General features: G+C 67.4%; 52 protein-coding genes and 3 pseudogenes (1 of these 55 only partly in view). 35 read left to right on the top strand and 20 right to left on the bottom strand.

Annotated features, from left to right (window positions below):
* Positions 1-40, bottom strand: partial view of a TauD/TfdA dioxygenase family protein gene (locus tag AC3WRR_RS12215; RefSeq protein WP_010809760.1) — the 5' portion only. The gene continues 872 nt to the left of window position 1, outside the view; 40 of the gene's 912 nt are visible here — the first part of the coding sequence; it begins with the start codon at positions 38-40; the stop codon falls past the left edge of the window.
* Between the two features lie 128 nt (positions 41-168).
* On the opposite strand from AC3WRR_RS12215, the gene AC3WRR_RS12210 reads away from it, so the two are divergent.
* The gene (locus tag AC3WRR_RS12210; protein ID WP_439669912.1) at positions 169-1,194 is read left to right on the top strand and encodes an AraC family transcriptional regulator; all 1,026 of its coding nucleotides are present in this window, start codon (positions 169-171) and stop codon (positions 1,192-1,194) included.
* Between the two features lie 77 nt (positions 1,195-1,271).
* The gene (locus AC3WRR_RS12205) at positions 1,272-2,147 is read left to right on the top strand and encodes a GntR family transcriptional regulator (protein WP_231881498.1); all 876 of its coding nucleotides are present in this window, start codon (positions 1,272-1,274) and stop codon (positions 2,145-2,147) included.
* Between the two features lie 37 nt (positions 2,148-2,184).
* Here the strand turns inward: AC3WRR_RS12205 and AC3WRR_RS12200 are convergent, their stop codons facing one another.
* The 3 genes from AC3WRR_RS12200 to AC3WRR_RS12190 all read right to left on the bottom strand — a co-directional run bounded on the left by AC3WRR_RS12200 (position 2,185) and on the right by AC3WRR_RS12190 (position 6,844).
* Entirely contained in the window at positions 2,185-2,517 is a 333-nt protein-coding gene (locus AC3WRR_RS12200; RefSeq protein ID WP_011616968.1) for a hypothetical protein, read from the bottom strand.
* A gap of 114 nt (positions 2,518-2,631) precedes the next feature.
* The gene (locus tag AC3WRR_RS12195; RefSeq protein ID WP_492297108.1) at positions 2,632-4,176 is read right to left on the bottom strand and encodes a methyl-accepting chemotaxis protein; all 1,545 of its coding nucleotides are present in this window, start codon (positions 4,174-4,176) and stop codon (positions 2,632-2,634) included.
* Positions 4,177-4,402: 226 nt separating this feature from the next.
* Positions 4,403-6,844 carry a TonB-dependent receptor gene (locus AC3WRR_RS12190; RefSeq protein WP_492297106.1) on the bottom strand — a complete coding sequence of 814 codons (2,442 nt, stop codon included), beginning with the start codon at positions 6,842-6,844 and terminating at the stop codon, positions 4,403-4,405.
* 376 nt (positions 6,845-7,220) lie between these two features.
* Here AC3WRR_RS12190 and AC3WRR_RS12185 point away from each other — a divergent pair, with 376 nt between their 5' ends.
* The 9 genes from AC3WRR_RS12185 (at position 7,221) to AC3WRR_RS12145 (ending at position 16,126) form a co-directional block, all read left to right on the top strand.
* On the top strand, positions 7,221-8,216 hold the full coding sequence (locus AC3WRR_RS12185; RefSeq protein ID WP_010809765.1) for a tripartite tricarboxylate transporter substrate binding protein: 996 nt from the start codon (positions 7,221-7,223) through the stop codon (positions 8,214-8,216).
* A complete protein-coding gene (locus AC3WRR_RS12180; RefSeq protein ID WP_492297103.1) occupies positions 8,216-8,992 on the top strand; it encodes an ABC transporter ATP-binding protein in 777 nt (258 codons plus the stop codon). The genes AC3WRR_RS12185 and AC3WRR_RS12180 overlap by 1 nt, the downstream gene beginning before the upstream one ends.
* On the top strand, positions 8,989-10,017 hold the full coding sequence (locus AC3WRR_RS12175) for a PQQ-dependent catabolism-associated beta-propeller protein (RefSeq protein WP_492297101.1): 1,029 nt from the start codon (positions 8,989-8,991) through the stop codon (positions 10,015-10,017). Before AC3WRR_RS12180 ends, AC3WRR_RS12175 begins: the two co-directional genes overlap by 4 nt.
* Positions 10,010-11,215: a type 1 periplasmic-binding domain-containing protein gene (locus tag AC3WRR_RS12170; protein WP_492297099.1), complete on the top strand. Its 1,206-nt coding sequence runs from the start codon at positions 10,010-10,012 to the stop codon at positions 11,213-11,215. Before AC3WRR_RS12175 ends, AC3WRR_RS12170 begins: the two co-directional genes overlap by 8 nt.
* Before the next feature lie 7 nt (positions 11,216-11,222).
* Complete coding sequence (locus AC3WRR_RS12165; protein ID WP_010809769.1) at positions 11,223-12,035, top strand: ABC transporter permease; 813 nt, start codon at positions 11,223-11,225, stop codon at positions 12,033-12,035.
* A gap of 17 nt (positions 12,036-12,052) precedes the next feature.
* Positions 12,053-12,832, top strand: a complete 780-nt coding sequence (locus AC3WRR_RS12160; protein ID WP_234788133.1) for a quinoprotein dehydrogenase-associated SoxYZ-like carrier — start codon at positions 12,053-12,055, stop codon at positions 12,830-12,832.
* Positions 12,829-13,800, top strand: a complete 972-nt coding sequence (locus tag AC3WRR_RS12155; protein ID WP_492292945.1) for a quinoprotein relay system zinc metallohydrolase 1 — start codon at positions 12,829-12,831, stop codon at positions 13,798-13,800. Before AC3WRR_RS12160 ends, AC3WRR_RS12155 begins: the two co-directional genes overlap by 4 nt.
* A 201-nt stretch (positions 13,801-14,001) precedes the next feature.
* Positions 14,002-15,744, top strand: a complete 1,743-nt coding sequence (locus AC3WRR_RS12150) for a PQQ-dependent methanol/ethanol family dehydrogenase (protein ID WP_492297097.1) — start codon at positions 14,002-14,004, stop codon at positions 15,742-15,744.
* 58 nt (positions 15,745-15,802) lie between these two features.
* Positions 15,803-16,126, top strand: a complete 324-nt coding sequence (locus AC3WRR_RS12145; protein WP_010809773.1) for a c-type cytochrome — start codon at positions 15,803-15,805, stop codon at positions 16,124-16,126.
* Between the two features lie 80 nt (positions 16,127-16,206).
* Here the strand turns inward: AC3WRR_RS12145 and pqqE are convergent, their stop codons facing one another.
* The 5 genes from pqqE to pqqA form a co-directional block, all read right to left on the bottom strand.
* Positions 16,207-17,358: a pyrroloquinoline quinone biosynthesis protein PqqE gene (gene pqqE, locus AC3WRR_RS12140; protein ID WP_492297162.1), complete on the bottom strand. Its 1,152-nt coding sequence runs from the start codon at positions 17,356-17,358 to the stop codon at positions 16,207-16,209.
* On the bottom strand, positions 17,330-17,602 hold the full coding sequence (gene pqqD, locus AC3WRR_RS12135; RefSeq protein WP_010809775.1) for a pyrroloquinoline quinone biosynthesis peptide chaperone PqqD: 273 nt from the start codon (positions 17,600-17,602) through the stop codon (positions 17,330-17,332). Before pqqD ends, pqqE begins: the two co-directional genes overlap by 29 nt.
* Positions 17,599-18,309: a pyrroloquinoline-quinone synthase PqqC gene (pqqC, locus tag AC3WRR_RS12130; RefSeq protein WP_492297095.1), complete on the bottom strand. Its 711-nt coding sequence runs from the start codon at positions 18,307-18,309 to the stop codon at positions 17,599-17,601. Before pqqC ends, pqqD begins: the two co-directional genes overlap by 4 nt.
* Complete coding sequence (gene pqqB / locus AC3WRR_RS12125; RefSeq protein ID WP_010809777.1) at positions 18,306-19,223, bottom strand: pyrroloquinoline quinone biosynthesis protein PqqB; 918 nt, start codon at positions 19,221-19,223, stop codon at positions 18,306-18,308. The genes pqqC and pqqB overlap by 4 nt, the downstream gene beginning before the upstream one ends.
* A 139-nt stretch (positions 19,224-19,362) precedes the next feature.
* Positions 19,363-19,437 (bottom strand): pyrroloquinoline quinone precursor peptide PqqA, encoded by a 75-nt coding sequence (gene pqqA, locus AC3WRR_RS12120; RefSeq protein ID WP_010809778.1) that lies wholly within the window; start codon positions 19,435-19,437, stop codon positions 19,363-19,365.
* 92 nt (positions 19,438-19,529) lie between these two features.
* Between pqqA and AC3WRR_RS12115 the strand changes: the two genes are divergently transcribed.
* Both AC3WRR_RS12115 and AC3WRR_RS12110 read left to right on the top strand, forming a co-directional pair.
* Positions 19,530-20,489, top strand: a complete 960-nt coding sequence (locus AC3WRR_RS12115) for an alpha/beta fold hydrolase (protein WP_010809779.1) — start codon at positions 19,530-19,532, stop codon at positions 20,487-20,489.
* Positions 20,489-21,451, top strand: a complete 963-nt coding sequence (locus tag AC3WRR_RS12110; protein ID WP_492297092.1) for an MBL fold metallo-hydrolase — start codon at positions 20,489-20,491, stop codon at positions 21,449-21,451. The genes AC3WRR_RS12115 and AC3WRR_RS12110 overlap by 1 nt, the downstream gene beginning before the upstream one ends.
* Before the next feature lie 30 nt (positions 21,452-21,481).
* On the opposite strand, the gene AC3WRR_RS12105 is transcribed toward AC3WRR_RS12110, so the two are convergent.
* Entirely contained in the window at positions 21,482-23,470 is a 1,989-nt protein-coding gene (locus tag AC3WRR_RS12105) for a sigma-54-dependent Fis family transcriptional regulator (protein ID WP_011616983.1), read from the bottom strand.
* Positions 23,471-23,746: 276 nt separating this feature from the next.
* Here AC3WRR_RS12105 and pedF point away from each other — a divergent pair, with 276 nt between their 5' ends.
* Both pedF and AC3WRR_RS12095 read left to right on the top strand, forming a co-directional pair.
* Entirely contained in the window at positions 23,747-24,226 is a 480-nt protein-coding gene (gene pedF, locus AC3WRR_RS12100) for a cytochrome c-550 PedF (protein WP_010809782.1), read from the top strand.
* 82 nt (positions 24,227-24,308) lie between these two features.
* A complete protein-coding gene (locus tag AC3WRR_RS12095) occupies positions 24,309-25,217 on the top strand; it encodes a substrate-binding periplasmic protein (RefSeq protein WP_454750570.1) in 909 nt (302 codons plus the stop codon).
* An 18-nt stretch (positions 25,218-25,235) separates the two neighbouring features.
* Here the strand turns inward: AC3WRR_RS12095 and AC3WRR_RS12090 are convergent, their stop codons facing one another.
* Both AC3WRR_RS12090 and AC3WRR_RS12085 read right to left on the bottom strand, forming a co-directional pair.
* On the bottom strand, positions 25,236-26,555 hold the full coding sequence (locus tag AC3WRR_RS12090; protein ID WP_058697012.1) for a type II toxin-antitoxin system HipA family toxin: 1,320 nt from the start codon (positions 26,553-26,555) through the stop codon (positions 25,236-25,238).
* Entirely contained in the window at positions 26,552-26,812 is a 261-nt protein-coding gene (locus AC3WRR_RS12085; RefSeq protein ID WP_010809785.1) for a helix-turn-helix domain-containing protein, read from the bottom strand. Before AC3WRR_RS12085 ends, AC3WRR_RS12090 begins: the two co-directional genes overlap by 4 nt.
* Positions 26,813-27,155: 343 nt before the next feature.
* On the opposite strand from AC3WRR_RS12085, the gene imuA reads away from it, so the two are divergent.
* The 5 genes from imuA to AC3WRR_RS12060 all read left to right on the top strand — a co-directional run bounded on the left by imuA (position 27,156) and on the right by AC3WRR_RS12060 (position 34,460).
* Positions 27,156-28,034: a translesion DNA synthesis-associated protein ImuA gene (gene imuA / locus AC3WRR_RS12080; protein ID WP_011616987.1), complete on the top strand. Its 879-nt coding sequence runs from the start codon at positions 27,156-27,158 to the stop codon at positions 28,032-28,034.
* Positions 27,967-29,538 carry a Y-family DNA polymerase gene (locus tag AC3WRR_RS12075; protein WP_439669922.1) on the top strand — a complete coding sequence of 524 codons (1,572 nt, stop codon included), beginning with the start codon at positions 27,967-27,969 and terminating at the stop codon, positions 29,536-29,538. Before imuA ends, AC3WRR_RS12075 begins: the two co-directional genes overlap by 68 nt.
* A complete protein-coding gene (locus AC3WRR_RS12070) occupies positions 29,535-32,945 on the top strand; it encodes an error-prone DNA polymerase (RefSeq protein ID WP_439672635.1) in 3,411 nt (1,136 codons plus the stop codon). Before AC3WRR_RS12075 ends, AC3WRR_RS12070 begins: the two co-directional genes overlap by 4 nt.
* A gap of 94 nt (positions 32,946-33,039) precedes the next feature.
* On the top strand, positions 33,040-33,795 hold the full coding sequence (locus AC3WRR_RS12065; protein WP_492297161.1) for a 5'/3'-nucleotidase SurE: 756 nt from the start codon (positions 33,040-33,042) through the stop codon (positions 33,793-33,795).
* An 11-nt stretch (positions 33,796-33,806) separates the two neighbouring features.
* On the top strand, positions 33,807-34,460 hold the full coding sequence (locus AC3WRR_RS12060) for a YajG family lipoprotein (RefSeq protein ID WP_010812407.1): 654 nt from the start codon (positions 33,807-33,809) through the stop codon (positions 34,458-34,460).
* A gap of 18 nt (positions 34,461-34,478) precedes the next feature.
* On the opposite strand, the gene AC3WRR_RS12055 is transcribed toward AC3WRR_RS12060, so the two are convergent.
* Positions 34,479-34,961, bottom strand: a complete 483-nt coding sequence (locus AC3WRR_RS12055) for a hypothetical protein (RefSeq protein WP_439672733.1) — start codon at positions 34,959-34,961, stop codon at positions 34,479-34,481.
* 289 nt (positions 34,962-35,250) lie between these two features.
* On the opposite strand from AC3WRR_RS12055, the gene AC3WRR_RS12050 reads away from it, so the two are divergent.
* The 3 genes from AC3WRR_RS12050 to AC3WRR_RS12040 all read left to right on the top strand — a co-directional run bounded on the left by AC3WRR_RS12050 (position 35,251) and on the right by AC3WRR_RS12040 (position 38,854).
* Complete coding sequence (locus AC3WRR_RS12050; RefSeq protein ID WP_439672637.1) at positions 35,251-36,210, top strand: MurR/RpiR family transcriptional regulator; 960 nt, start codon at positions 35,251-35,253, stop codon at positions 36,208-36,210.
* 228 nt (positions 36,211-36,438) lie between these two features.
* Complete coding sequence (locus AC3WRR_RS12045) at positions 36,439-36,624, top strand: hypothetical protein (protein ID WP_010812410.1); 186 nt, start codon at positions 36,439-36,441, stop codon at positions 36,622-36,624.
* 49 nt (positions 36,625-36,673) lie between these two features.
* On the top strand, positions 36,674-38,854 hold the full coding sequence (locus tag AC3WRR_RS12040; protein WP_492297088.1) for a phosphocholine-specific phospholipase C: 2,181 nt from the start codon (positions 36,674-36,676) through the stop codon (positions 38,852-38,854).
* 211 nt (positions 38,855-39,065) lie between these two features.
* Here the strand turns inward: AC3WRR_RS12040 and AC3WRR_RS12035 are convergent, their stop codons facing one another.
* Complete coding sequence (locus AC3WRR_RS12035; protein ID WP_492294840.1) at positions 39,066-39,260, bottom strand: DUF1484 family protein; 195 nt, start codon at positions 39,258-39,260, stop codon at positions 39,066-39,068.
* A 57-nt stretch (positions 39,261-39,317) separates the two neighbouring features.
* Positions 39,318-40,286, bottom strand: a complete 969-nt coding sequence (locus AC3WRR_RS12030) for an AraC family transcriptional regulator (RefSeq protein WP_492294838.1) — start codon at positions 40,284-40,286, stop codon at positions 39,318-39,320.
* A gap of 189 nt (positions 40,287-40,475) precedes the next feature.
* Here AC3WRR_RS12030 and AC3WRR_RS12025 point away from each other — a divergent pair, with 189 nt between their 5' ends.
* The 11 genes and pseudogenes from AC3WRR_RS12025 (at position 40,476) to AC3WRR_RS11975 (ending at position 51,079) form a co-directional block, all read left to right on the top strand.
* Entirely contained in the window at positions 40,476-42,035 is a 1,560-nt protein-coding gene (locus AC3WRR_RS12025) for a long-chain-fatty-acid--CoA ligase (protein ID WP_492294836.1), read from the top strand.
* A 26-nt stretch (positions 42,036-42,061) separates the two neighbouring features.
* Entirely contained in the window at positions 42,062-43,246 is a 1,185-nt protein-coding gene (locus AC3WRR_RS12020) for a lipid-transfer protein (protein ID WP_492294834.1), read from the top strand.
* Between the two features lie 2 nt (positions 43,247-43,248).
* Positions 43,249-43,689, top strand: a complete 441-nt coding sequence (locus AC3WRR_RS12015; protein WP_492294832.1) for a MaoC family dehydratase N-terminal domain-containing protein — start codon at positions 43,249-43,251, stop codon at positions 43,687-43,689.
* Between the two features lie 10 nt (positions 43,690-43,699).
* A complete protein-coding gene (locus AC3WRR_RS12010) occupies positions 43,700-44,119 on the top strand; it encodes a MaoC family dehydratase (protein ID WP_276104037.1) in 420 nt (139 codons plus the stop codon).
* A 36-nt stretch (positions 44,120-44,155) separates the two neighbouring features.
* Positions 44,156-44,986 (top strand): SDR family NAD(P)-dependent oxidoreductase, encoded by an 831-nt coding sequence (locus tag AC3WRR_RS12005; RefSeq protein ID WP_492294831.1) that lies wholly within the window; start codon positions 44,156-44,158, stop codon positions 44,984-44,986.
* 11 nt (positions 44,987-44,997) lie between these two features.
* Complete coding sequence (locus AC3WRR_RS12000) at positions 44,998-46,149, top strand: acyl-CoA dehydrogenase family protein (RefSeq protein WP_492297086.1); 1,152 nt, start codon at positions 44,998-45,000, stop codon at positions 46,147-46,149.
* Entirely contained in the window at positions 46,146-47,180 is a 1,035-nt protein-coding gene (locus AC3WRR_RS11995; RefSeq protein ID WP_492297085.1) for a CaiB/BaiF CoA transferase family protein, read from the top strand. The genes AC3WRR_RS12000 and AC3WRR_RS11995 overlap by 4 nt, the downstream gene beginning before the upstream one ends.
* 65 nt (positions 47,181-47,245) lie before the next feature.
* Positions 47,246-48,034, top strand: a complete 789-nt coding sequence (locus AC3WRR_RS11990; RefSeq protein ID WP_492294825.1) for an enoyl-CoA hydratase/isomerase family protein — start codon at positions 47,246-47,248, stop codon at positions 48,032-48,034.
* A 109-nt stretch (positions 48,035-48,143) separates the two neighbouring features.
* A pseudogene (locus tag AC3WRR_RS11985) lies at positions 48,144-48,397 on the top strand (hypothetical protein); the annotation flags it as partial.
* Between the two features lie 319 nt (positions 48,398-48,716).
* Complete coding sequence (locus tag AC3WRR_RS11980) at positions 48,717-49,442, top strand: SDR family NAD(P)-dependent oxidoreductase (protein WP_037025498.1); 726 nt, start codon at positions 48,717-48,719, stop codon at positions 49,440-49,442.
* Between the two features lie 500 nt (positions 49,443-49,942).
* The gene (locus AC3WRR_RS11975; protein ID WP_011616998.1) at positions 49,943-51,079 is read left to right on the top strand and encodes a 3-deoxy-7-phosphoheptulonate synthase; all 1,137 of its coding nucleotides are present in this window, start codon (positions 49,943-49,945) and stop codon (positions 51,077-51,079) included.
* A gap of 45 nt (positions 51,080-51,124) precedes the next feature.
* Here the strand turns inward: AC3WRR_RS11975 and AC3WRR_RS11970 are convergent, their stop codons facing one another.
* From AC3WRR_RS11970 to AC3WRR_RS11950, 5 genes and pseudogenes are all read right to left on the bottom strand, one after another.
* On the bottom strand, positions 51,125-52,201 hold the full coding sequence (locus AC3WRR_RS11970; protein ID WP_010812420.1) for a porin: 1,077 nt from the start codon (positions 52,199-52,201) through the stop codon (positions 51,125-51,127).
* A 294-nt stretch (positions 52,202-52,495) separates the two neighbouring features.
* Positions 52,496-52,620, bottom strand: a pseudogene (locus tag AC3WRR_RS11965) (IS5/IS1182 family transposase); the annotation flags it as partial.
* Between the two features lie 440 nt (positions 52,621-53,060).
* Positions 53,061-54,062, bottom strand: coding sequence for a Bug family tripartite tricarboxylate transporter substrate binding protein (locus AC3WRR_RS11960; protein ID WP_010812421.1), 1,002 nt, complete (start codon positions 54,060-54,062; stop codon positions 53,061-53,063).
* Positions 54,063-54,237: 175 nt separating this feature from the next.
* Positions 54,238-55,098, bottom strand: a complete 861-nt coding sequence (locus AC3WRR_RS11955) for a MipA/OmpV family protein (protein WP_492297082.1) — start codon at positions 55,096-55,098, stop codon at positions 54,238-54,240.
* 111 nt (positions 55,099-55,209) lie between these two features.
* Positions 55,210-55,703 (bottom strand): annotated as a pseudogene (locus AC3WRR_RS11950) (molybdopterin cofactor-binding domain-containing protein); the annotation flags it as partial.
* 101 nt (positions 55,704-55,804) lie between these two features.
* Between AC3WRR_RS11950 and AC3WRR_RS11945 the strand changes: the two are divergent.
* Positions 55,805-56,010: hypothetical protein (locus AC3WRR_RS11945; protein WP_492297167.1), on the top strand; the 206-nt coding region annotated here is incomplete at its 3' end.

Genomic DNA, 56,010 nt, shown 5'->3' with positions numbered 1-56,010 from the left:
CGCGGACCACTGCGGGTGCCGCTTTGAGGCGTTGGATCATGAAGGTTGTCTCCGATTTTTCGAACAGGCCGATCGATTCCTGCGAGTCTGGATCCAGCGGGTTTCTCCCGCTTGACACTACATGACCGGGATTTATCATTCCATGTCAATGTTCCACTCTGCTCGCTAATGTCGTCACTTGTCCGCGCTGCGGCCCTCACCAACTACAGCGAGGTCGCCCGAGCCGCCGGACTGGACCCGGTGCGGATGCTCCTTGACGCGGGTTTGAGTCCGGGCGTGCTGCGCGAGCCGGACCTCATGATTCCGGTTGAGCGTGTCGGACGACTGCTGCAGGCGTCGGCAACCATGTCAGGCAACGAGAGTTTCGGACTGTGCATGGCCGAGTCGCGCCTGTTGTCCAATCTTGGGGCCGTAGGATTGCTGATCCGCGACCAGGCGACGCTGCGCGACTCGCTTCGCATGCTGATGCGCTATCAGGCGTTGCTCAACGGTGCGCTGTCGCTGGCGGTAGAGGAGTGCGGCGAACTGGTCATTATTCGCGAGGCGGTCATCGCTGGCAGCGCACATCAGCCCACGCGCCAAAGGGTTGAACTGGCGCTGGGGGTAATGGTGCGGCTGATACGCCAGCTTCTCAAGCCCGACTGGGAGCCGCGGCGCGTATGCTTCGAGCACCCGGCGCCGCGCGACCTTGGTACGCACCAACGGTTTTTTGGCCCTTGCGTCGAGTTCGACTATGACTTCAACTGCATCATCTGCGCGAAGGCCGATCTCGATGCACGCAACCCGTCTGCCGATCCGGCCATGGCGCGCTACGCGCAGCAGCTGATCGACGCGTCTGTCATGTCGCAGCACGCGACCATGCTAGAAGACGTGCGGCGCATTGTCCTGCTGCTGTTGCCCAGCGGACGTTGCAGCATCGAGCAAGTGGCGGACCATCTGGGCGTGGTGTGCCGCACGGTCCAGCGCCGGCTGGCGGAAGAGGGACAAAGCTTCTCGTCGATCGTCAACGACATCCGCACGGAGCTTGCCGCGCGTCATGTCATCGAGAGCGATCGTCCGTTGACCGAGGTGGCGACCCTGCTCGGGTTTTCCGCGCCGAGCGGATTCTCGCGCTGGTATCACGCGCAATTTGGTTGCAGCCCCAAGGAGAGCCGGTCCACGCGCGGCACAGTGCGCCGAAAGACCACTGCTTAGCCTGCACCGACCGTGATGCCACCCTCGGCCATCCGCCCGATACGCCACGTAAGGTAAGATCTTGGGCGCTGCGAGCGGTGCAGCGCCGATCGAGGGCAACACCCGACCGGTTCCCCAATAATCGGAAGGACTTACCCCTCATGGGCAGACTCAAGACTACCAACACGCCAGAACTGCAGTCGCTGCTCGCGCCGCAAACACCGCAGAATCCGGTCACGCTGGCGGTCGAGCAGGCGCTTATGCATGGACGCGACTGGTCGGCATCCGTCGCCGACCAGATTGCGGTGCGGCTGGCGGGACTGATTACGATCGACGTGATCCACGCAGGCCAACGCCTGCTTGAGAAAGACATCAGCGAGGTCCTGGAGGTCAGCCGCGCTCCTGTGCGCGAGGCCTTGCGCATCCTGGAGCGGGAGCGGCTGGTCGAGTTCCGCGCGCGGCGCGGCGCCATTGTCACCGAGCCCAATGCCCAGGACCTGCGGGATATCTACGTGGTGCGGGACGCACTGTTTGCGATTCTGCTCAGGCAGTTGATGGAAGAACGCGCGGACGCGCTTGATGCGTTATTCGAGCAATTCATGCCGCGGCTCGGCAAGGCCGTCGAGGAATCGGTGGACGCCTATATCAGCGTGACCTTCCTGGCGAACATGGCCATGGCAGACCTGTCGAGCAACCGGCTGGTCGGGGAGCTGCTGAATTCCATCTCGCTGCGGGTCCTGCGCTATGTGCGGCTGGGGCTCGCATCCCGTCCCGGGTCGCTGGAGAATTCCTTCAAGACCTGGCGTGCCCTGCAGCGCGCCGTGACCAGGCGGGACATCGATGCGGTCCTGGAGACCGCGCACAAGCGCATCGGAAACTCCCGCGAAGCCGCCATCCGTGCCCTGGCATCCGGCGTCCGGAAAGGCAAGGCCGGCCCTGCCGGCAACGACGCTGTGCCAGCCGGCGCTTTCTGAGTCCGCGCGGGCGGGACTGCCCGCTTAGGCTCTCCGGTCAGGGGACCCGCGCCCGGCTGGCGAATGCATTCCACTCCCGGAAGACCGTGTCCAGGCACGATGCCGAATCGCAGCGGTCCCGCTTCTTGCGGAATGCTGCAATGTCGGCGTCGGTGATTGCCCGCGCCTTGAGCAGGCGCTGCTGGTCGGCATAGATGCGCTGGTAGCCCATGGAAAACAGCGCGGATTCGCAGATCAGGCGCTGCGCCTGCGTAGCGTTGGCGGCGGTGGCGGACGGATCGCAGTCGATGTCGGTGGCATGCGCGGTGCTCAGGAACATGAGGCTTGCGGATGCCAGGGTGTGGAGGGCGATGCGGACAATGCGGGTCATGACGGGTTGGGGGCAGGGCTGACGCTCGGCGCAAAGGTGCCGTGTCAGGCGAATAGTAGCGCGCCCCGATAGCGGGCCGACAGGTCCACTGCATGCCGGCCCGCTTCGCCGCGCTTAGCGGAACACGCTGACCGCCTCCACCAGCCGTGTTGCCTGCTGCTTCAGGCTTTCGGCCGCAGCCGCGCTTTGCTCGACCAGCGCGGCGTTCTGCTGGGTGATGTTGTCAAGGTCGCTGACCGCGCCCCCTACCTGGGATATTCCGCTGCTTTGCTCGGTGGTGGCGGCGCTGATCTCGGCGATCAGGTCGGATACGCGCTTGACCTGCGAGACGATGTCGTCCATGGTCTTGCCGGCTTCGTCGACCAGCTTGGCGCCGGACGCGACGTTGTGGACGCTGACATCGATCAGTCCCTTGATTTCCTTGGCGGCATTGGCGCTGCGCTGCGCCAGGCTGCGCACCTCGCCGGCCACTACGGCAAAGCCGCGGCCCTGTTCGCCGGCGCGGGCGGCTTCCACCGCCGCATTGAGCGCCAGGATATTGGTCTGGAAGGCAATGCCATCGATCACGCCGATGATATCGGCGATGCGCCTGGAGCTCTCGGTGATCTCGTTCATGGTGTTGACGACCTCCGACACCGCCTGCCCGCCGCGCTCCGCGGCGACGCTGGCGGAGCCGGACAGCTTGTTGGCTTGCGCTGCGGTCTCCGCGTTGCTCTGCACCGTGGAGGTCATCTGCGCCATCGACGCGGAGGTTTCCTGCACGCTGGACGCCGCCTGTTCGGTGCGCGCGCTCAGGTCGATATTGCCGCGCGCGATTTCATTGCTGGCGGTCTGGACATTGACGACCTGGCCGCTGACGTCGTCGATCAGCCAGCGGAACATCAGGCCGAGCTGGCTGATCGTGCGCAGCGTCATGCCGATCTCGTCGACCCGGTTCATGTGCACGGCCTTCTGGCTTTCGCCGGACGCCACGCGCAGCGCCTGCTGCAGGACCTGTTCCAGCGGGGTGGTGATCTGCCGTTGCAGCCACCAGGATGCCAGCAACGTGGCAAGCGCCATGACCCCTGCAAAGCCTGGTAGTGCCATGCCGGAAAGGCCCATGCCCCAGGCGCCGATGATACTGACGGGGAGCAGGGCGGCCAGCGCCAGCCGCACGCGCCAGCGTACCGGCATGGTCTGGAACAGCGAGGTAAAGGCCATCAGGCCCGTGCGCACGATCAGTCCCTTGTGGAATTTCCGGCTGCCGGCCTGGCCCTCGCGGAAATCGCGATACAGCTTTTCCGCTGCCGCTATCTCCTCGCGTGTTGCCTTGGTGCGCACCGACATGTAGCCGGCGGGCCGGCCGTTGCGCACCACGGGCGTGGCATTGGCGCGGACCCAGTAATGGTCGCCGTTCTTGCGGCGGTTCTTGACCAGCGCGGTCCATGGCTCTCCGCCCTTGAGGGTGGCCCACATGTCGGCAAAGGCTTCGGCGGGCATGTCGGGATGGCGCACCAGGTTGTGCGGCTGCCCCTGGATTTCTTCCCGCGTGAATCCGCTGACCTCGACAAACGCGGCGTTGGCGTAGGTGATGTAGCTCTGCGTGTCGGTGGTCGACATCAGCGTGGCGTTGTCCGGGAAATCAAACTCGCGCTGGGTGACGGGCTGGTTGTCGCGCACGGCATTCCTCCTCATTCTCGATGGGCAGGGGGCGCATGCCTTGTTTGCTTTGCATGGATTCCGGCGCGCCACGGCTGCCGGACCGCGCCCCCTTCTCCCCGCCATGTCGGCCGCAATTCCCTGGCGCTGATCCCCTCTTCCGTAGGGGAGGGGTTGAATACACTCAAACGAGTGAGGGCGACACCGTGGCGCAGGGCGTGGGTGTGGATCTGGCGTGCCTGGCTTGCTACATCCGGAACACCGCCCCCAGCCAGAAGCTGCGCGGCGCGCCCGGTGCCACGAACAGCGCGCTGGCGGCATCCCCCGGTGCCACGTGCGGGCGCACCAGGCTACCGCCGGGGAACACATCGTTCGCGATCTGTCCGTAGGTCTCGTAGCGCCGGTCAAAGACATTGGCCAAGCGTGCATAGATCTCAAACCGCTTGTTCACCTTGTACGCCGCGCGCAGGTTCAGGGTGGCGTAGCCGGGCACATGCCAGTCGGCGGTCTTCGGCGGCGCGCCCGGCTGCGGGTCGCTGCGCAGGCCGTCTTCGTTGCCGCTGGAGACGGTGCCTGACACCGCCACCAGGTCGGCGCCAAGCGTCAGGCCGGCCAGTGCCTGCCAGTCGAGGCCCAGCTTGAGCGTATGGCGGGGCAGGCCCGCCATGCGCATGCCGGGCCGGATGTCGATGGTGCGTTCGCCGGCGGCAAGCTGGCCGGCGGCCTGGTAGGTGGCCTGCAGATAGCTGTACGCAAGCCGCAGCGTGACATCGCCCACGCGCTGGCGGGCGGTGAGGTCCAGACCCTGGTTGCGGGTGCGGTCGAAGTTGGCGAAGTAGCCGAGCTGGGTGTTCGGCGCGCGCAGGAAGAGGATGTCGTCGTGATTGTCGACGCGGTAGAGCGACGCGGTGACTTCGGTGTCCTTGCCGCGGTGCCAGCGCACGCCTGCTTCATAGGAGTGTGAGACCACCTGCTTCAGGTAGGGATCGGCCTGCAGGCCGGCCGGCAGGCGGCAGGGCCGCGTCGGGTCGGCGCAGCCGAGTTCGAGCACGGTCGGTACGCGGTTGTTCTGCGCGTAGCCCCCGAACACGGTGACGCCGCCACCCAGCTTCTGCGAGAGTCCCAGCGCGGGGTTGAGGCGGCGGTAGGTAAAGCTTTCGCGCGGCTGTTCGCTGCCGTCGCTGTTGCGCAGGGTATTGCTTACCTCGACATGGTTCCACCTGGCCGAGGCGGTCAGGAAGGTGCTGGGGGTCAGCGACCAGGTGTCGGACAGGTACAGGCCGAGCATGCGCGAGCTGCCGCCGACGCCGGAGAACAGGGCATTGGGGGCGTCCGGGTCGGCCACGGCGCCGCGGTCGTCGGTGAAGGTGCCGGGCTGCGCGTACTGCGAATAGGTCAGGCGGCTGCGGTCCAGGGTCAGGCCGGCGTTGAGCAGGTGGCGGTCGGTCTCCCTGGCCATGCTCAGCGCCATGCCGACGGTCTGCTGCCACATATGGGTGGTGTTGATCACGGCGGGATGCAGCGCGGCGCCTTCGGCCCGGGTCATGCCGCAGTCGGCGCCGAGCGGGCTGCCGTCGGGCGCAAAGCCGTCCTCGCAGTCTTCGGCATAGGCCTCGTAGGCGGGGTTGACATCGCCGTTGGTGGTGTCGCGGCGGCTGGTGCGCACGTAGGCCAGCGCGGCGGCGCTGGTCTTGTCGTCGAACCAGTGGCGGCCGTTGACGGCGACCTGGGTCACCTGGTTGCGGGTCTGGTCGGGGTAGGTGTACACGGCGTGGCGGTTGGCCTGGTAGAGGTCTGGCAGCGTGCCGTTGGCGCTGGCGTGGAAGCTGGGCACCAGCCCGTTGCCGGTCAGCGTGCTGCGGCCGTGCAGCACTGACACGTCCACGCTGTCAGTGTCGCCCGCATAGCCAGCCTTGGCGAAGACGTTGCCAAGCCGGCCGCCCGACTGGTCGCGCCAGCCATGCTCCTGGAACAGGGTGCCGGCCGCGAATGCGTGCCAGCCGCTGTCGCTGCGCACGCCGCCGGACAGGTCGGCGCGCTTGCGGGCGCCGCTGCCGTAGGACAGGTCGGCCTCGAAGCCGGGCGAGTCCAGCCCGGAACGAGTGGTCATGGCCAGCGCCCCGCCCAGGGTATTGAGGCCGTAGGCCGGGTTGGCGCTGGACACCAGCGACACGCTCGCCAGCGCGGCTTCCGGGATCATGTCCCAGCTGACCACGTCGCCGAAGGGCTCGTTGACGCGGATGCCGTCCAGGTAGACCGACAGTCCCTGCGGCACGCCCGGAATGGATGAGGCACGGAAGCCGCGGTAGGTGATGTCGGTCTGGAACGGGCTGCCCTGGATGTCGTTGACGTTGACGCCGGCCAGGTTGCGGGACAGGTACTCGGCCAGGTTGCCGGCGCGCGACCGATCCAGGTCGTCGCCGCGCACGGTCTGCACGGTGTAGGGCACCAGGTCGCTGTCGACGCCGATGCCTGGCAGCGGCGCGGCGGCCACCACCAGGACTTCCGGCAGCATGGCGCTGTCCTGGTTTGGGACAGCGGTGTCGTGCTGCGCAACAGCGGGCCGCTGGGCCATCAGGGCGACCGCCATGGCAATCGCGGTGGCGGCGCCGCGGCTGGTCCTGCGGCGGCAAGCCACGGTGTCGCGCGGCGCCTGCCCTGGCGGTGCGGGGCGCGGGTTGGCTGGCATGGTTCCGTCTCCTCCGGATAAGCGGCGCGATACCTGCATTGGGTAGCGCCTGCCCGGAGCTGAGCAGGTTTCGTACCGTGCATCGGGAGTCCGGCACTTGCGCGGTGAGCGGCCCGGGAACGCGCTGGCCGAACCCGCCTTGCGCCGATGCCTGTCACAAAACAGGACAGCTGCGGACACAAGCAGCGGGCCGGTGCTCAACCATGGGACAGTCGTTCGCAGCGCACCGCACAAGGCACGGCCTGGCTGCAGCGTCCGGCAGTGCGTCCGGCGCGGCCAGGCAACGGCTGGCATGGAGCGCGGCCTGATGCTGCGCTGCACATGGTATCGGCCTTGCTCTGTTCACCTGCATCAACACTCTGCCTGGTGCTTAGCCATGTTCCGCCGCCTTGGTCGCTGCCTTGCCTGCCTGCTGTTGCCGTGCCTCGGCCTGGTCCATGCGGGCGCAGCGCTGGCCGAGGGCGCGCACGGGTATCCGTCGCGGCCGATCACGCTGGTGGTGCCATGGCCAGCGGGCGGCGCCACCGATATCTCCATGCGCATCCTGGCGGAGCTGGCCGGGCGCGAGCTGGGGCAGCCGGTCGTGGTGGAGAACCGGCCGGGCGCCGGCGGCACGCTGGTGGGAGGCTTGCTTGCCGCGGCGCGGCCGGACGGCTACACCATCGGCCAGCTGCCGCTGACGGTATATCGCTTCCCGCATCAGCAGAAGACCGCCTGGCAGCCGCTGCGCGACATCCAGCCGGTGCTGATGATCTCGGGCTATACCTTCGGCATCGTGGTGCCCGCAGACAGCCCGTTACGCTCGCTGCGCGACCTGGTCGCCTGGGGCCGCGCGCATCCGGGCGAGCTGACCGTGGGCTCCACCGGCATCGGCACCACCGCCCATCTGGCGATGGAGGACGTGCTCGGGCGCAGCGGCGTGCGCTATATCCACGTGCCGTATCACGGCACCGCTGACCAGATGCTGGCGGTGGCCAACGGTTCGCTGATGGCGGGGGTCAATTCCACCGGCTTCGCGCCTTTCGTCGAGACCGGCAAGCTGCGCTTGCTGGCCGTGTTCAGCGCGCAGCGCTCACCGCGCTGGCCCGAGGTGCCGACGGTAAGCGAGCTGGGCTTTGCCGATGCGGTTCATAACTCGCCCTACGGCATCGGCGTGCCGCGCGGCACCGATCCGGCAATCGTCCGCCGCCTGCATGACGCATTCCGTGCCGCGATGCAGCAGCCGCGCCACCTTGCGGAACTGGCCAGGTACGACCAGGAGCTGACCTACCTGAATACCGCGCAATACGATGACTTCCTGCGCCATGCGTGGGAGACCGAGCGGAGCTTTGCCGAGCGCGTGGGCACCGCGCGGCCCAGGGGGCAGCTGTGATGGCCATGCAAGCGCCGCCGGCGCTGTGCTGCGATGCCGTGCGCAAGGCCTTTGGCAGCCGCGTGGCCCTGGATGGGGTCTCGCTCAGCGTGCGGCGCGGCGAGTTCGTGGCACTGCTCGGCCCCAACGGGGCGGGCAAGACGACGCTGTTCCAGATCCTCAGCGGCCTGTTCGTGGCCGATACCGGGCAGGTCACGGTCATGGGCAGCGACATGCGGCGCGATCCGGTGCGCGCGCTGGCGCGGCTGGGCATCGTGTTCCAGCAGCCGGCCATCGACCTGGACCTGCCGGTGCTGGCCAACCTGCGCTTTCACGCGGACCTGCACGGGCTGCCGCGCGGCGTGGCGGCGCTGCGCATCGCCCGGCTGCTCGATGACTTCGGGCTGGCGGCGCGTGCGCGCGCACCGGTGCGCGAGCTTTCGGGCGGCAACCGGCGCAAGGTGGAACTGGCGCGCGCGCTGCTGCATGAACCGGCCATGCTGCTGCTGGACGAGCCGACGGTGGGGCTGGACCCGGCCTCGCGTGCGCAACTGGTGGCCGATGCGCGGCGCCTGACGGCGCGGGCGCAGGCCGGCGTGCTGTGGGCCACCCACCTGGTGCAGGAGGTGGAGCACGCCGACCGCGTGATCGTGCTGGACCGCGGCACCGTGCGTTTCGACGGCACCCCGGCCGCACTGCGCGGCGCCGCGGCGTGCGACACCCTGGAGGGCGCCTTCCTGGCCATGACGCCGCCGGCCCCTGTCACTGACCCGGATGCGAGGAGCGTGCCCGCATGAACAAGATGCCATCCCCCGGCTGGTTTGCCGGCGCCTTGCTGCTGGTCACGACGCTGCTGGTTGCCGCCGGCCTGGCCGAAGGCGCGCAGGGCGGGGCCGCGCGACCCGCCGGCCAGGCTGGCAACCAGGTCTTTGTCTCGAGCGAGAAGGACGATGCCCTCGCCGTCTTCGATGCCCGCAGCCGGCAGCTGGTCGCGGTATGGCGGCAGTGCAAGCGCCCGCGCCACCTGCAACTGTCGCCCGACCGGACGCGCCTGTACGTGGCCTGCAGCGACGACAACCGGGTGGATGTGGTCGACGTGGCCAGCCGCAAGACCGTGGCATCGCTGCCGGTGGGGGACGATCCGGAGTTGTTCGATCTCAGCCAGGACGGCCGCACGCTCTATGTCTCGAATGAAGAGGACGGGCTGCTGTCGGCCTACGACACGGCGTCGGGCAAGCGCGTGTTCGCGGTCAGGGTGGGCGAGGAGCCGGAGGGCGTCAAGGTCAGCGCCGACGGCAGGCATGTGTACGTGACCTCGGAGGTGGCCAACCTGGTCCATGTCATCGACGTGGCCTCGCGCAAGGTGATCCGCAATATCCAGGTCGGCAACCGGCCGCGGCGGCTGCTGCTGGTGCGCGACGGCAAGGAGCTGTGGGTATCCAACGAGCTCTCGGCCAGCGTCAGCGTGATCCGTACCGATACCTTCGAGGTGGCCCAGACCATCGCCTTCGCGCCGCGGGGCTTTCGCGCCGAGGACGTGACCCCGGTGGGCATGGCGGCCAGCGGCGACGGCACGCGCGCCTATATCGGGCTCGGCCGCGCCAACCATGTCGCGGTGGTCGAGGTGGCGTCGCGCCGGGTGCAGGACTATGTGCTGGTCGGCCGCCGCGCATGGGGGCTGGCGCTGAGCCGCGACAACGCGCGGCTTTATGTCGCCAACGGCCTGTCCGACGATGTCAGCGTGGTGGACACCGCCAGCCGCAAGGCGGTGGCCACGCTCAAGGCGGGCCGGGTGCCGCATTCGGTGGCGATCGATGACTGAGCGCTCGCGTGCGTGGTGGCAGTGGTGGCGTGCCGGGTTGGGTGCCATGGCGCTGGCGTGGCTGCCTGCCGCGGTGCACGCTGCCGAGGTGCGCGTGGCGGTCGTGTCGCAGGCCGACGACGCGCGCTATGCGCCCCGGCGCCTGGCGCAGCGCTATCCCGGCCAGCCGCAGGGCCGTGCGCTCGACGGCGCCCAAGTGGCGGCCGCGGAAGCGCGCGTGGCGCTCGAGGCCGCGGGTCAGTCGCTCAGGCTGGAAGCCCAGGAAGCCCGCACTGAAGCCGAGGTGGCCCCGCTGGTCGCGGCGCTGGCGCGGCAGGGCACGCGCTATATCCTGCTGGACCTGCCGTCGGCGTCGGTCAGGGCGGCCGCGGGCGCGGTCAGGCCGGGCGAGGCCTTGTTGTTCAATGTGTCGGCCGATGACGACGCGTTGCGCGGCGCCGGCTGCGCGCCGGTGCTGCTGCACACGCTGCCCAGCCTGCGCATGCGCGCGGATGCGCTGATGCAGTACCTGGTATTGCGCAAATGGCGCCGCGCCTTGCTGCTGAGCGGCCCGTCCGCGGCCGATGCGGCGCAGCGCGACGCGCTGGTGACGTCGGCGCGGCGCTTTGGCATTGCCTGGTCGGCGCAGCGCGCCTTCAGGCTGTCCAACGACCCGCGTGAGCGCGACCAGGCCAACCTCGGCCTGCTGACCGGCGGCGTGGACTATGACGTGGTGGTGGTGGCCGATGCCGACGGCGAGTTCGCCCGCGGCGTGCCCTACGCCACGCTGCTGCCGCGCCCGGTGGTGGGCGCCGGCGGGCTGGGCGCGCAGGCGTGGCACTGGGCCTGGGAGCGCAATGGCGGGCCGCAGCTCAACCGGCGCTTCATGCGCGCGGCGGGCCGTCCGATGACCGGCTACGACTGGGCTGCCTGGGTGGCGGTCAAGGCCATTGCCGAGAGCGTGGCGCGCCTGCCGGGGGCCGGGTTTGCCGGACAGGCGCAGGCGCTTGCCGCCGGGCAGGTGGTGGTGGACGGCTTCAAGGGGCCGCCGCTGTCGTTCCGCCGCTGGGACCGCCAGCTGCGCCAGCCGGTGTTGCTGGCCCACCCCGACGGCGTGGCCGGCATGGCCCCGGTGGAAGGCGTGTTGCATCCGAAGAACAACCTCGACACCCTGGGCGCCGATGAAGCCGACACGGCATGCCGGGCCCCATCCGCGTAGCGCACCCATGGCCTCCATCCTGATCCATCGCTGGCGCGCGCTGCGCGCGGTTTGCGGGCGCGAGCTGCGCAAGTACCTGCGCCAGCCCGGGCGCCTGCTGTCGTCGCTGGTGCGCCCGCTGCTGTGGCTGCTGGTGTTTGCCGCGGGCTTCCAGAACGCGCTGGGCGTCGCCATTGCGCCGCCCTACGACACCTACATCGAATACAAGGTCTACGTGGCGCCCGGACTGCTGGGCATGATCGCGCTGTTCAACGGCATGCAGTCGTCGCTGGCCATGGTGTACGACCGCGAGATGGGCGTGATGCGGCTGCTGCTGACCGCGCCGCTGCCGCGGGGCTGGCTGCTGGCTTGCAAGCTGGCGGCGGGTACGGTGCTGTCGCTGCTGCAGATGGCCGCGTTCCTGCTGGTGGCGATGGCCTTCGGCATCCGCTTCGAGTCCCTGCACCTGCTGGCGGCGACGGGCGCCATGGCGCTGGCCGCGCTGATGCTGGGTGCGCTGGGCCTGCTGCTGTCGGTCCATGTGCGCCAACTCGAGAACTTTGCCGGCACCATGAACTTCGTGATCTTCCCGATGTTCTTCATCAGCTCGGCGCTGTATCCACTGTGGAAGCTGCAGGAGTCGGGCGCGGAGCTGGTGTACCAGCTGGCCCGCTTCAATCCCTTCACCCACGCGGTCGAGGCGATCCGCTTTGCGCTGTACGGGCAGGTGGCGCCGCTGAGCCTGGCGGTGGTGGCGGGCAGCGCGGTGGTGTTCTTCGCGCTGGCGCTGCAGGGCTACGACCCGCAGCGCGGCATGGCGCGCCGGGGGCAGCAGGCATGAGGCGGCGGACGTGGGGCATGCTCCTGCTGATGGCGGCCGCACTGGGCCTGGCCAGTGCGGCGGTAGCGGCTGCCGGGGCAGCGGGCGCCGTCATCGCGCACAGCGATCCGCTGCAGTCGCCGCAATGGGCCTGGATCCACAAGGAGCTGCTGCAGTCTGGCCCGGTGGTGTTCGACAGCCGCGTCAGGGTGACCGGGCCGGCGTTTGCGGAAGACCCCATGCGCGTGCCGATCGCCTTCGATGCCTCGGCGCTGGGCGAAGTGGATCGCATCGTGGTGGCGGTGGACCGCAACCCGATCCGCGAGGTGCTGGCGTTCGAACCGCTGCGGGTGCGCCCGTCGCTGTCGTTCCGCTTCAAGCTGGAACAGGCATCGCCGGTGCGGGTGGCGGCGCGCACGCGCGATGGCACCTGGCATGTCGGCAGCGTGCTGGTCGATGCCGGCGGCGGGGGCTGCACGGTGCCCGGCGCCACGCGCCGCGACGGCAGCTGGAGCCGCACGCTCAACCGCGTGGACGCGCGCGTGTTCCCGGGCTTCGGCGGGGCCGCGGCACGCGTGCGGCTGCGCGTGATGCATCCGATGGATACCGGCCTGGCGGCGGGCATCCCGGCGTTCCATATCGAGACCCTGGTCCTGGCCGACGCGGCCCGGCAGCCGCTGCTGCGACTGACGCTGCATGAGCCGGTTGCCGAGAACCCGATTTTCTCCTTCGACCTGCGCGATGCCGTGCCGCCGGGCATGACGGTGGCCGGCCACGACAACAACGGCAACCGCATCGCGGCGCGGGTATCGCCATGAAGCGACGATTGCTACTGTGGTTGCTGCTATGCCTGGCGGGCCAGCCCGTGCCGCCGGCACTCGCCCAGCAGGCCGCGCTGCAGCCTCCTGACTACCGCCTGGCCCCGCGCGAGATCGCCGCGGGCGTGTGGCTGCTGGAAGGCTCCAATGCCGACTTCGCGGCCGGCAACGGCTGCAACATCATCAATACGGCGTTTATCGACACCGGCGACGGGGTGGTGGTCATCAACACCGGCCCGTCGCGGCTGTATGGCGAGCAGCAGCGCAAGGCGATTGCATCGGTCACGGCCGCCCCGGTGCGGCTGGTGCTGAACCTGAACCTGCATCCCGACTATTTCTTCGGCAACCAGGCCTATGCCGATGTGGGCGGCAGCGCCCTGGCCGGCACCATCGACGGGGCGCGGCGCGAGGGCGCCGCTTATGCCGACAACCTCTACCGCCTGTGCGGCGACTGGATGCGCGGCACCGAGCCCGTGCCGGCTGCGCACGCGCTGGCGCCGGGCCGGCTCACGATCGGGCGCCATACGCTGGAGATGGTGCGCCTGGACGGCCATACCGGCGACGACCTGGTGGTGCTGGACCACAGCGCGGGCGTGGTCTTTGCCGGCGGGCTGGTGTTCCGGCAACGCATTCCGACCACGCCGCACGCGGATATCGGCCGCTGGCTGGCCAGCCTGGGCCGGCTGCAGGCGCTGCTGGCCGACAGCGGGGCGCGCGTGCTGGTCCCCAGCCACGGGCCAGTGCCTGCGGCCGGCGGCGGCGCTGAGGCCATCGCGCAGACGCGCGGCTACCTGCAATGGCTGGACACGCGCCTGCGCGAGGCCGCGGCGCAGGGGCGGGACCTGGCCGAGGTCATGGCGATGCCGGTGCCGCAGCCCTACGCGCACTGGGCCGCGATGCCCGCGGAGTACCTGCGCAACGTCGGCCATCTCTACCCGGCGCGTGAGGAAGCCGCGCTTGGCCACTGACGCTGGCCAGCCGAGGCGGGCTGTTCAGTTCTGGAGCAACTGCAACGCAGTGTTGCGCGCTGGCACGGCCGTCATCACGCAACCGGGCCGCAACCGGCGTGCTGGTGCGGGGATGCGACTGGCATGGGAATTGCCAAAGGCGTGTCTGGTGGGTGGCGCAGTGGCGCACCTGGGAAACCCAAAACAAGAGAGGAGATGGCAATGAGGACGTTACGAGTAGTGATGGCGGTTGCGGCTGCCGCGGCCAGTCTGGCCGCGCAGGCGGCTGTGACCGATGCCATGATCGAGAACGACGCAAAGAGCCCCGGCGATGTGTTGTCGTGGGGCATGGGCCCGCAAGGCCAGCGCTATTCCACGCTGTCGCGCATCAATACGAAGAACGTCGGGCAGCTGGTGCCGGCGTGGTCGTTCTCGTTTGGCGGCGAGAAGCAGCGCGGGCAGGAATCGCAGCCGCTGATCCATGACGGCAAGATGTTCGTGACGGCCTCGTATTCGCGCATCTATGCGCTGGACCTGAAGACCGGGCGCAAGCTCTGGAAGTATGAGCACCGGCTGCCCGAAGGCATCATGCCGTGCTGCGACGTGGTGAACCGCGGTGCGGCACTCTACGACAACCTGGTGATCTTCGGCACGCTCGATGCGCAGCTGGTGGCGCTGGACCAGCAGACCGGCAAGGTGGTGTGGAAGGAGAAGCTGGAGGACTACGCCGCCGGCTATTCGTACACGGCGGCGCCCATGATCGTCAAGGGCATGGTGCTGACCGGCATCTCGGGCGGCGAGTTCGGCGTGGTGGGCCGGGTCGACGCACGCGATGCCAAGACCGGGCAGCTGGTGTGGTCGCGGCCGGTGGTCGAAGGCCATATGGGCTACAAGTACGACAAGGACGGCAACAAGACCGAGAACGGCGTGACCGGCACCGCCAACGCAAGCTGGCCGGGCGAGACCTGGAAGACCGGCGGCGCCGCCACCTGGCTGGGCGGCACCTACGATCCGGCCACCGGGCTGGTGTACTTCGGCACCGGCAATCCGGGGCCGTGGAACAGCCATATCCGCAAGGGCGACAACCTCTACTCGGCCTCGACGGTGGCGCTGGATCCCGCCACCGGCAAGATCGCCTGGCACTACCAGAACACCCCGAACGACGGCTGGGATTTCGATGGCGTCAATGAGTTCGTGACCTTCGACCTGGACGGCAAGCGCATGGGCGGCAAGGCCGACCGCAATGGCTTCTTCTACGTCAACGACGCGGCCAGCGGCAAGCTGGTCAACGCCTTCCCCTTCGTCAGGAAGATCACCTGGGCCACCGGCATCGACCTGAAGAGCGGCCGCCCCAACTACATCGCCGAAGGCCGCCCCGGCGACCCCGCCGCCGGCAGCGACGAGAAGAAGGGCAAGTCCGTGTTTGCCGCGCCGGGCTTCCTTGGCGGCAAGAACCAGCAGCCGATGGCCTACAGCCCGCAGACCGGCCTGTTCTACGTGCCCGCCAACGAGTGGGGCATGGATATCTGGAACGAGCCCATCAGCTACAAGAAGGGCGCTGCCTTCCTGGGCGCGGGTTTCACCATCCGTCCGCTGAACGAGGACTATATCGGCACGCTGCGGGCCATCAACCCCAAGAGCGGCAAGATCATGTGGGAGGTCAAGAACAGCGCGCCGCTGTGGGGCGGGGTGATGACCACCGCCGGCGGGCTGGTGTTCTGGGGCACGCCGGAAGGCTACCTGAAGGCGGCCGACGCCAGGACCGGCAAGGAGCTGTGGCAGTTCCAGACCGGCAGCGGCGTGGTGGCGCCCCCGGTCACCTGGGAAGAGAACGGCGAGCAGTACGTGGCGGTGGTGTCCGGCTGGGGCGGCGCGGTGCCGCTGTGGGGCGGCGAGGTGGCCAAGCGCGTGAACTTCCTGGAGCAGGGCGGCTCGGTGTGGGTGTTCAAGCTGCACAAGAGCTGAGCTGGCGGGAGATGACACTGCCAGGCGCGGGTGCAACAGGATGAAACGGTACTCAGGTATGAAGAAGGAATGGATGGCGCTGGCGGTGGCTTCGGCGCTGCTGCCGGGCGCGGCGCTGGCCGGCACGGCCGCCGACATGCAGGCCCTGGCCGACAAGAGCGGCTGCTTTTCCTGCCATGGCATGCAGTCAAAGCTGGTGGGCCCGGGGTTTGCCGAGGTGGCTGCCAAGTACAAGGGCGACAGCCAGGCGGCGGAGCGGCTGGCAAAGAAGATCCGCGAAGGCGGCAAGGGCGCGTGGGGGCGGATTCCGATGCCGCCGCATGGCAGCCTTGCTGAGGACGATGCGAAGAAACTGGCGGAGTGGGTGTTGAGTGCCAGCTGAGGCCGGCGACTGTCTTGACGATGCCGGCATGCCGGCAAGGAACCCCGGCTGGCGCCTGCCATGCCGGGGTTTTTCCTTTCTTAGCGCTGGCCGCTGCTCAGCCGCAGCGAGTTGCCATCGCTGCGAAATACCATCGCTTGCTCGCGCGCCTGCGCCACGGCCAGCCGGCCCTGCAGCACGATCTCGCTGACCTTGTCGTGCGCGCCGGAGCGCTCGCACACCGGGTCCGTGGCGGTGGCGTCGCCGGTGACCAGGAACGCCTGGCAGCGGCAGCCGCCGTAGTCCTGCTCGCGCTGGTCGCAGGAACGGCAGGGTTCCTGCATCCACTGCGTGCCGCGGAAACGGCGGAAGGCATCGCTTTCGGTCCAGATCTCGCGCAGCCCCTGCGTGGCGACACTGGGCAGCGCCAGGCCCGGCAGCATGCGCGCCGCGTGGCAGGGCAGCGCGGTGCCGTCCGGCGCCACGCCAAGGAAGGTGGTGCCCCAGCCGTTCATGCACTTCTTGGGCCGCGCCTCGAAGTAATCAGGCACGACGAACAGGATCTGGCATTGCCTGCCGATGCGCGCGCGGTACTGCCGGACCACGGCCTCGGCCTCGCGCAGCTGCTCATGGGTGGGCAGCAGCGCCAGCCGGTTCTCCCAGGCCCAGCCGTAGTACTGCGTGTTGGCCAGTTCCAGGTATTCGGCGCCCATCTGCAGGGCCATCTCGATGATGGTGCCGACATGCGGCAGGTTATGCCGGTGCAGCACGCAGTTCATCACCATCGGATAGCCGTGCGCCTTGATCATGCGCGCCACGCGCTGCTTCAGGTCGAAGGTGCGGGTGCTGGACAGGAAGTCGTTGAGCTCGCGGGTGGAGTCCTGGAACGACAGCTGGATATGGTCCAGGCCGGCGTCGCGCAGGGCGGCAAGGCGGGCGTCGGTCAGGCCCACGCCCGAGGTGATGAGGTTGGTGTAGAAGCCCAGGCCATGCGCATGCCTGACCAGTACTTCAAGGTCCTTGCGCAGCAGTGGTTCGCCGCCGGACAGCCCGAGCTGCACCGCGCCCAGCGCCCGCGCCTGGCTGAACACGTCGCACCATTGCACGGTGCTCAGCTCGGCCGTATGCCGGGCATAGTCCACCGGGTTGGAGCAGAAGGCGCAATGCAGCGGGCAACGGTAGGTCAGCTCGGCCAGCAGCCACAGCGGCGGGCCGGGCGCGGCCTCAGACCAGCCAGCCGCGTTCGATCGCATGTTTGACAAAGGCATGTACCTCCGGGGCGATTCCCTGCACGCCAAACGCGGCCTGCAGGTCGTCGATCAGCATGTCCAGCGTGTGGCTGCCGTCGCAGCGCTGCAGGATCGCGGCGGCGCTGTCGTTGAGGGTGACCATGCCTTCCGGGTACAGCAGCACCCAGCTTTGCTGGGAGGCTTCCCATTGCAGGCGAAAGGTCCGGTGCAGGGTCGGTCTGGCGAGGTCTTGCGTGCTGGCTGTCATGGGTTGGCTTGCTGGATGGCGTCGAGCATCGACCAGAGCACGTCGAGCTTGAACTGCAGGATGTCGAGGGCGCGCTGCTGTTGCGCCGCGCTGCGGAAATGGCCCAGCGTCACGCGCAGGCCATGGTCCACGTCGCGCTGCGCGAGCGGAATGCGAGAGCGGAAGTAGTCCAGCCCGGCGGCCTCGATCCACGGGTAATGCGTGGGCCAGCCGGCCAGGCGTTCCTTGTGGATTGCGGGCGCGAACATCTCCGTCAGCGACGAGCACACGGCTTCCTGCCACGGTGCGCGGCGCGCAAAGTTGACGTAGGCATCGACGGCAAAGCGCACCCCGGGCAGCACGTGCCGGTGGCTCAGCAGTGCTTCGCGCTCCAGGCCCACCGCCTGGCCCAGGCGCAGCCAGGCCTCGATGCCGCCGGGCTGGGTGTCGGTGCCGTCGTGGTCAAGGATGCGCACCACCCACTCGCGGCGGGTGTCGCGCTCGGGGCAATTGGACAGGATGGCGGCGTCCTTCAGCGGGATGTTGTCCTGATAGTAGAAGCGGTTGGCCACCCATGCGCGGATCTGCGCGGGCGAACACTGGCCCGCCGCCATGCGCTGGTTGAAAGGATGGTGGATGTGGTAGCCGCTTTCCCTGGCGCGCAGGCGGGCCTCGAACTCGGCCTCGGTCCAGGCGATGGGGGGGATGGGGAGGCTGGCAGTTGTCATAGGGCGATTTCCATGCCGTCGTACGCCACCTCGATGCCATGCCGCGCCAGCTCTGCGCGCTCGGGCGAGTCTTCCACCAGCACCGGGTTGGTATTGTTGATATGGATAAGAATCTTGCGGCTGGCGGGCAGCCGCTCCAGGACCTCGATCATGCCGCCGGGTCCCGACAGGGCCAGGTGGCCCATGTCGGCGGCGCTCTTGCCCGAGAAGCCAGGCGCCTGCATCTCGTCGTCGCGCCAGAAGGTGCCGTCGACCAGCACGATGTCGGCGCTGTGCAGCTCGGCAAAGACGTGGTCGTCGATGCGGCCCAGGCCGGGCGCATAGAAGGCGCTGCGGCCGCTGCGGCGGTCTTCGATGCGCAGGCCGATGTTGTCGCCCGCGCGCGGCGCGTGGCGGTTGGGCGAGTAGGGCGGGGCCTTGCTCTCCAGCGGTATCGCCGTCAGTGTCAGGCCGTCCAGCGGCGGGACTGAAAACGCGGTGCCGTCGCAGGGCAGGGCATGCGTCCGCAGTCCGCAGTAGTGCGACAGGATGCGCGTCAGCGGGAAGGCGGCGCCCAGGTCGTCCAGCACGGCGGCGGTGGCATAGAGCGGCAGCGCCTGGCGGTGTTCGCGCAGCATCAGCAGGCCGGTGACGTGGTCGATCTGCGCATCCATCAGCACGACCGCGGCGATGGCGGTGTCGCGCGGCGCGCGCGCGGGCTGCAGCGCGGGTGCCTGGCGCAGCTGCTGCAGGATATCGGGCGAGGCATTGACCAGGATGGCATCAGGCCCGTCGCCCGTCAGCGCGATCGAGGATTGCGTGCGCGGCGTGGCGCGCACCGTGCCGCGGCGCACGCCGTCGCAGTTGTGGCAGTTGCAGTTCCACTGCGGAAAGCCGCCGCCGGCGGCCGACCCCAGTACCCGGATGCTTGTCATGGCGTGAGCGCTTGGTGTTGGGTCATGCTTCACGGGGCAGGCGCCAGGCCTGGCGTCTGCCTGCGTTGGTTGTGCTTGCGGTCCGCGGCTTGCCTGTCGGCGCAGCGCCGGTCGCAGGCGCCGCGGCACCGCGGCACCCTCAGCGGTTGGCGATGTACATCGTGATTTCAAAGCCAAGCCGCAGCTCGGTGTAGGCGGGGGTGGTCCAGCGCATGTCTCTCTCCTTGGGTGGCATGGTTAGTGAATATCGTTGTGCAGCGGCGCCTGGCTGCCGCCCGACTGCCGCATCCCTTCAAGGCAACATCCATGCCCGACGCATCAACGATTTCTGCCGGCTTTTCCGACGCGGCCACCACCTTCCACCTGCGTACGCCCGATGCCCAGCGCGTGCATGTGCGGCTGGCCGGCGCCGCGGACGGCGAGCCGTGGCTGGTGCTGCATGGCGGGCCGGGCAGCGGCTGCTCTGCCGCCATGGCGCAGTGGTTCGACCCGCGGCGGCACCGCGTGGTGATGCCGGACCAGCGCGGCGCCGGCCGCTCCAGGCCGGCCGGCTGCCTGCGCCGCAATACCGTGGGCGCGCTGCTGGCCGACCTGGAGCAGCTGCGCCGCGCGCTGGGCATCGAGCGCTGGGGCGTGGTGGGCGGATCATGGGGTGCAGCACTTGCCCTGGCGTACGCGGCGCAATGCCCGCACGCCGTGGCGGCGCTGGTCCTGCGCGGCTCCTTCCTGACCGGCCGCGACGATGTGCTCGCGCTGTTTTCACCGCGCCATGGGGGCCGCCGCATGCTGCATTGCGTCAAGGCATGGGGCGAGCGCTTGCCCGATGCGCGCGCGCGGCTGCTCACTGTGTCACGGCTGTTGCAAAGTGGTACGCCTGTTCAAAAACGGGACACTGCCGCGGCGTGGCAGGCGAGCGAACAGGCGTGGTTGGGTCTTTCCCCTGCGTCGCATTCGCGCCGGCAGCGGCGGCCTGAGCGCATGGCCGCGGTGAACAAATACCGGATCCAGGCGCACTACCTGCGCAACCGGGCCGGACTGGGCAAGCCGGCCCTGCTCAGCGCGGCGCGGGTCATCGGCGCGCATGGCCTGCCGGTGACGCTGCTGCATGGCCGCGCCGACAAGGTCTGCCGTCCCGCCAACGCGCTGCGCCTGCAGGCCGCCATGCCGGGCGCAAGGCTGGCCTGGGTGGACGGCGGACACCTGGCGGCCGGGGCCATGCGCGACGCCCTGGTGGCCGCGATCCGCGCCGCGGGCTGGCAGCGGTGATGCCCACGACGCGGCGCGGCTTTCTTGGCGCCACGCTTGCGCTGGCCATGAACGGCTGGCGCCCGGCGGCCGCTGCCGGCACGCGGGTCACGCTGGAGCGGCTGCAGCCAGGCGTGTACGTGGCCCGCGCCGGCAATGCCGAAGTGGCGCGCGCCAACGCCGCCGAAGTGGTGCCGACCCTGGTCCACCTGAGCGGTGCGGGCGTGCTGGTGGTGGACCCCGGGCCGCAGGCGGCGTGGGGCGGTGCGCTGCTCGGCGCCATCCGGGCGCTGACGCCGCAGCCCGTGCGTTGGGTGGTCAACACGCATGCCCACCCGGAGAACGTGCTGGCCAATGCCGCGTTCGCACGGCTGCGGCCCCGGCCCGTGTTCCTGGCCTCCGCCGCCACGGCTGCGCTGATGCGGCAACGCTGCGCGGCCTGCCTGGCCCGCATGGCCACGCTGCTCGGCAGCGGTGCCATGCGCGGCGCCGCGATAGTCTTGCCGGAGCCCGCGCTGCAGCCCGATGGCTGGCTGCACACCGGCGCTACCGCCTGGCAGGTGCAGGTTTATGCGAATGCGCACAGTGCCTCGGATACGGTGCTGTACGCGCCGCAGCTGCAGCTGCTGTGTGCGGGTGGCCTGGCTTACCGCGAGCGCGTGCCGGAGATGCACGACGCCTCGCTGCAGGGGTGGCGCCGTGCGCTGCGGCGGCTGCAGGAGCTGCCGGCGCGCACGGTGGTGGGCACCGCGGCGGGCACGCCCGCCCAGACGCTGGCGCCGACGCTGGCTTACCTGGATGCGCTGGCGCACGGAATCGGCGCCGCGCTGGCCGCGGGCAGCGATGCCTCGCGCGCCAATGACGCCGTGGCGGCGGTGCCGTTCCGGCACTGGCGCCATTTCCAGTCGCGCCACCCGCTGAACGTGCAGCGCGCCTGGCGCGAGCTGGAAGACCTGTGGATGCAGGGCGAGCCGCTGGCCTGAGCGCGGGGCTGCCCTGGTGCGTGGCCCGAATCAGCCGGCCTGGTGGGGCAGCCCGCGGGCCTCTTCCATTTTCCGGTAGACCGTATTGCGCGAGATCCCCAGCGCCTTGGCCGCCGCAGAGATGTTCCCGTTGTGCGCCTTGACCGTGGCGACAATGGCCATGGCCTCGACATCGGCCAGCCGCGTGGGCTGCGCGCCCGGCAACATATGGGCCGCGGGCACCGCCGCATGCCCCTGGCGCTCGCGCAGGTCATCGAGGAAGTCGTCGGGCAGGTGGTCCTCGGTGATCTCGGCTTCGCCTTCGGCCATCAGCCGCGCGGTGCGCAGCAGGTTGCACAGCTGGCGGATATTGCCCGGCCAGTGGTAGCGGCGGAACATCTCCATCACCGACTCGCGGATGCGGGGCGGCTCGCCGGGTTGCACGCCCGCCTGGTCCTGGCGCAGCAGCCTGGCGGCCACCGCGTCGAGGTCGCCGCGCTCGCGCAGGGCCGGCAGCCGCACCACCAGCCCGTTGAGGCGGTAGTAGAGGTCTTCGCGGAACTGGCCGTTGGCGACCAGGTCACGCAGGTTGCGGTTGGTGGCGCATACCACCGAGACGTCGACATGGATGACCTTGCTGCTGCCCAGCGGCGACACCGCGCGTTCCTGCAGCGCGCGCAGCAGCCGTCCTTGCAGATGCAGCGGCATGTCCCCGATCTCGTCCAGGAACAGCGTGCCGCCGTTGGCCAGCAGCATCTTGCCGATGCCGCCCTTCTTGCGGGCGCCGGTGAAGGCGCCTTCTTCATAGCCGAACAGCTCGGACTCGATCAGGGTTTCCGGGATGGAGGCGCAGTTCACGGCAATGAAGGGCCCGGCATGGCGCGGGCTGTCGGCGTGGATGGCGCGCGCCATCAGTTCCTTGCCGGTGCCGGTCTCGCCCAGCACCATCACCGGAATATCCTTGCCGATGACCTTGCGCAGCTTGCCGATGACCGCGCGGATCTGCGCGTCGCCCGTGTCCAGGTCGTCCAGCCCGGGTGAGCGGGCGGGGCCTGCGGCCAGGCTGCGCGGTGCGGCGGCCGTGCCAGGCTGGACTGCTTGGCCGGCATCGGTGTTGCCCGGCAGCGATGCGGCGGGTGACTTCCATTCGACCCGGGCGCTGACCTTGACGCCGCTCGGCAGGTGCAGCTGGACGATGCCCGCATGAGCCGCGCGCACCGCGTCGAACAGCTGCGACATCGACAGCCCGAACAGCGAGGAGAAGGTGTGCGCATGCAGGGCGCCATTGGACAGGCCAAGCTGGAACTGCCCGCTGCGGTTGGCTGACAGGAAGCGCCCGCCGGGCGTGAAGGAGACGATGCCCTCGACCAGCGTGCCCAGGAACTCCGCGCGCGAATGGAAGCGGATGCACACCATGTCACGGAAGGCGTTGCCGAACAGCTGGTTCTCGATCATCTGCGCCGACATCCGCACCAGCGCCATGGTGTGCTTGTGGAAACCGCGCTGGTCGCCGGTCACATCCAGCGCCCCCACGGTCTTGCCGTAAGGGTCGAGGATGGTCATGCACGAGCAGGTCAGGAACTGGTTGGCCTCCAGGAAGTGGTCGGCGCCGTGTACCAGCGTGGCCCGGTTCTCGGCCAGGGCCGTGCCGATGGCGTTGGTGCCGCGGCGCGCTTCCGACCACTCCGCGCCCGGGCGCAGCGCGACCTGGTTGGCCCGGGCCAGAAAGTCGTCATCGCCCATCGAGTGCAGGATCAGGCCATCGGCGTCGGTCAGGATGACCATGCTCTGCGTATTCACGATCTGGTCGTAGAGCGTTTCCATCACCGGCAGCGCATAGGCGAACAGCGACTGGCTACGCTCGATCCGCGTTTTCAGCTCGCTCTGCAGCACCGGGCAGAAGTCGGGCGATTCGTAGGGACGCAGGCCATAGGACTCGGAACGCTGGTGGGCCTGGGCAATCAGTTGGTCGCGCTCGGGCTGCCCTGTGTCACCCGGGGCGCCCGCCGCGGGGCGGGCCGGTTCCGGCTGGAAGGTCATTTCTCTGTCTCCTGTGGAAAGTCCGCCCGCGGTCTTTGCGCGGGTCGCTGTCGGCGCCTTCGCCGGGCGCATGGTCGACAGTGTTGCGTCATGAAGCAAAACACTTGCCAGGGTGTGGCAATCCGGGACACCCGTGCCGCGATGCTGCGTTGCAGACAACGATGGCGGCGCGGCGAAGCCTGCTTTCAGGCGCCTCCGGGCCTGGTCCGGCTGGCTGGTATGGCTCTTGCGGAAACAGGGCAAACAACCAAGACCCGTCCACTGTAGGAGACATCCATGAAAACGCAGCGCCGCCTGCTTGCCTTGCTCGCGCTTTGCGCGTCCCTGACCGCCCTCCCGGCCGGCTCCGTGCTGGCCCATGGCGACGTCACGCCCCAGGCCGTCGATACCAAAGCGTTACCACAACTGGGCGACGAATGGCGCCCGGACAATCCCTACCGTAGCGGTGATGCGCACAAGGAGGCTCTGCGGATCGGCAGCTCGGCCTATAACCAGAACTGCGCGCGCTGCCATGGCCTGGAAGCGGTGTCAGGGGGCATCGCGCCGGACCTGCGCAAGCTGGACGGCGACTGCGTCTCGCTGGCGGATGCAAAGAAGAAGCAGGCGTGCATGAGCGAGATCTCGCAGTTCTACACCACCACCGTGCGCAAGGGCCGCACGCGCGACGGCCGCGTCTACATGCCGCCGTTCGACGGCGTGCTGAGCCAGGAGGCGGTGTGGGCCATCAAGACCTACCTGGAGTCGCGCCACGAGTAAGAGGCGGTTGCGCCGGCAGTCCTTCACGTTGTCCAGCCCCGGCCCGCAGTGCCGGGTCAACGCATCTTTCAGGAGCCATCCCATGCCCGCCAGCCCTGTCCGCGGCCCCAGGCATTCCGTGTCCCCCATGCCGGCGGCGCCGGCCGGCGCCGTGCGCTGGCTGTGCGGCGCCATGCTGGCTGCCGCCGCGCTCTTCTGCGCGCAACCGGCCCAGGCCGACCTGGCCAGGATCCGCCAGACCGGCACCCTCAAGGTGGCGGTCTACAAAGGCTTGCCGCCGTTCTCCGCGATCGCGGGCAGTCAGGCCGCGGGCATCGACGTGGCCCTGGCCAGGGCACTGGGCAAGGAACTGGGCCTGTCGGTGGCGCTGATGCCGTTCGATGCCGATGAAAGCATGGCTGACGACTTGCGTGCCATGGTCTGGCGCGGCCATTACCTTGGTTACGGACCGGCCGACGTAATGCTGCACGTGCCGGTCGACCGCGCCTTCATGCGCGAGAACGACAAGGCGCTGATCTTCGCGCCGTACTACCGCGAGACCTTCGTGCTGGTGCAGGACCGCGAGCGCGTGCCGGCGGTGCGCGGCCTGGAAGACCTGGCCGGGCAGCCGACCGGCGCCGCAGCTGGTTCGGCCGGGGCCAATGCGCTGCTGTCCGGCGCGGGCGGCGCCTTGCGCGACAAGGTCAGGATCTACCCCGAAGCCGACGCGGCATTGCGCGCGCTGTTCTCCGGCGAGATCGCGGCGGCGATGGTGACGCGCGCCCAATACGAGAGCGCGCTCAAGGCCGCGGGGCAATCCGGGGCGCGCTTTGCCGCGACGGAACCCAGCGCGCCGCTGCTGCCGCAGCGCGGGTGGGCCGTCGGCATGGCGGTCAAGGCAGGCGAGCGGGAACTGGCCGAAGCGCTGGAACAGGCGTTGAGCGCGCTGCGCAGCAATGGCGAACTGGCGCGCATCTTTGCCGGCTACGGGGTGTCGATGCAGGCGCCGTGAGGGTGGCTGGCGGGCGCCTCACCTGGCCGGCCTGCCGGCCCGTGCAAGCGGCAGCGTCTGCAGGCGCTCGGCAACGACATTGCGGATCGCCTGCGGCGCGTCCAGGTCGTCCAGCATGCGCGGCCAGTTGGCATGCGCCAGCGCGACGGCTTCCTTGACGGCGGCGGTCGCAATGCGCCGCGGGACGCCGGCCTTCTCCGCGATGGTCTCGTACGTTGCCAGGGTTTCTTCACGCTGCCGCCTGTCGATGGCAACGTTCTGGCCATAGGTCGCAAAGCCGGGAAGCGCGGCCACGCAGACGATGTCGTACGCCGGTGACAGTTCTGGCAGGACCCCGTTGTGATAGGTCACCGAGAAGTTCTTCAGGTGCGCATCGCTGTTGCCGATCAGCGTGTTGACCGCCTGGCGCAGGAAGAACTGCCGCGCATGCTCGACCCCGCTCGGGCTCAGGCGATACAGGGCGGCAACGAGCTGAATGTAGCTCTCGATGCCGGCGTACTTCTTCGCTGGCATCCTGCCCAGCATCTGGCAGCCGTCTTCGGCGTGCACACGCCCGGCCGGGGTGCGGTCAAACCTGTCCACCGCAAGGTAGTGCAGGTTTTCGCCCAGCGATTCAACCAGTCCCTCGACCTCGATGGTCGAGACGGGCAGTACTCTTGTCGGCGCGACATGGACGCCGGCGGCAGCCGCGAGCTGCATCGAAATCGATTCGTTGAACACCTGCGAATCATCGTTCCTGGCAGGAAGCTTGGCGATGATGTCGGACAGCCTGCCCTTGGCTGGCAGAGTGTAGCGCTTGTCCTGCAGCACCGTCGACAGGGCCAGCTTGTTCTGCACGCCGGACACCGAGGCCGCGCCCTGGGTGGCGCCCTCCACCACGGCAATTTCCAGGTTGTCCGCGCCGCCGGTCACGCCATACGTCCGCGCATACTCCGGCAACGCGCCGATGTCCGCCGGCACGATGACGACGGCCCCCGGGAGATCATTGCCGGCCGATGCCAGGATGCCGAAATCATCCTTGTCATCGGGATTGCTCCGCGTTGCCTCGAGCCGCTTGCGCAGTTCGCCCTCGGGCAGCAGGCCGGCAAAGTAGGGCGGCAGTTCATGGCCCGTGCTGTAGACGGCAGGATGGAAGGGGTTGTCCAGCACCTCGGCGGTGGCCTTGCGGCCGGCCTCGGTCGGGACGCTGATCGACAGGCTCAGCGTGGGGCGGCGCGTGTCGCCCCGGAAGGCTTCGGATGGCACGAACCGGACATTGCCGCTGGCCTCGCACAGGTAGCCGCATAACTGGTCGTACAGCCGGACCTCAAGAAAGCGCGGATGCAGTTCGTAGCTCATTCCTGGTCCAGGAAGATGTCGACTGCGCTGCGGGCGCTGCGGTCGGGCCCGCTGCCTTTGCCTTCCAGGACTTGCCTGACTTCCTGTGCCCGCTCGTTGGGCACCAGGACCCATTCTGCGTCCAGGGCGGCCGCCAGGGCTTCGAGGGTGGATGCGCGGCTGTCCTTCTTCCCCAGCAGGATCGCCGACAGGTTCTGGCTTGCCATGCCCAGCACCCGCCCGATCTCGGTCAGGGTCTTGCCTCTGGCTTCACGCATGTCGCGGCACTGAGAAACTAATGACATAGCATTATTTCATTGATATATGCATGCCTTAGTATGATACATCGGCGCGCCGATAGCCAGGCGCGTATCATTCGATAGTAGCCTCTATTCAATAAAGTAATGCTATCGAATTATTTTCTATTGCGGACCGCCGTCCGGAATGAAACCGGGTGGAGCAAATGAAGACGGGCCGCCGCCCGCCCGTCTCACTTCCCCGGTGTCCCCCAGGCCACCCCTTGCCGCTACCCCTTGCGCTGGCACCCGATACTGTATAAATATACAGTTATCGTAAATCTACTAGTTCCTCGCCATCCCCGGCGAGCGACGCCAACTCCACATGACTGCGCAATCGCACGCAGCCCCGCCCATGGCGGCGGAGGGCCTTCTTTTCCCTGCGCCGGCGCCCCCGGTCTCGCGCCAGCAGGCGCTGTCGGCGCTCGAGCAGCGTTATCCCGGGCTGTGGCGGGCCGGCCAGCTGGGCCGTGCCGGCGGTGCGGCGGTATGCCCGACCGGATATGACGCGCTGTCGGCCGAGCTGCCCGGCGGCGGCTGGCCGGCGGGCGGGCTGACGGAGCTGCTGACGGCGCAGGGTGGAGCGGGCGAGCTGCGCCTGCTGCTGCCGGCGCTGGGCGCGCTGGCCGGGGCCGGGCGCCGTATTGCGCTGGTGGCGCCGCCTTACCTGCCCAATGCGATGGGGCTGGCCGCGGCCGGCCTGCCGGCGCGCCAGCTCTACTGGATGCGTCCCCCGGCCGGCGCCGGCAAGGCCGCGCAGCAGGCCGACATGCTGTGGGCGGCCGAGCAGGTGCTGCGCAGCCAGGCCTTTGGCGGCGTGCTGGTCTGGCTGCCCGCGGCCCGCCCCGAGGCGCTGCGCCGCCTGCAGGTGCTGGCGCAGGCCGGCGACGCGGTGGCATGGGCGCTGCGCCCGGCCACGGCGCTGCGCGAGTCGTCGCCGGCGGTGCTGCGGCTGCTGCTGGCGCCGCTGCCCGGCAATGTGCTGTCGATCACCTTCCACAAGCGGCGCGGGCCGGTGCGGGACACGCCGCTGCTGCTGCGCCTGGACGGGATGGCAGCGGCCACGCGCGCAGCCGCCTGGCCTGTCCCGGCAGGAGCACCTGCCTTGTCTGAATCGTCTTCTCCATCTTCTTCCGATGCCGTACTGGATCGCGGTGCACCTGCCGCGCCTGCCCCTGGACGCCCTGCAGCCCAGCTGGCCTGAGCTGGCGCCCGCCGTGAGCCCGCCTGCCGCCACCGCCACGCTGCACCATGCGCTGCCGGTGGCGGTGATGGCGCGCGAGCAGGTGGTGCTGGCCAACGGCCCGGCGATGCAGCTCGGCGTGCGCTACGGCATGCGCCGCGGCGGCGTGCAGGCGCTGTCGGCCGACATCGTGCAGCTGGAGCGCGACCTGGCCGCGGAAGCTTCGTTGATGGAGGCGGTGGCGCTGGCGCTGCTGCATTTCACGCCGGGCGTGACCGTCGACGAGGAACCGGAGTCGGCCACGGTGATGCTGGACGTCACCGCCAGCCTGCGCCTGTTTGGCGGCCACCGCGCGCTGTGCCGCGCGGTGCGTGCCTGCGTGCGCCAGCTTGGCACCTTTGCCCAGGTGGGCTCAGGCCCGACCGCGCACGGCGCCGCGTGGCTGGCGCGCCAGCCGCTGCGGCGCACGCGGCGCGGCGTGGTGCGGCCCGGGCGCCGCGCGGTGGGCATGGCACGCCTGCACCGGCTGCTGGACCGCCTGCCGGTGGAGGCGCTGCACACGCTGGCCGATCCGGCCTGGCTGGACGGCATCGGCTGCCGCACGCTGGGCGAGGTGCGGCGCCTGCCGCGTGCGGGCCTGACGCGCCGGCTGGGCCCGGCGCTGCTGGCGCGGCTGGACCAGGCTTATGGCGACACGCCGGCGCGCTTTGCCTGGTTTGTGGCGCCGCCCGCGTTTGCGCAGCGCATGGACCTGCCGGGCCGCATCGAATCCGCCGAGGGCGTGCTGGCCGGCGCGCAGCGCCTGCTGCTGGCGCTGGCGGGCTGGCTGGCGGTGCAGCAGGCCGGCGTCACGCGCTGCGTGCTGGTGCTGGAGCATGAGCGCTACCGGCGCGGCGTTGACACCGACGGCACCGAGGTGCCGGTGGGCCTGGCCCAGCCCAGCCGCGACCCCGCGCACCTGTCGCGGCTGCTGCGCGAGAAGCTCGACAAGCTCAATTTCCACGCCCCGGTGACCGGCCTGGCGCTGCGCGTTGAGGCGATGGCCGCATGCGTGCCGCACAGCGATGCGCTGTTCCCCGAGCCCGGCGGCACGCCGGAAGACCTGGGCCGCCTGCTCGATACGCTGATGGCGCGGCTGGGCCGTGACAACGTGCTGCAGCCGCGGCCGCTGGCCGACCACCGGCCCGAGCGCGCCAACCGCTGGTGCCCGGTCGACGAGCCCGGCGGCAACAAGGCCGCCAGCCTGCCGGATCCGCAGCCGGAGCGCCCGCTGTGGCTGCTGCCGCAACCGCTGCCGCTGCCGGTGCAGCGCCACCGGCCCTGCCACGGCGGCCCGCTGGCGCTGCTGAGCCGCCCTGAGCGCATCGAGGCCGGCTGGTGGGACGGCGCGCTGGCCACGCGCGACTACTTTATCGCCGAGCGCGCCGACGGCCTGCGCTGCTGGATCTTCCGCGAACGTCCGGGCCATGCGGCGCAGGACGATGGCGGCGAGTACCGCTGGTTCCTGCACGGGTTGTTCGCATGAGCGCGCTGTTCTTGCCTGCCTCGCTGCCGGGTTTGCTGCCGGCGCTGCCGGATTACGTGGAGCTGCACTGCATCTCCAACTTCACCTTCCTGACCGGCGCCTCGCACCCGGGCGAGCTGATCGAGCGCGCCTTCGGCCTGGGCTACAGCGGGCTGGCGCTGACCGATGAATGCTCGGTGGCCGGCACCGCGCGCGCGCACGATGCCATCGAGACGCTGCGCAAGCGCCTGCACGATGCAGTGGCGCGCAGCGCGGCACGCGGCGAAGAGGGCGTGGATGAGCCGCTGCTGGACCATGACGAAGAGCCTGACGCCGGCGCTGACGATCCCCATGCCCACGCCAGCCGCCACCAGCGGCTGCAGGCGCTGGCCCGCGCCGCCGATGCCTTCTCGCTGCTGATCGGCAGCCGCTTCAGCCTGACCCCGGCCGATGGCTCGGCGCGCCCGCCGCTGCGGCTGGTGCTGATCGCGCAGCACCGCGAGGGCTTCGGCAACCTGAGCGAGCTGATCACGCTGGGCCGGCGGCGCGCGCAGAAGGGCAGCTACCGGCTGCATCCCGAAGACCTGGCCGCGCCCGCTGCTGATGAAGCGCACCTGCGCGGCGTGCCCGGCTGCGTGGCGCTGCTGCTGCCCGACTATTGCGCCGATCCTGAACTGCTGCGAGAGCAGGCCGAGTGGTGCCGCGCGGTCTTCGGCGAGCGCGCCTGGATCGCGCTGGAGCAGTTGCAGGGCCATGCCGATGCACTGCATCGCGCGCGCCTGGAAGCGGTATCGGCACAGACCGGCGTGCCGCTGGCGGCGGCCGGCGCGGTCACCATGCACGTGCGCTCGCGCAAGCCGCTGTCCGATGTGCTGGCCGCGATCCGGCTGGGCCAGCCGCTGGCCGAATGCGGCATGGCGCTGGCGCCCAATGCCGAGCAGCACCTGCGCATGCGCCAGGTGCTGTCGCGCCTGTACCCGCGCGAGGCGCTGGCGCAGACGCTGAAGATCGCAGAGTCGTGCGATTTCTCGCTGGGGATGCTGCGCTATGAATATCCCGAGGAACTGGTGCCGGCCGGCGAGACGCCGATCTCCTACCTGCGCAAGGAGGTCACGCGCGGCAAGCGTGAACGCTTCCCCAACGGCCTGAAGCCGGAGTGGGAGAAACAGCTCGAAGAAGAACTGCAGTTGATCGAAGAAAAGCACTACGAACCCTTCTTCCTGACCGTGCACGACATCGTGCGCTTTGCGCGCGGGGAGGGCATCCTGTGCCAGGGCCGCGGCTCGGCCGCCAATTCACTGGTGTGCTTCTGCCTGTATGTGACCGAGGTCAGTCCCGAGCAGGCCAACCTGCTGTTCGGCCGCTTCCTGTCGCGCGAGCGCGATGAGCCGCCCGATATCGACGTGGACTTCGAGCACCAGCGGCGCGAAGAGGTGATCCAGTACATCTACAGGAAATACGGCCGCCACCGCGCAGCGCTGGCGGCGTCGCTGATCACCTACCGCTCGCGCAGCGCATTGCGCGACGTGGGCCGCGCGCTGGGCATTGACGCCAGCGTGGTGGAGCAGGTGGTCAAGGGCCAGGCCTGGTGGGACGGCGGCCGCGGCTTTGTCGAGAAGATCGCCCGCTACGGGCTCGATCCCGAATCGCCGGCGGTGCAGCAGTGGGCCAGCCTGACCGCGCAGCTGCGCGGCTTTCCGCGCCACCTGTCGCAGCATGTGGGCGGCTTCGTGATCGCGCAGCACAAGCTGTCGCGGCTGGTGCCGATCGAGAACGCGGCCATGGCCGACCGCAGCGTGATCCAGTGGGACAAGGACGACCTGGAGTCGCTGGGCCTGCTCAAGGTCGATGTGCTGGCGCTGGGCATGCTGTCGGCGATCCGGCGCGCGCTGGAGATGATCCCCAACCCGGACCCGGCGCGCGCCGCATTGCCGACGCGGATGGAAGACATCCCCAAGGAAGACCCGGACACCTACAACATGATCTGCAAGGCCGAGACCATCGGCGTATTCCAGATCGAATCGCGCGCGCAGCAATCGATGCTGCCGCGGCTGCAGCCGCGCCAGTACTACGACCTGGTGGTGGAGGTCGCCATCGTGCGGCCCGGCCCGATCCAGGGCGGCATGGTGCATCCCTACCTGAAGCGGCGCGAGGCCTTCCGCCGCACCGGCAAGCCGCCCACTTACTTCAACCCGGTCATCGAAAAGGTATTGGGCCGCACGCTGGGTGTGCCCATCTTCCAGGAGCAGGTGATGCAGTTGGCCATCGACGCGGCCGGCTTTTCACCGGGACAGGCCGACCAGCTGCGCCGGTCGATGGCGGCGTGGCGGCGGCGCGGCGACCTGCGCCAGCACCAGGATGCGCTGGTGCGCGCGCTGACCGGCAACGGCTACCCGGAATCCTTCGCGCTGGCAATCTGCAAGCAGATCGAGGGGTTTGGCGAGTATGGCTTCCCCGAGAGCCACGCGGCCAGCTTTGCCAAGCTGGTCTATATCAGCGCCTGGCTCAAGTGCCATCATCCGGCCGCCTTCCTGTGCGCGCTGCTGAACAGCCAGCCGATGGGGTTCTATTCACCGTCGCAACTGGTGCAGGACGCCAGCCGCAATGGCGTGCAGGTGCTGCCGGTGGATGTGACCATCAGCCGCTGGGACAGCACGCTGGAGCCGGTGGAGGCCGATGTCGCCGACGCGCAGGCCCGCACCAGGCCGCAGCATCCGCGCGTGCGCCTGGGCCTGGGCCGCGTCAAGGGCATGCGCGAAGCGGCCGCGCTGCGCATCGAGGCCGCGCGCGCCCAGCGTCCGTTCGACAGCGTCGAAGACCTGGCACTGCGCGCCAGCCTGGACCGGCACGACATCGACGTGCTGGCCGCCGCCGACGCACTGGCGCCGCTGGCCGGCAACCGCCGCCAGGCCCGCTGGCAGGCGCGCGCCGCCGCCGCGCATGCCGCGCACCGCGACCTGCTGTACGAAGCGCCGCCCGCCGAAGCCGCGCTGGCGCTGCCCGCGCCCCGGCTCGGCGAAGACGTGACGGCGGACTATGCCAGCCTGGGCCTGTCGCTCAAGTCGCACCCGCTGGCGTTGCTGCGGCGCAAGCTGACGGCGATGCGCTTTGCCACCGCCAGCCAGCTCGCGCGCTGCGCCAACGGCCGCCGCGTGCGCGCCTGCGGCATCGTCACCGTGCGCCAGCGTCCATCCACCGCCAGCGGCACCATCTTCGCCACCATCGAGGACGAGACCGGCTCCGTCAACCTGATCCTGTGGCCCGACCTGGTCGAGCGCCAGCGCAAGGAGGTGCTGGGCGCCACGCTGCTGGGCGTGGTCGGCACCTGGCAGCGCCAGGGCGACGTGCGCCACCTGGTGGCCAAGGAGCTGGTGGATTTAAGCCCGATGCTGGGGCGGTTGATGGTGGGGAGCCGGGATTTTCATTGAGACGCACGGCCAGAAGCCAGGTCATGCCTGTGCCTGGAGCGGTTTACTTGCACGCCTGATTCATCGCCAGAGTGGCCGCGGCGCCGGCATCGTGATGTACAGCACCACGGTCATCGTGCCCGACAACGACAAGACCCAGATCGAGGCCGAAGGCGGCTGCCACAACGGCGCGGCGGCCACCGGCGAGCCGGCGGTGGGCCCCTTCACGAAGCCAGGCTACACCAACGGCGATTACAACTACGCCCATGGCACGCCGGTGATGGCGACCATGTACGGGCTGGACGTGCTGGCTCCGGCGCGCTGGGGCAAGGCCCCCGACCTGGTGCTGTCCGGGCCCAACGAAGGGCAGAACGTCGGCCGTATCGTCAACAGCTCGGGCACCGTCAGCAATGCGCAGTTCGCCGCATCGCGCGGTATCCCGTCCATCGCCCTGAGCGCGGGTACGGACTCGGTCGACAATGCGGGCCTGGCAAGCCCGGTGTCCGGCGTGGTGGCGCAGTTGTCCATCAAGCTGGTCAACACGCTGCGTGCCAAGGCCAACGGCGGTCCGCTGCTGCCCGCAGGGCTGGCGCTGAACGTCAACTTCCCGAACGCGCCGTCGGCCGCCACGCCCTTCGCGTTCTCGCGGCACGGCACCTTCGATGCGTATGCGCTGAAGTTCAACGGCACGGCGCCGTATGGGCTGGGCATCGGCGCCGGCAGCGGCACGCCGACCGCCGCACAAGGCGAGGATGAGTCCGTCGTCTACAAGACCAAGGTGGCTGTCACCGCCATGCAGATCGGCTTCGACCAGCGTCCCGCGGGCCAGCAATGGCTGCGCCTGCGCCTGGGTGAACTGTTCGGCCAGTGAGGCATGTCCCGATGAAACGCCTCATTCCCCTGTTCCCCCTGATGGCCGCGCTGGCGCTGGCCGGTTGCGGCGGCAACGACGCGCCTGACAACACCACGCCGCCCGCCACCGCGAGCTTGTCGGTCACGGATCTGGAGCCCGGCGCGTACGTCGTCAGCGTTGGCGACGCCGACAGCCCCACGGTCGGCAAGTACTACGCTGGCGCGGACGGCAGCCGCTACCTGGCGCTAGCCGGTGCCGAAGACAAGGCCACCATCATCTACCGCCGCGACAAGGGTGGCAGCTGGGTAGCCGCCCCGGGCGCGGACGCTGCTGCCAGCGTCAGGCTGCTGCGCCAGGATCCCGTGCCGGCGGCGAGCGTGGAACCCGGCAGCGTGGCAGGCTCGTACACGGTCGTGCTGCCCTCGGGCGCCAGCGCAAGCTTCACGGTCACGGCGGACGGCAAGATCGCGCCCGGCGCTTCGGGGTGCCAGCTCTCCGGGACGGTCGCCGCGCACGCCATGCCGAATACGCTGAGCCTGAAGCTTGCCGCGTCGGCCTGCGGCATGGTGCCCGCCAGCGCCACCGGCGTCCTGGCCATCGACACCGACTACCAGCCTGCCGCCTTCCGCCTCATTGCGGACGATGGCGGCCGCGTGGTCGACTTGTGGGCGTATCGAGACTGACCGTCGCTGCCTGGCGCGCTAGTTCATCGCCAGGCTGCCCGCCACCAGTTTCTGCTCGGCGGAGAGCTTGCGGATGGCCTGGTTCAGGGACGCGGTGGTGCTGTTGATGGCTGCGCCCAGGCCAGCGATTTCCTGTTGCAGGGCCGCGATGCGGATGCGCTTCTGGTCCGGGGTGCCGGTGGCCGCATTCTTCACTGCCTCCAGCTCTTGCAGCTTGCGCTCCAGTTGCGCGCGCAGTTCGCGCAGGCGCTTGATCGCATCCTTGGCCTGGTCGGGCAGGCCGCTGTTGTCGACGTCGCTGTTGTCGCGCACCGCGGGCGCCTGTCCGCCACCGGCCAGGGCCTGCCCCGGTGCCGAGATATGGATCTCGGTGCTGGATGCGGGCCGCGCCCGGATACCGGCGGTGTCGCCGGCGGTCTCGCTGGCGGCTACGGCCGGCGTGACTGCCGGGTTGTCAATGGAAACGGCTGCCGCTGCGTTCGCGGCAGTCGGCTCGATCATCGTCACGGTCGTACTTCTCCTGGTCTGCCGGCCCTTGGCAACGTGCACTACGGAATGCGCCGGTTCCTTGCGGATATCGGCAGTTTGTGGCCGGGACTTGAGCGGCCGCAGGGCGAGCAGGGCAACGGAAAAACGGACCGTCAACGCAAGCGGTTATCATCGTGCCGTGCCTTGCCGGTTTCATCCGGAACACTGAATTCACTATCCACTTTGCAGGTCGATTGATGCCGATTCCGTCTTGCCACCCTGGCTTCGCGCCGTACCGTCAGTCCGTGGGCGGGCGGGGCCCATGGTAAAGGGCCGCCGCGGCGCGGGCGCGGCGCCGGCCCGGAAATCGTCGTCGCAGGCGTCATCGGCCAGAACGGAGCCCGCGCAGACCGCCGAGCCAGCGCCGCCGTCGCCCACCACGTCGGCGATGCTCGCGCGCATCCACAGCATGCGGGACTCGCTGGGGCCGGCCGGGCAGCGCATTGCCGATTTCGTGACCCGGTATCCGCAGACCGTGATCCATATGTCGGTCAGCGAAGTGGCCGAGCGCACCAATGCGAGCGAGGGCAGCGTGGTCGGCTTCTGCAAGAGCCTGGGCGCGACGGGCTTCCAGCAACTGAAGATCCTGCTGGCGCAGGAACTGGTGCAGGGGGTCCAGATCATCCACGAAGACCTCGAGCCCGGCGACACCTGCCCGGCGGTCATGCGCAAGATCTTCCAGAGCAACGTCCAGACGCTGCATGACACCAGCGCCGTGCTCGACGTGGCCGCGATCGAGCGCGCGGTCGCATTGCTCAGGGCGGCCGAACGCATCGAGATCTATGGCATTGGCAGCGCGGCGCCGATCGCCGAGGATGCGCAGTACCGCATGCTGCGCATCGGGCTCAACGTGAAGGCGGTGGTGGATTCGCATATCCAGGCCATCAGCGCATCGCTCGCGGGCCCCAGGGTTGCCACGCTGACCATCTCGCATTCGGGCAGCACGCATGAAACCGTGACGGCCACGCGGCTGGCCCGGGAGAGCGGTGCCAGCACCATCTGCATCACCAATTTCGGCAAGTCGCCGATCCAGGCCTTCGCCGACGTCGTGCTGTTCACGATGGCGCGCGAGACCCGCTTCCGGACCGAGGCGATGACCAGCCGCCTGGCGCAACTGGCGATCATCGATGTGCTGATCGCCTGCCTCGCGCTGACGGACTACGACCACTCCGTCGAAACGCTGCGGCGTACGTTCGACGTCCTGTCGCTCAAGCGATATTGAGCCCCGGCCGGCCCGCGCCGGCATCCTGACATATTCCTGCTGCAGTTGTCGTCCAGCCTTGCTCCCGTCAGTGACGGGGGCGGGTGCCGTGCCACGGCCAGAAAATGAGGATAATTCAAATATAAAAACAATTGTATTGAGCAATATTCATTTGGATGTCACATCGGGCCCCTACGCTTCGAGTCGCGTCAGTCCCTTCCCCCTGGCCCTCGAACATAAGGAGTCCTCATGAACAACCCGTTGTGGTCTGGCCGCGCCGCGCTGCTCGCGGCGCTTTTGTCCCTGGCGCTCACCGCATGCGGTGGTGGCGAAGATGGCAGCACCCTCGCTCCCCAGGCCGTCAAGGCAACCATGCAGGCGGCACCAGCCGGCGACGCGGCAGCGTCGAAGCAGGGCATGCACTGCGCACCCTGACACACCCGCGACCCTTCCTCTATCGTCCGCTCCTACCATTCTCCCGATCATGACCAAAATCGATCGACGCACCTTCCTCTCCGGCGCCGTCAAAAGCGCTGCCGCTGCTTCGGTTCTGTCGATGCTGCCGCCCAGCATCGCGCGCGCACTCGCCGTTCCCGCTGCGGTCAATACCGGCACGATCCAGGACGTGCAGCACGTGGTGATCCTGATGCAGGAAAACCGCGCCCTGGACCATTACTTCGGCGCCATGCGCGGCGTGCGTGGCTTCGGCGACCGCTTCCCGGTGCCGGTGCCGTCAGGCAAGCCGGTGTGGTTCGAATCGAACGGCGCGCGCGAGATCACGCCGTTCCACCTCGACAGCGCGACCGTCAACGCGCTGCGCGTCTCCGGCACGCCGCACAGCTTCATGGATGCGCAGAATGCGTGGAACCAGGGCCGTTTCGGCTTCTGGGCCAAGTACAAGAACGACCATTCGATGGGCTACTACCGTCGTGAAGACATTCCGTTCCAGTACGCGCTGGCCGAGGCCTTCACGCTTTGCGACGCCTACCACTGCAGCCACGCCGGCGGCACCGACCCGAACCGCATCACTTTCATGTCGGGCTCCAACTACAACCCCGCGCTGCGCGAGGCGGGGCGCAACTGCACGCTTGACGATGCGGAGGTCAATAACCTGCGCTGCAGCGTGAGCGGCAAGCTGCCCACGCCGGGCTACACCTACAAGGGTTCCGCCTTCCAGTGGGCCACGCTGCCGGAACTGCTGCAGGCAAAGGGCGTGAGCTGGCGCATCTACCAGAACCCCAACGCCAACTGGGGCGGCCTGCTGCATGGCGGGCTCGCCTTCAAGAGCTTCCGTGAAGCGCAGCCGGGCAATCCGCTCTATGACAACGGCATGAGCAGCTGGACCATCGAGCAGATGGCCGCGCATGTGCGGGACGACACGCTGCCGGCCGTGAGCTGGATCCTGCCGACGCCGGCGCAGTCCGAACATCCGGGCGGCCCGTCGAGCGCAACCGAAGGCGCGGACTTCATCAACACGGTGCTGACGGCGCTGACCGCCAACCCGGAGGTCTGGAGCAAGACCGTGTTCTTCATCACCTTCGATGAGAATGACGGCTTCTTCGACCATATGCCGCCGGCCGCGGTGCCGTCCTACGACGCCAATGGCGTCCTGCACGGCAAGTCGACCGTCGACGTCACCGGCGAATACTTCGACACCGCCGGCAATACGGCGCTCGACGGCACCACCACCAGCGGCGAGACCATCCGCCTGCGCCCGTACGGGCTCGGCCCGCGCGTGCCGATGTATGTGATCTCGCCGTGGACGCGCGGCGGCTGGATCAACTCGCAGGTGTTCGACCACACCTCGATGGGGCGCTTCCTGGAACAGCGCTTCGGCATCACGGTGCCCGCGATCAGCCCGTGGCACCGCGCGGTGGCCGGCGACCTGACTTCGGTCTTCGATTTCAGGACGCCGAATGACCAGGTGTTTCCGACGCTGCCGGATACCAGCAACTACAAGCAGGTGATCGCGGAACAGCTGGCGAAACCCAAGGCGGCGGCACCGGCCGTGCCGGCGTCGCTGTTCCAGGAGACTGGCACCAAGTATTCGCGCGCGCTGCCCTATGTCCTCCATGCGAGTGCGCTGGCCGAGCCCACCATCGGCAAGCTGAAGCTGATCTTCAGCAATACGGGGGAGCAGGGCGCGGTCTTCCATGTCTACGACCGGCTCCATCTGGACCAGATTCCGCGCCGCTACACGGTCGAGCCCGGCAAGATGCTGGACGATGAATGGGATGCGCGCGCCACGGACAACGGACGCTATGACCTGGCGGTCTACGGGCCTAACGGCTTCGTGCGCATGTTCAAGGGCCAGTTGCCCGCGGACGCCATGGCCGATGCCCCTGAGGTCCGCGTCTGCTACGACCTGGGCAAGGGCAGCGTCTACCTGTCGGCGCGCAACGACGGCAAGGGCGCAGTCAACGGTGGCGGCAAGCCGCTGACGCTGATGGTGACGCCCAATGCTTATCGTAACGACGGTCCGTGGCAACTCCATATCACGGCCGGCGCCGAGGTGGAGCACCACTGGCCGCTGCAGGAGAGCGGCAACTGGTACGACTTCACGGTCACGGAAGCCGAAAGCGGATTCGAACGCCGCTTCGCCGGTCGCCTGGAGACCGGCCAGCATGGCGTGACGGACCCGGCGATGGCAACCGGGCTGGGCTGAGCGTCTGGTCGCCGCGGTCCGGCCGGAATGCGTGCCGGACCGCAGCTTTGTGCGGTGATGGCACATCGCCTCGAAGCTCCCGATCTCGATGCGGATCTGCGGCTTGCACCGCTCGACCATCGGGAAGATGCAAACAGCGCGAGACCAACTGGCTCGCGCCGTTTGCATTTCAGCGCTGCTCATCCGTGCGCGGGACAGCAGCGCTCCCTCGTCAGACCAGCGCCTGCAGGCGGTTGGCGCTCTCGTCCAGTTGCTGCTTGAGCGGCAAGAGCAGGGCGTGGAGGCCGATGCCCTGGGGGATGGTGTCGCTCTGCAGGTCCAGCAAGGTCAGGAAGGACTGAAGACCGACGCTGACACGCAGGATGTCGTCTGCGATAACCGATTGCCCCAATTGCCGGTCATGCATTGGCCCACGCCAACCGGCAAATGGAAACGCGGATTCCGTATATTCCAGCCTGGTTCTTCAGAGGCTGATTTGAGCTTTGCGATACGACCCCGGCGCACTGCCCGTCCAGCCCTTGAAGGCGCGCTGGAACGCGGCACTATCGGCGAATCCCAACTCCTGCGCCAATTCTGCGAGTGGCACCGAACTGGTGTTGAGACGAACAATTGCAATATCTCGCCGCAGCTCGTCCTTCAGCGTTTGAAACGAGGTTCCCTCCATGGCCAACCGCCGTTGCAGGGTTGCCGTCGACATGTGCAATGCGCTGGCGGACTCCCCGAGGTCCGGCCAACTGGGCTGCGTACGTTGCAAATATGCGCGTACGCGTGAACTCGCCACGTCACGGTCGGTTCGCGGGACAACGATATTGGCCTGTGCATCGGCCAGGAATGCGCGCAGCGCAACTTCGTCCCGTCGCACGGGACTGAGCAGCCATGTTGCTTCGAACCAAAACGCTGTCTGACCCAGCCCGAACTCCAGATGCGCCGGAAAGATCTTGCCGTAGCTGCCGGCGTGAGGCGGGTTATCAAAAGCAAAGTCAAAGCGTGCAGCAGGCAAACGGCCACCCGCGAGCCAAGCGATAAGGCGCCAAAAAACGCGGACCAGCATCTCATGCAGGAAGACCGGCTGTTCGCTCAATGAGCGGCTGAAGCGCAAGCCAACGCCGGCGAGCTCGCCCTCGCGGCGCGACTCCAGGACAACATCGTCCTGCAGCAACCAGAAGGTCTGCGACACGCGGCGGATGGCGGAGTCGAGGCTACGTGCGCCCAACGCGGAACGTGCCATCAGGGCAAAGCTGCCTGGCTTCAGCGGCCGCGACAGAAAGCCGAGGCACTCGTCTTCACGCCGCTCTATCAAAAGCCGAAAGAGTGCCACGTACTGGGTAGCGGTGATGCGGGCGCCTGCATGTTCAAGCAGTTCCGACGGGATCCCGGCGTCCGCCAGAAAACTCTCGATAGGTTCTCCGCGTGCCTGCACACCGGCAAGCATGCCACGTACAAAGGCGACTGGAACGGTAATGGGAGCTTTAAGCGTCACTGCAGGCAGGCGTCATGGATTGAGGTCTTCTGCCATCCAATCGATGGAATGTGCGATTGCTGGCCGAAGCGTGCGTTTCTAACATGAGCCCCACAAACAAAGCAATTGCTCCGCATCGTCGCGGGCAGGACGGAGACAACTATGTACCTTACGCAAGCGTTGCATCGTGCAGTGCAGCAAAAGCCAGGCCATATTGCCGTGCGGTTCGGTGACCGGCAGCAGACCTTCCGCCAGTTCGCCGACCGTGTGGCGCGCTTAGCTGGGGCGCTGCAAGGGCTTGGCATGCAGCACGGCGATCGCGTCGCCATGCTGGCCCTGAACTCCGACCGCTATCTTGAGTATCAGATGGGGGTGCCGTGGGGCGGCGGTGTCCTAAATCCGTGTAACACGCGCTGGTCCGCTTCGGAGATCCTGTACTCGCTGAACGATTCCGGTTCGACCATCTTGATTGTGGATGAGACCTTTCGCGCGCTCGCCGAGACGATCCGGGGCGACGCGGCCGCGTTGCGCGAAGTGATCTACTGCGGGGAGGGTGACGTACCTGCTGGCATGCACGGATACGAAGCCTTGCTGGCAAAGGCCCAGCCGTTGGACGATGCCGTGCGCCGTGATGAGGACCTGGCCGGTATTTTCTACACGGGCGGGACGACGGGTTTCCCCAAGGGCGTCATGCTGAGCCATGGCAATCTCGTTAGCTCCGGCCTGGCTTTGCGTGCGGAAGGGATGGCTACCCCTGGCGGCACATATTTGCATGCCGCGCCGATGTTCCACCTCGCCGACATGGGTCTGGCGATGCCACACTGGATCGAAGGCAACACGCACTCCGTGATCGCGGCGTTCTCACCGGAACTGGTGCTCGATACGCTGGAGCGCGACCGTGTGACACACCTGCTTCTGGTGCCGACCATGATCCAGATGCTGGTCGACCACCCGGCGATGCGGCAGCCGCGCGACCTGAGCGCACTCCATACCATCATCTACGGAGCTTCACCGATTTCCGAGGCGGTGCTCGAACGCGCGATGACGGCACTGCCCGGGGTGAGCTTCGTGCAAGCGTACGGGATGACCGAATTGTCGCCGCTGGCGACCATTGTTCCCTCCTCTTATCACACGCCCGAAGCTCGCGAGCTCGGCAAGTCGCGCTCAGCCGGCCGCGCCAGCTATTGCACCGAAGTGCGGATCGTGGACCCGGAGGATCGGGAAGTTCCGCGCGGCACCGTCGGCGAGGTCATCGTGCGTGGCCCGAACGTGATGCAGGGCTACTGGAACAAGCCCGAACAGACGGCGGAAGCCCTACGCAACGGCTGGATGCACACCGGGGACGGCGGCTACATGGACAATGACGGCTTCATCTTCATCGTCGATCGCTTGAAGGACATGATCATCAGCGGCGGCGAAAACGTCTACTCGGCAGAGGTCGAGAACGCCATCGCCATGCACAGCGCGGTGGCTGCCTGCGCCGTCATCGGCATCCCCAACGCAGCGTGGGGCGAAGCCGTCCACGCCGTCGTGGTGTGCAAGCCAGATGCATCCGTGACCGCCCAAGAACTGATTGCCCACTGCAAGACACTGATCGCCGGCTACAAGTGTCCGCGCAGTGTCCATTTCCGGGACAGCCTGCCATTGTCGGGCGCCGGCAAGATCCTGAAGACGGAGCTGCGCAAGCCCTATTGGGACAGCCAGATTCGCAAAGTCAGCTAACCACAATCCAACCGCAAGGAACCACCATGACCTCATCCGTGATCGTAGCCGGCGTCGGCATGATTCCCTTCACCAAGCCGGGGGCCAGCGAACCCTACCCGGTGATGGCCGCGAAAGCCATCCGCGCCGCACTCTCCAACGCGGGCGTCGAATACGACAAGGTTCAGCAGGCCTATGCTGGCTATGTCTACGGCGATTCCACTGCCGGCCAGCGTGGGCTCTACGAAGTTGGTATGACGGGCATCCCAGTGGTTAACGTCAACAACAATTGCTCAACGGGGTCGACCGCGTTGTACCTGGCGCGCCAGGCGGTCTCTAGCGGCGCCGTCGATTGCGCCCTTGCCTTCGGCTTCGAGCAGATGACGCCCGGTGCACTGGGGTCTGTGTTTGACGATCGGCCGAGCCCGTTCGAGCGGTTCGATGCCGTTACCGCCGAACTGATTGACGTTCCCGGGATACCGTTCGCCCTTCGCTACTTTGGCGGCGCCGGCCTGGCGCATATGGAGGAGTTCGGCACAAGGCTCGAGACCTTCGCCAAGATTCGCGCCAAGGCCAGCCGGCATGCAGCCAACAATCCTCTGGCATTGTTCCGGACCGTGGTCACGGAGGACGACGTGATGGCATCGCCCATGATCTGGCCCGGCGTGATGACCAAGCTGATGGCTTGCCCACCGACCTGCGGTGCGGCAGCAGCGCTGCTAGTCTCGGAAGCATTCGCCAAGAAGCACGGCCTGGACGCGAGCGTTCGCATCCGCGCCCAGGCCATGACCACCGACACGCCGCCTGCTTTCGAGGCGCGCGATATGCGCGAGGTGGTGGGCTTCAGCATGACACGCAACGCGGCCCGGCAAGTGTATGAAGCGGCCGCCGTCGGACCGGAAGACATCGGCGTGGTGGAATTGCATGATTGCTTCGCTCACAACGAGCTGATTACCTATGAGGCGCTCGGGCTGTGCCCGGTGGGTGGCGCCGAGAAGTTCGTGTCCGATGGCGACAACACCTATGGCGGCCAGATCGTGACCAACCCGTCGGGCGGGCTGCTCTCCAAGGGCCACCCGCTGGGTGCGACCGGGCTGGCGCAATGTACGGAGCTAGTCGAGCAATTGCGCGGGCAGGCCGGTGCACGGCAGGTAGAGGGCCTCCGGCTGGCGCTGCAGCACAACCTGGGCCTCGGTGGCGCGTGCGTCGTCACCCTGTATGAGAGGATCTGACCATGATCGACAAGAAATGGATTGGCCATGAAGTCGGCAGCTCGGTGCTGCCGATCGAGCGCGGTCGGCTGAAGTTTTTCGCCAAGGCAATCGGCGAGACCAACCCGATCTACACCGACCGGGCTGCCGCCCACGACGCCGGTTATGCCGACTTGCCGGCACCACCCACATTCCTGTTCGCTGCGGAGCTGGACTCGGGTGCCATGTTCGGTCTACTCGACCTGCTCGGCGTACCGCATGCCAAGGTTTTGCATGGCGAGGAGAGCTTCGAGTATTTTGGCCCCGTCGTCGCAGGCGACACCGTGACGGTCAGCTCCCACGTCAAGGACATCTACGACAAAAAAGGCGGCGCTTTGGAATTCATCGAAGTCGAGTCGAAAGTGGTCAACCAGCGCGGCGAACACGTGGCCCGGATGCGCTCGCTGACCGTGGTACGCAACTGAAGGACCCCCAATGACAACCCTCTGCTTTGACTCGGTGCAGGTTGGCGACATCCTGCCGTCCCAGAGCCTGCCCCCCGTGAACCGCCACATGCTGGCGCTCTTTGCCGGCGCATCCGGCGACCACCATCCGATCCACATCGACCTTGACTACGCGCGCCGGGCCGGGATGCCGGACGTGTTCGCACACGGCATGCTGGGCATGGCCTGGCTGGGCCGCTTGCTGACCGGCTGGGCGCCGCAGTCGCAACTGCGCCGGTTCGATGCCCGCTTCCAGGGTATTACCCACCTCGGCCATGCCATTTGCTGCAGTGGCCGGGTGGTCGAAAAGCTTGAAGTGAACGGCGAGCGCTGCGTGCGTGTCGAGGTGCAGAGCGCCAACCAGTTCGGACAAACCAGGATTGCAGGCGAGGCGCTGGTCGCGCTGCCCTGAACCACGAGATCACGAAATCGAAAAGGAGACTAACCCATGACTCGCAAACTGGAAGGCAAAGTTGCCCTCGTTACCGGTTCCGGCCGCGGCATCGGCCGCTCCATCGCGCTCAAGCTAGCCAGTGAAGGCGCCCGACTCGTTATCAATGATCTGGACCAGGAGCCAGCCCAGGAGGTGGTGGAAACCATTCGCGCCACTGGCGGGCAGGCCATAGCCTGCGTGGGCAGCGTAACCGCGCCGGACTTCGCCGAGCGCTTCGTCGGTACTGCGGTGAGCGAATACAAAAGCCTTGACATCATCGTCAACAACGCCGGTTATACCTGGGACAACGTGATCCAGAAGATGACGGACGAGCAGTGGTACGCCATGCTCGACTGCCACCTCACGGCGCCGTTCCGCATTCTGCGTGCCGCGCAGCCCGTGATCCGCGGCCTGTCCAAGGCTGAAGGAGAGGCCGGCCAGCGCGCGGTACGCAAGGTGGTCAATATCTCGTCCGTCGCTGGCCTGTTCGGCAATGCCGGGCAAGCAAATTACTCCGCTGCCAAGGCCGGCATCGTCGGCATGACGCAGACACTCGCCAAGGAGTGGGGACGCATGAATGTCACCGTGAACTGCGTGGCATATGGCCTGATCAAGACCCGCCTGACCGGGAGTGCAGCCGGCGAATCCACCGCCAATATCGAAGGCCGCGAGATCAAGGTCGGCGTGAACCCTGACTTGCTGGCCGCGATGGAGCGCGGCATCCCGCTGGGACGCGGCGGCACGCCGGACGAAGCAGCCGGCGCCGTGTACCTGTTCTGCATCCCGGAATCGGACTACGTGAGTGGCCAGACGCTTCTGTGCAGCGGCGGCCTGACCGGCATCTGAGGAGATTAGCGATGCTACCGCAACTGTACCGCCATCGTTGGATGGATGAGGAAATCGAGGCATTCCGGGAGCAGGTGCGCCGCTACGTCGCCGGCGAGCTGGCGCCGAACCTGGACGGATGGCGCCGCCAGGGCTACATCCCGCGCGAAGTCTGGCATGCGTTCGGGCAGATGGGCTTCCTGCTGCCTGAGATCGAGGAAGCCTATGGTGGCGCCGGCGCGAGCCTGGCCTACCAACTGGTGGTGCAGGACGAGCTGGCCAGGGCCGAAGTGCCCGCCACCACAGCCGTCCACAGCATCGCCACTCACTACATCCTGGACTATGGCACGCCAGAGCAGAAACAGCGCTGGCTACCGAAGCTGGTCAGCGGCGAGATGCTGGCCGGCATCGCCATGACCGAACCCGGCTGCGGCTCGGACCTTCAGGCGCTGCGCACGCGCGCGCGCCGCGACGGCAGCGAGTACGTCATCGACGGTGCCAAGACCTTCATTACCAACGGCTTCACCGCCAACTTGCTGGTGGTGGCGGTACGAACGGGTGAGGCGGGTAGCCGGGGGGTGTCGCTGATCGTGCTGGAGACCGAGGATCTGCCGGGATTCCGCGTTGGCCGCCGGCTCGAAAAGCTTGGCCAGCACGCCTCCGATACCGCCGAGTTGTCATTCGATGGCGTGCGGGTTCCCGCCGACCGCCTGCTTGGCGAGACGGAAGGACGGGGTTTCGCGCAACTCATGAGCCAGCTTCCCTACGAGCGCATGCTGCTCGCCGTGCCCGCGGCGGCCGTGATCGAGCGTGCTGTCGAACTGACGCTGGAGTACACCCAGCAGCGCAAGGCATTCGGCCAATCGCTGTACGACTTCCAGAACACGCGTTTCAAGCTGGCAGAGTGTGCCACGCTGGCGCATGTGGTGCGCACATTCGTCAATGACTGTATCCAGCGTCTGCTCGATGGTCAGCTCGACGAATCGGCGGCCTACATGGCCAAGTGGTGGTGTACCGAGCAGCAAGGCAAGGTCACTGATGAATGCCTGCAGCTCTTCGGCGGCTACGGCTATATGACCGAGTACCCGATTGCGAGGCTGTACGCCGATGCGCGGGTGCAGCGCATTTATGGCGGTGCGAACGAGATCATGAAGGAACTGATTGCACGGAGGCTGCCCGCATGAAGCAGCCGCTGACTGGGATTCGCGTCATTGAGTTTGAAGGAATCGGACCCGGCCCATTGGCCGGCCGGATGCTGGCCGACATGGGGGCGCAGGTCACTGTCATCGCGCGGCCGCAAAAGGGCGCGGTGACCGAACGCATTGGCGGTGCGGCGGACAATCCCCTGCGGCGCGGCAAGGCCGTCGTGATGCTCGACCTCAAGCAGTCTGCCGACGTGGCCAAGGCGATGGCGCTGGTTGCAGAGGCTGACGCACTGGTCGAAGGTAACCGTCCCGGCGTGATGGAGAAGCTGGGCCTGGGTCCGGCTGATTGCGCTGCGTGCAACCCTCGGCTGGTTTATGGCCGCATGACCGGATGGGGGCAATCCGGGCCCCTGGCGAAAGCCGCCGGTCACGACTTGAATTACGTGGCACTGACCGGCCTGCTTTCGCTGTCGGCGCGCGACGGCCAGGCGCCCATAGTGCCACCGACCGTCGTCGGCGACGCCGCTGGCGCGTTGGGGTTGGCCTTTGGCATGGCTTGCTCGTTGTTGGACGCGCGCGCCAGCGGCCAAGGGCGCGTGGTGGACGGCGCCGTCGTTGATGTACTTGCGATGCTCGGCACCATCGTGCAATGGGTACGCGCCAGCGGACAACTGGATGGGCCGACCCCCAGCCCGTTCCACGACTCGCCGTTCTATGATGTCTACCGCTGTGCCGACGGGGGCTTCATCACGCTTGGCCCGCTGGAGCCCCAGTTCTACGCGCTGCTGCTGGACAAGCTCGGCCTTGCGGATGTGGACCCGGCCGCGCAGTATGACGTGCGTGCCTGGCCTGCGTTGAAGGCTCGATTTTCGACGCTGTTCGCCAGCCGTTCGCGCGCTCACTGGTGCGCGCTACTCGAGGGCAGCGATGCATGCTTCGCGCCTGTCCTGAGCCTGTCCGAGGCGGCCGCGCACCCGCACAATGCGGCGCGTGGCATCTATGGCATTGGCGCAGATGGGGCCCTGCAAGTTGCCGCTGCGCCGCGCTTTCTGCCCTTGTCGGTGGACTAATTGATGAAGCGCGCTGGCGTGCGAATGCTCACCAGACTGGATACAGGACAAAAATGGACAATCCAATGCATCAATCTGATGGAATTGCCTGGGGCGTAGCCGAGAACATCGGCCGGATCGTGCTGAAGCGCCAAGAGCACGCAAACACCATCTCACGCGCTGCATCCCGCGCGCTGGTGGGGGCGATCGACAGTGTTCTGGAGCAGCAGCCGCGCGTCGTGTTGCTCGCGGCGGAAGGCCGCATTTTCTGTGCCGGCGGGGATATTGACGAATTCGTGGCCGCTGGCCCGGCCCTGGGTGCGCTCGTGGACGATATTCTCGATTCACTGCATCCAGCGTTGTACCGTCTGGCGACGGCGCCGTTGCCCGTCGTCGCAGCAGTGAACGGGCCTCTCGGGGGGGCCGGCATCGGCCTGGCGCTGTGCGCCGACTTCGTGCTTGCAGCGGAATCGGTGAAACTGCGCACCGGCTACGCAGCAATAGGGCTGTCGCCCGACCTCGGCGCCTCCTACTTCCTGGCCCGCCGCGTTGGCGCTGTGCGGGCCCAACAGTGGTTCATGCTCAGCGAAACGATCGACGCGCAACGCTGCCTCGCACATGGCGTGGTAGATGCGCTGCACCCTGATGCCGAGCTTGCCGGTGCGGCCGAGAATCTTGCGTTGCGCCTGGCGCAGGCCGCGACCGCGTCATTGGCCGGCATCAAGACCTTGTGCAGCGGCCTGCCAGCCCGTGACTTGCAGGCACACCTTTCGCTTGAGCATCAGCTACTCACAGCCCGGGCCAGTGGCGCTGATGCACAGGAAGGCGTACGTGCCTTTGTAGAGCGGCGTGCGCCACGATTTACGGGAGATTGATGTTTCTGCTGCGTCGACCTTCGCTGCCTGGTCTAGAAAAGTTGACGGTCTCTGCTGCCTCACTGATCTTGGCCTCGGTCGAACTGCTTCGTCTCGTAATACGTCCATCCTGGTCGCGGTCTGGGCGCTGTTCGACCGCTTCGGCGACGTGCAGGGCTGGCGCATCGGCGAAGTGGCGCTGTTCTACGGGCTGGTGAACTGCATGTTCGCCATCGCCGATGCCATCGGGCGCGGTTTCGACGTGCTGGGCAGACCTTTTTGCGTACCGGCGAATTCGACGGGTTTCGTTTTTCTCCTGGCGGCCATCGGCGCATGGCGTACCGGGCTGCGCCACTACACGTCGACTGGCAGCTAGCTGGTCACGGTCTGGGCCGATATTGAGCGTCAGCCTTCGCGGTGGCGCAGATTGACGACCGCGAGAGGGACTCCGCTGACATCTGACGGCCGGCGAACACCATGTCTGTGTGGCCGCCTTCGACCATGCACGTATTTGTCTGGAAGCGAACAGAGCATGTCTGACGAGGGCTAGTACCGTTGGGATCGGCGGGTGGGCTGCATGGCAAGCCCTGTCGCCGATGACGCGACGAGGCAAGGCTCAGGGCAGTTGCCTGCGTCATAAGGCGGGGCGGCGTGTGCCGTGGGCGCTACCGCTTCTGCGCAGCCATGGCGCGCTGGGGATGCCGTGTCAAATTTCTATGATCTTTCGGGGAAGGCAGCGCTGGTGACCGGCGGTGCAAAGGGGCTCGGCCGGGCGATCGTTGCGCAACTGATCGACAGTGGTGCGCGTGTGCATGCTTGGGATATCGTGCCGTTCCAGATGGAAGGTGCCAGCACTGAGGTCGTCGATGTCTCCGATGCCGGGCAGGTGGGGCTGGCGCTGGCGCGACTGGTCGATGCGGGATATCGCTTCGACATCCTGGTCAACGCTGCCGGCTACCTTGGCCCGATGCAGCCATTCGAGAATCACGAGGCTTCACAATGGCATCGCATCATCGCCGTGAATCTCCTGGGGACCATGTACGTCGTGCAGGCGATGTTGCCGCACATGTTGCGCTGGGGAGGCGGCCGTATCATCAATATGGGCTCGCTGGCCGGCAAGGAGGGGCTGGCCGGGCTGGCTGCATACTCCGCGGCCAGCGGCGGCGTGGTCGTTCTAACCAAAGCAATCGGCCGCGAACTGGTGAAGCGCAACATCTACGTTAATTGCGTGGCGCCCGGGCCCATGGATACCGACATGATTCACGGGCTCGGCAGCCACGAGGTGGCGGCCATGGTTGCTGATAGCCCGGCCGGGCGCCTGGGCGATCCGGCCGAGGCTGCGCACCTGGTAGCGTGGCTATGTTCGGACGCCAGCCGCTTTAATGCAGGCGCTGTCTTTGACATGTCCGGTGGGCGGGCGCGATTTTAAGGAAGTGCGGATCTTCGGTTGGCATGCCGTGAGATCGATTCGATAATCCGCTCCGACCCGGGCGTCTACGGCTTGATCTTCCGCGAATCGCAGCACGCGACACAGACGGCATTCGAGCCAAGCTTCGTGGCGCGAACGGCTGCCGTCTTACCCGGCTATGGGCATTCGGCGGGCGGCCTGACATAGTAGTTCCCCCGCAAAAACCGGGACCGCTGATTGGCGGTTCGCCAATCTCCATGGTTGGCATTGCGCTGCGCCGGGCTGATAATCACGACAGTGGTCTTGGGAGGATGCATAACGACGAGGGCTGAGGAGGGGGACAGCCAGGTCCTGGCTGGATGCGGCGTTTGCTGGCGCGTACCAGCGCGCCTGGGCCGCCCTTCAGGATCCCTCGCCATTGCTACCTGCCGCATCGCAACGACATATTGCCCGGACTCCGCTGCTGCGCCTGACTGGCACCCGCCGGCGGTCTTCCTGTCCCAGTTTTCCAGGAGCTAGCCATGAATGATCCACAGAAATCCCCGTTGACCATTGCCGAGGGTTGGCAGGCGCCACCGGACCGCACCGGCGTGACTGACGACGCCCGCGTCGAAGACATCATTCCGCTGCCTCCGCCTGAACACCTGATCCGTTTCTTCCCGATCCGGGGCACGCCGGTCGAATCCCTGGTCACCCAGACGCGCCAGCGAATCTCGCGCATTCTGCACGGCAAGGATGACCGGCTGCTTGTGATCATGGGACCTTGCTCGATCCACGACCCGCAGGCGGCACTCGAGTACGCACGGCGGTTGATGGAGCAGCGGCAGCGCTACGCCGGGTCGCTGGAGATCGTGATGCGTGTGTACTTCGAGAAGCCGCGTACCACGGTGGGCTGGAAAGGACTGATCAACGACCCCTACCTGGACGAAAGCTATCGCATCGATGAGGGCCTGCGCATCGCGCGCAGCCTGCTGGTTGATATCAATCGCCTCGGTTTGCCGGCGGCCGGTGAGTTCCTGGACGTGATCTCGCCCCAGTACATAGGTGACCTGATCTGCTGGGGCGCGATTGGTGCCCGCACCACCGAGAGCCAGGTGCACCGCGAGCTGGCTTCGGGCATTTCAGCACCGATTGGCTTCAAGAATGGCACTGACGGCAACATCAAGATTGCCATCGACGCTATCCAGGCCGCATCGCGTCCACATCACTTCCTGGGAGTGCACAAGAACGGGCAGGTGGCGACGGTGCATACCAAGGGCAACCCGGACTGCCACGTCATTCTCCGCGGCGGCAAGGCCCCGAACTACGATGCGGATTCCGTGGCGGCCGCCTGCAGGGAACTGGAAGCGGCCGGGCTCGGTAACTCGCTGATGGTGGATTGCAGCCATGCCAACAGCAGTAAGCAACACCTGCGGCAGGTCGATGTCGCGCGGGACGTGGCGCAACAGATCAGCGGCGGCAGTGACTCCATTTTCGGGGTGATGGTCGAGAGCCATCTGGTCCCCGGCGCGCAGAAGTTCACCCCGGGCGTGCACAGTCCGTCGGCGTTGTCATACGGACAGAGCATCACGGACGCCTGCATCGGATGGGACGACTCGGTGGCAGTGCTGGACATGCTTAGTGAGGCGGTCAACCTGCGCCGCAGGTTGGCTTTGTAGCCATAGGAAAAGACGTCAGGTCACCTCATGCCTCCAGTATTCGCATCAGAACCGGTGGCGAACGCCCATCACGGCACCCGCCTGGTTCTTGCCCGGCTGTACGTTGAAGACGGCCGACGTGCCGCTGCCGCTGTTGAAGCCGTTGACGCCCAGTGCCGAATTATCCTTGTTTAGCGCGTAGGAGACTGACGCGTAGAGGTCGGTGCGCTTGCTGAGCAAATAGTCGCCGGTCAGCACGAACTGCCACGGGTCAGACCCAGTCTGCCGGAAGTCCTGGTAGTAGGCCGTGCCAGTCAGGGAAAACGCCTGCGTCAGCTTGTAAGCCAGGCCCAGCCAGTAAAGGTTCGAGCCGGCATTGGCCTCCTGGGCGCCCGGCAGCATGGCCCCATCATAGGCCTTCGCCAGGCGGTAGCCCACATATACCTTGGCATCACTCACCGCATACGTGCCGGCCACGGAAACGCGTCGCAGGACCGGCGCCTGGTTTGAGGGCGTGCCGACGTGCGCATCGTCATAGGCCACGCCGAGCGCGAAGGGGCCGGAGGCATAGTTGACGAACGCGCCGAAATTGCGCCCGAATACGTTGCTGCCCGCCACTTCGCTGCCATTAGCCTGGAAGGAGTAGAAAGCCTGTGCGGTGAGTCTCCCGAACTTTCCGACATATTTGACGGCATTGTCTGCGCGCGCTCCAAATTCTGGAGCAATCGAGAGGATGCCGTAGCGGTCAGCAATCGCATTAGGATCGTAGATATTGCCGAATTCGCGCATGGCGGTCTGCTGCCGCCCGAACAGCAGTGAGCCATAGTGGCTATCCAGCCCCACATAGGCGCCGCGGCCGAACAGACGCCCGCCCTGGGCCGAATTGCCGGTATCGATGTCGAAGCCGCTTTCCAGATAAAAGACCGCCTTCAGCCCGCTGCCCAGATCCTCCACGCCACGCAGACCCCAACGCGAGCCAGACTGGTTCCCGGAAACCAGTCGCACGACACTGTCACCGTTGCGCCCAGCATTGTTGTTGAACTCGATACCAGCGTCGGCGATACCGAACAGCGTCACGCCGGACTGGGCAGACACGGCATTGGCTGCGACGGATGCGGCAACGACCGCAAGAATCTTTTTCATCTGACCTCTCATTTTGCTCATGGCAGACGTGCATGGCACTGCCATGCAGTGCCCGCAGATTAACCAACTACCGGCGGCCAATGCTTGCATACCCCGTCCATGCCGCGCGTAGCCACGGAACAAGCGTACATATCGACACAGGTCATTCCGCGGCACACGCACTTTGAAGCTGAATTGTATTGCTGTGTATCTGGATACGATGGACTATTGAGCGATGCTTTGTGCGAATGCCCACCGAATACGCTGTGATGGAAGGGAACGTGATCTGCGGCCTCACAAGAAGCTGTTGCGAAATCAGTTCATGCAGTGCTTTAGCCTGCTCCGGCAAATCAGTGAACAGGCAAGAGACAGGGAGGGTTCGAGGACATCGACATATCGTTCGTATCGAAGCTCTAGGCGTCTGAACGAGTGGAGCCAGTCGAGCGCTCCACGCTGATCCGCTATTCAGGAATTTGTAGCAAAAAGGCACCCCGTAGCCGGGGGACTAGCGGGGCGCTCAAGGCATTGCAGGCTGGATTGGAGCCTGCCTCCCGGAGTGTGCAGATGGGCACCCACACGCGATGTTCGCTTGCGCACGCATTGCGGACGAGTGATTGTATTTTCGTGATGTCGGAACAATCGTAAGCGCCGGCGGGCCGCTCGACCGCTCGAAGCTTATCGATGTCATGTCTAGGTACGGGCTGGTGCCGGCGCCACCACCACAATGAAAACTGGGCGTCGATTTTTCGGGAGACTCATCTGACTGCTCAGGGTCGACAAGAGGCCTTCGTTCACCCCGCAAGTCGCCATCCCAAAAAAAACGTGGCGAGCCTGGTAGCTCGCCACGTTTATACCCGGGCTTGTATCGCGGTCTGCAACCTCAATCCAGCGTAATTTTCCCCGCCTTAACAATCTCCCCGTAGCGCGTGGTATCGCGCTCGATCAGCTTGCGGAATTCTTCAGAAGTACCGCCCACCGGCACAAAACCGAGATCGGTCAGCTTCTTCGCGACCTCCGGGCTGCGCGTGGCCGCGGCGATTTCCCTGGCCATGCGGGCCACGATCGGTTGGGGCGTGCCGGCAGGCGCCATCAGCCCGGTCCAGGAACTCATCACGAAGCCGGGAAAACCTGCTTCTTCCATGGTCGGGATGTTGGGCTCGCCTGGCCAGCGCTTGGCGGAGGCCACGGCCAGCACATTGATCTTGCCCGATTTCACATGCGGCATCGGCACCAGCAGCGGGTCGAAGGCGACCGAGACTTCGCCGGACACCAGCGCGGGCAGGATCGGCGCGCTGCCGTTGTACGGCACGTGGGTCAGCTTGAGCTTCGATTCCATCGCCAGTCGCTCGCCCGTCAGGTGCGCGGAGCTGCCGACGCCGCTGGAACCAAAGGTCAGCGTGTCGGGGTGCTTCTTGCCGTAGTCGACCAGTTCGGCGACGGTCTTGACCGGCAGCTTCTTGCTGGAGAACAGGAACAGCGGCAGCTCGGCCATTTCCGCCACCGGCACCAGGTCCGTGGGCTTGTAGCTGAGCTTGGAATACAGCGACATGTTCGCGCTGTAGGCGGCAAGTACCGACACGAAGGTGTAGCCATCCGGCGCCGAGCGCGCGGCCACGCCGACGCCCAGGGTGCTGTTGGCGCCGGGCTTGTTTTCGATGATGATCGGCTGGCCCAGCCGCTGCGAGACTCTTTCGAACACGACGCGCGAGACGGTGTCGGTGGACCCGCCCGGTGTGTAAGGCACGATCACCTTGATCGGCTTGGCCGGCCACGCTTCGGCGGCGAGGGCAGTGGGGGCGGTGTGGGCGGCGGCCAGGCCGGCAATGGCCATGGCGGCGAAACGCGCGCTGCGCGCCACGCGGTGCTTGATGCTGGACTTCAACTACATCTCCTTCTTTGGCTTCTTCGACTATCCCCTGGCGGGGATGCTGCGGCCGGATATTCCGGCCGGCCAATTATGCGGGACGCAGTTTCGAAGAACCGTGGCGGTACCGCCCAAATCGCGGGCGCGGGCCATCCACTGTGCGATAGCCGCACTGGGCGGACGGCTATCGGCGTCAGAATTCGTAGTTGATCGACAGGTCGAAGACCCCGTTGGTCGACTTGCGCGTGATCGGGCTGTCCGCCGCATCGCCGGCCAGTTGCGAGATCGCGATATCGCTGGTGGCAAACCAGTGCTTGTTGAAATACCACACCGCACTGACGCCGAAGCCGTAGGACTTGATGCCGCCGCGCGCATGGTAGGCGGGCCGTCCGGCGCGGGCCTGCGAGTCGCTGACGCCGTACCAGGCGTTCATATAGCGCGAGTCGGCCAGCGTCACGGTGGGGCCGGCAAACCAGAAGAATTTCTCGGAGCTGCCCGGCAGCGGCATATAGGCGCCGATATCGCCGACCCAGCCGTCGCTGCCGCCCAGGCTGCGGCGCGCGTCGATGCGCAGCACCAGCGGGAATTCCTTCGAGACCGCGTATTCAGCGAACAGCTTGCCTTCGGGCGCCGGGTTGATATTGCCCATGCCGTCCAGGTGCGGCGAGTCCTCCTTTGCGCGCCGCCCAAGGTTGTAGGACAGCGCGATCCCCGCGCGCCAGTTCTTGCCCCGCAGCAGGTTCACGCCCAGCCCTTCGCCGATCGAGGCAAAGGCCAGGTCGCGGTAGCGGATATCGATGCTGGGCCCGCCGATGAGGATGTATTCCGACGAGCCGTCGTAGCGCGGCCGCACCATGGCCGCGGCGCCGAGCCGGACTTGCCAGTCGGGGATGGTGTCTTCAAACAGCTTCTGTAACGGGATGCCGGCGGAGAACTGCCATTCCGCCAGCGGTGCCGGGGTCTGGGCGCTGGCCAGGCCCGGGGCCAGGATGGCGCCGGCGGCCAGCAGCAGGGCAATGCACGAGAACGGACGCTTGGGGTAGAGCTCGGTCACGGCAGCCTCCACGCCCGCCAGGCGGGCAGTCAGGTTGCGGGCACGAGGCCCGTGGGCGACATCTTTCCATTGGATGGCGGCCAGCGCAACCACCCGGGGCCTGGGCGGGCCTCAGTCCAGCAGCTTGTCCAGCGTAATCGGCAGGTCCCGTACGCGCCGGCGTCGATGGTGCCGACGTCGGCATTGACCGGCACGTGGTACTCGGCCAGGTTGGCATTGGCAACGCGCCCGGTGACGGGATCCAGCTCGGTCTTCTCATGCAGCGCCATGCCGATGCCCCAGATAATGCCGCCCTTGAGCTGGCTGTGCGCGGTCTTGCGGTTCAGCAGCCGGCCCACGCCGTAGCTGGCGACGATGCGGTGGACGCGGATCTCGCCCAGGTCGGGATCGACGTGGACCTCTGCAAAGACCGCGCCAAACGCGTGCATTGCGTATTGCTTCCGCTCCTTGCCGGGCCTGGCGCTGGCCCGCGCTTCAATCGCGTGGCCGCCTGCGCGGGTGATCGGCGCGGACACGGATTCGCGCTGCGTCGGATCGGATCGGCGTTGCAGCCAGCCGTCGCTGATCTCCACTTCTTTCGCCGGCACGCCCGACAGCGGCGAGGCAGCGGCTGAACCGAACTTGCCTCACCAGCCTGGGCCTCGGCCAGCATGCCCACCGCAGAGCAGATCTGGCCCGGCGTGCAGAAGCCGCACTGCAGCGCGTCGTGCGCGAGGAAGGCGGCCTGCATCGGATGCAGCGCGCCGCACTGGCCGCGGTCGCAGCCCTTCTTGGCGCCGGTCAGGTGGATCACTTCGCGCAGCGCGTCAAGCAGCGTGCAGCGGGGCTCCAGCTGCAGCGTGCAGGGCTTGCCGTTGATGTGCAGCGTGACAGGGCGGGCGGCGGTGCCGGGGGCAGGGCGGTGCTGCACTG

Source organism: Cupriavidus sp. FW305-3-2-15-C-LB2, from assembly GCF_058787575.1.
The sequence above is the reverse complement of the archived record's forward strand: the minus strand, read 5'-3'. Positions and strand labels throughout refer to the sequence as shown.

Coding starts and splice junctions, on each gene's coding strand:
- AC3WRR_RS12210 (WP_439669912.1), top strand. CDS start 169: ATGTCGTCACTTGTCCGCGCTGCGGCCCTCACCAACTACAGCGAGGTC.
- AC3WRR_RS12200 (WP_011616968.1), bottom strand. CDS start 2,517: ATGACCCGCATTGTCCGCATCGCCCTCCACACCCTGGCATCCGCAAGC.
- AC3WRR_RS12190 (WP_492297106.1), bottom strand. CDS start 6,844: ATGCCAGCCAACCCGCGCCCCGCACCGCCAGGGCAGGCGCCGCGCGAC.
- AC3WRR_RS12185 (WP_010809765.1), top strand. CDS start 7,221: ATGTTCCGCCGCCTTGGTCGCTGCCTTGCCTGCCTGCTGTTGCCGTGC.
- AC3WRR_RS12180 (WP_492297103.1), top strand. CDS start 8,216: ATGGCCATGCAAGCGCCGCCGGCGCTGTGCTGCGATGCCGTGCGCAAG.
- AC3WRR_RS12175 (WP_492297101.1), top strand. CDS start 8,989: ATGAACAAGATGCCATCCCCCGGCTGGTTTGCCGGCGCCTTGCTGCTG.
- AC3WRR_RS12170 (WP_492297099.1), top strand. CDS start 10,010: ATGACTGAGCGCTCGCGTGCGTGGTGGCAGTGGTGGCGTGCCGGGTTG.
- AC3WRR_RS12165 (WP_010809769.1), top strand. CDS start 11,223: ATGGCCTCCATCCTGATCCATCGCTGGCGCGCGCTGCGCGCGGTTTGC.
- AC3WRR_RS12160 (WP_234788133.1), top strand. CDS start 12,053: ATGCTCCTGCTGATGGCGGCCGCACTGGGCCTGGCCAGTGCGGCGGTA.
- AC3WRR_RS12155 (WP_492292945.1), top strand. CDS start 12,829: ATGAAGCGACGATTGCTACTGTGGTTGCTGCTATGCCTGGCGGGCCAG.
- AC3WRR_RS12150 (WP_492297097.1), top strand. CDS start 14,002: ATGAGGACGTTACGAGTAGTGATGGCGGTTGCGGCTGCCGCGGCCAGT.
- AC3WRR_RS12145 (WP_010809773.1), top strand. CDS start 15,803: ATGAAGAAGGAATGGATGGCGCTGGCGGTGGCTTCGGCGCTGCTGCCG.
- pqqE (WP_492297162.1), bottom strand. CDS start 17,358: ATGCGATCGAACGCGGCTGGCTGGTCTGAGGCCGCGCCCGGCCCGCCG.
- pqqD (WP_010809775.1), bottom strand. CDS start 17,602: ATGACAGCCAGCACGCAAGACCTCGCCAGACCGACCCTGCACCGGACC.
- pqqC (WP_492297095.1), bottom strand. CDS start 18,309: ATGACAACTGCCAGCCTCCCCATCCCCCCCATCGCCTGGACCGAGGCC.
- pqqB (WP_010809777.1), bottom strand. CDS start 19,223: ATGACAAGCATCCGGGTACTGGGGTCGGCCGCCGGCGGCGGCTTTCCG.
- AC3WRR_RS12115 (WP_010809779.1), top strand. CDS start 19,530: ATGCCCGACGCATCAACGATTTCTGCCGGCTTTTCCGACGCGGCCACC.
- AC3WRR_RS12110 (WP_492297092.1), top strand. CDS start 20,489: ATGCCCACGACGCGGCGCGGCTTTCTTGGCGCCACGCTTGCGCTGGCC.
- AC3WRR_RS12105 (WP_011616983.1), bottom strand. CDS start 23,470: ATGACCTTCCAGCCGGAACCGGCCCGCCCCGCGGCGGGCGCCCCGGGT.
- pedF (WP_010809782.1), top strand. CDS start 23,747: ATGAAAACGCAGCGCCGCCTGCTTGCCTTGCTCGCGCTTTGCGCGTCC.
- AC3WRR_RS12095 (WP_454750570.1), top strand. CDS start 24,309: ATGCCCGCCAGCCCTGTCCGCGGCCCCAGGCATTCCGTGTCCCCCATG.
- AC3WRR_RS12090 (WP_058697012.1), bottom strand. CDS start 26,555: ATGAGCTACGAACTGCATCCGCGCTTTCTTGAGGTCCGGCTGTACGAC.
- AC3WRR_RS12085 (WP_010809785.1), bottom strand. CDS start 26,812: ATGCGTGAAGCCAGAGGCAAGACCCTGACCGAGATCGGGCGGGTGCTG.
- imuA (WP_011616987.1), top strand. CDS start 27,156: ATGACTGCGCAATCGCACGCAGCCCCGCCCATGGCGGCGGAGGGCCTT.
- AC3WRR_RS12075 (WP_439669922.1), top strand. CDS start 27,967: ATGCCGTACTGGATCGCGGTGCACCTGCCGCGCCTGCCCCTGGACGCC.
- AC3WRR_RS12070 (WP_439672635.1), top strand. CDS start 29,535: ATGAGCGCGCTGTTCTTGCCTGCCTCGCTGCCGGGTTTGCTGCCGGCG.
- AC3WRR_RS12065 (WP_492297161.1), top strand. CDS start 33,040: ATGTACAGCACCACGGTCATCGTGCCCGACAACGACAAGACCCAGATC.
- AC3WRR_RS12060 (WP_010812407.1), top strand. CDS start 33,807: ATGAAACGCCTCATTCCCCTGTTCCCCCTGATGGCCGCGCTGGCGCTG.
- AC3WRR_RS12055 (WP_439672733.1), bottom strand. CDS start 34,961: ATGATCGAGCCGACTGCCGCGAACGCAGCGGCAGCCGTTTCCATTGAC.
- AC3WRR_RS12050 (WP_439672637.1), top strand. CDS start 35,251: ATGGTAAAGGGCCGCCGCGGCGCGGGCGCGGCGCCGGCCCGGAAATCG.
- AC3WRR_RS12045 (WP_010812410.1), top strand. CDS start 36,439: ATGAACAACCCGTTGTGGTCTGGCCGCGCCGCGCTGCTCGCGGCGCTT.
- AC3WRR_RS12040 (WP_492297088.1), top strand. CDS start 36,674: ATGACCAAAATCGATCGACGCACCTTCCTCTCCGGCGCCGTCAAAAGC.
- AC3WRR_RS12035 (WP_492294840.1), bottom strand. CDS start 39,260: ATGCATGACCGGCAATTGGGGCAATCGGTTATCGCAGACGACATCCTG.
- AC3WRR_RS12030 (WP_492294838.1), bottom strand. CDS start 40,286: ATGCTTGCCGGTGTGCAGGCACGCGGAGAACCTATCGAGAGTTTTCTG.
- AC3WRR_RS12025 (WP_492294836.1), top strand. CDS start 40,476: ATGTACCTTACGCAAGCGTTGCATCGTGCAGTGCAGCAAAAGCCAGGC.
- AC3WRR_RS12020 (WP_492294834.1), top strand. CDS start 42,062: ATGACCTCATCCGTGATCGTAGCCGGCGTCGGCATGATTCCCTTCACC.
- AC3WRR_RS12015 (WP_492294832.1), top strand. CDS start 43,249: ATGATCGACAAGAAATGGATTGGCCATGAAGTCGGCAGCTCGGTGCTG.
- AC3WRR_RS12010 (WP_276104037.1), top strand. CDS start 43,700: ATGACAACCCTCTGCTTTGACTCGGTGCAGGTTGGCGACATCCTGCCG.
- AC3WRR_RS12005 (WP_492294831.1), top strand. CDS start 44,156: ATGACTCGCAAACTGGAAGGCAAAGTTGCCCTCGTTACCGGTTCCGGC.
- AC3WRR_RS12000 (WP_492297086.1), top strand. CDS start 44,998: ATGCTACCGCAACTGTACCGCCATCGTTGGATGGATGAGGAAATCGAG.
- AC3WRR_RS11995 (WP_492297085.1), top strand. CDS start 46,146: ATGAAGCAGCCGCTGACTGGGATTCGCGTCATTGAGTTTGAAGGAATC.
- AC3WRR_RS11990 (WP_492294825.1), top strand. CDS start 47,246: ATGCATCAATCTGATGGAATTGCCTGGGGCGTAGCCGAGAACATCGGC.
- AC3WRR_RS11975 (WP_011616998.1), top strand. CDS start 49,943: ATGAATGATCCACAGAAATCCCCGTTGACCATTGCCGAGGGTTGGCAG.
- AC3WRR_RS11970 (WP_010812420.1), bottom strand. CDS start 52,201: ATGAAAAAGATTCTTGCGGTCGTTGCCGCATCCGTCGCAGCCAATGCC.